At 68.3% G+C, this 54,369-nt stretch carries 57 protein-coding genes and 1 tRNA gene (2 of these 58 cut by a window edge); 35 read left to right on the forward strand and 23 right to left on the reverse strand.

The features are described 5' to 3' along the window. From M2421_RS07295 to M2421_RS07305, 3 genes are all read right to left on the reverse strand, one after another. Positions 1–952, reverse strand: partial view of a PhoH family protein gene (locus M2421_RS07295; protein WP_259204636.1) — the 5' portion only. 446 nt of this gene lie to the left of the window's left edge; the window shows 952 of its 1,398 coding nt (coding positions 1–952); its start codon is at positions 950–952; its stop codon lies beyond the left edge, outside the window. A gap of 82 nt (positions 953–1,034) precedes the next feature. Next, positions 1,035–1,514 (reverse strand): peroxiredoxin, encoded by a 480-nt coding sequence (locus tag M2421_RS07300; protein ID WP_259204638.1) that lies wholly within the window; start codon positions 1,512–1,514, stop codon positions 1,035–1,037. Between the two features lie 96 nt (positions 1,515–1,610). After that, a complete protein-coding gene (locus tag M2421_RS07305) occupies positions 1,611–2,171 on the reverse strand; it encodes a glycine cleavage system protein R (RefSeq protein ID WP_019183297.1) in 561 nt (186 codons plus the stop codon). Between the two features lie 163 nt (positions 2,172–2,334). On the opposite strand from M2421_RS07305, the gene dapA reads away from it, so the two are divergent. Together dapA and M2421_RS07315 are read left to right on the forward strand one after the other, a co-directional pair. Further along, entirely contained in the window at positions 2,335–3,228 is an 894-nt protein-coding gene (gene dapA / locus M2421_RS07310; protein ID WP_259204644.1) for a 4-hydroxy-tetrahydrodipicolinate synthase, read from the forward strand. A 27-nt stretch (positions 3,229–3,255) separates the two neighbouring features. Next, positions 3,256–3,771: a hypothetical protein gene (locus tag M2421_RS07315; RefSeq protein WP_259204646.1), complete on the forward strand. Its 516-nt coding sequence runs from the start codon at positions 3,256–3,258 to the stop codon at positions 3,769–3,771. Between the two features lie 345 nt (positions 3,772–4,116). On the opposite strand, the gene fdxA is transcribed toward M2421_RS07315, so the two are convergent. Together fdxA and M2421_RS07325 are read right to left on the reverse strand one after the other, a co-directional pair. After that, a complete protein-coding gene (fdxA, locus tag M2421_RS07320) occupies positions 4,117–4,440 on the reverse strand; it encodes a ferredoxin FdxA (protein WP_259204648.1) in 324 nt (107 codons plus the stop codon). Between the two features lie 108 nt (positions 4,441–4,548). Continuing rightward, positions 4,549–5,454, reverse strand: a complete 906-nt coding sequence (locus M2421_RS07325) for an SMP-30/gluconolactonase/LRE family protein (RefSeq protein WP_259204650.1) — start codon at positions 5,452–5,454, stop codon at positions 4,549–4,551. 208 nt (positions 5,455–5,662) lie between these two features. Here M2421_RS07325 and M2421_RS07330 point away from each other — a divergent pair, with 208 nt between their 5' ends. Further along, entirely contained in the window at positions 5,663–7,084 is a 1,422-nt protein-coding gene (locus M2421_RS07330; RefSeq protein WP_259204652.1) for a sugar porter family MFS transporter, read from the forward strand. A 66-nt stretch (positions 7,085–7,150) separates the two neighbouring features. Here M2421_RS07330 and M2421_RS07335 read toward each other — a convergent pair. Further along, positions 7,151–7,225, reverse strand: a tRNA-Glu gene (locus tag M2421_RS07335). 44 nt (positions 7,226–7,269) lie between these two features. Between M2421_RS07335 and pcnB the strand changes: the two genes are divergently transcribed. The 7 genes from pcnB (at position 7,270) to pgi (ending at position 13,213) form a co-directional block, all read left to right on the forward strand. Then, on the forward strand, positions 7,270–8,646 hold the full coding sequence (gene pcnB / locus M2421_RS07340) for a polynucleotide adenylyltransferase PcnB (RefSeq protein ID WP_259204660.1): 1,377 nt from the start codon (positions 7,270–7,272) through the stop codon (positions 8,644–8,646). A gap of 3 nt (positions 8,647–8,649) precedes the next feature. After that, positions 8,650–9,138: a 2-amino-4-hydroxy-6-hydroxymethyldihydropteridine diphosphokinase gene (folK, locus tag M2421_RS07345; protein WP_259204663.1), complete on the forward strand. Its 489-nt coding sequence runs from the start codon at positions 8,650–8,652 to the stop codon at positions 9,136–9,138. A gap of 31 nt (positions 9,139–9,169) precedes the next feature. Continuing rightward, positions 9,170–9,985, forward strand: a complete 816-nt coding sequence (panB, locus tag M2421_RS07350) for a 3-methyl-2-oxobutanoate hydroxymethyltransferase (RefSeq protein WP_259204664.1) — start codon at positions 9,170–9,172, stop codon at positions 9,983–9,985. Continuing rightward, positions 9,982–10,824, forward strand: a complete 843-nt coding sequence (gene panC / locus M2421_RS07355) for a pantoate--beta-alanine ligase (protein WP_259204668.1) — start codon at positions 9,982–9,984, stop codon at positions 10,822–10,824. The genes panB and panC overlap by 4 nt, the downstream gene beginning before the upstream one ends. 20 nt (positions 10,825–10,844) lie before the next feature. Beyond that, on the forward strand, positions 10,845–11,162 hold the full coding sequence (locus M2421_RS07360) for a DUF5076 domain-containing protein (RefSeq protein ID WP_259204669.1): 318 nt from the start codon (positions 10,845–10,847) through the stop codon (positions 11,160–11,162). A gap of 159 nt (positions 11,163–11,321) precedes the next feature. Further along, the gene (gene panD / locus M2421_RS07365; RefSeq protein WP_259204673.1) at positions 11,322–11,702 is read left to right on the forward strand and encodes an aspartate 1-decarboxylase; all 381 of its coding nucleotides are present in this window, start codon (positions 11,322–11,324) and stop codon (positions 11,700–11,702) included. Further along, entirely contained in the window at positions 11,699–13,213 is a 1,515-nt protein-coding gene (gene pgi / locus M2421_RS07370) for a glucose-6-phosphate isomerase (RefSeq protein ID WP_259204678.1), read from the forward strand. Before panD ends, pgi begins: the two co-directional genes overlap by 4 nt. 840 nt (positions 13,214–14,053) lie before the next feature. Here the strand turns inward: pgi and M2421_RS07375 are convergent. Together M2421_RS07375 and M2421_RS07380 are read right to left on the reverse strand one after the other, a co-directional pair. Further along, entirely contained in the window at positions 14,054–14,632 is a 579-nt protein-coding gene (locus tag M2421_RS07375; protein WP_259204679.1) for a response regulator transcription factor, read from the reverse strand. Continuing rightward, entirely contained in the window at positions 14,629–15,855 is a 1,227-nt protein-coding gene (locus tag M2421_RS07380) for an ATP-binding protein (protein WP_259204686.1), read from the reverse strand. The genes M2421_RS07375 and M2421_RS07380 overlap by 4 nt, the downstream gene beginning before the upstream one ends. A 555-nt stretch (positions 15,856–16,410) precedes the next feature. On the opposite strand from M2421_RS07380, the gene ispG reads away from it, so the two are divergent. From ispG to M2421_RS07395, 3 genes are all read left to right on the forward strand, one after another. Beyond that, a complete protein-coding gene (gene ispG, locus M2421_RS07385) occupies positions 16,411–17,676 on the forward strand; it encodes a flavodoxin-dependent (E)-4-hydroxy-3-methylbut-2-enyl-diphosphate synthase (RefSeq protein ID WP_259204687.1) in 1,266 nt (421 codons plus the stop codon). Next, on the forward strand, positions 17,657–18,364 hold the full coding sequence (locus tag M2421_RS07390; protein WP_259204688.1) for a phosphatase PAP2 family protein: 708 nt from the start codon (positions 17,657–17,659) through the stop codon (positions 18,362–18,364). The genes ispG and M2421_RS07390 overlap by 20 nt, the downstream gene beginning before the upstream one ends. Before the next feature lie 222 nt (positions 18,365–18,586). Then, positions 18,587–19,234: a response regulator gene (locus M2421_RS07395; RefSeq protein ID WP_259204704.1), complete on the forward strand. Its 648-nt coding sequence runs from the start codon at positions 18,587–18,589 to the stop codon at positions 19,232–19,234. Positions 19,235–19,337: 103 nt separating this feature from the next. Here M2421_RS07395 and M2421_RS07400 read toward each other — a convergent pair whose 3' ends face one another. The 5 genes from M2421_RS07400 to zwf all read right to left on the reverse strand — a co-directional run bounded on the left by M2421_RS07400 (position 19,338) and on the right by zwf (position 25,396). Then, positions 19,338–19,997: a bifunctional 4-hydroxy-2-oxoglutarate aldolase/2-dehydro-3-deoxy-phosphogluconate aldolase gene (locus M2421_RS07400; RefSeq protein WP_259204707.1), complete on the reverse strand. Its 660-nt coding sequence runs from the start codon at positions 19,995–19,997 to the stop codon at positions 19,338–19,340. A 271-nt stretch (positions 19,998–20,268) separates the two neighbouring features. Continuing rightward, positions 20,269–22,185, reverse strand: coding sequence for a phosphogluconate dehydratase (gene edd, locus M2421_RS07405; protein WP_259204716.1), 1,917 nt, complete (start codon positions 22,183–22,185; stop codon positions 20,269–20,271). A gap of 45 nt (positions 22,186–22,230) precedes the next feature. Next, positions 22,231–22,953: a 6-phosphogluconolactonase gene (gene pgl / locus M2421_RS07410; protein ID WP_259204726.1), complete on the reverse strand. Its 723-nt coding sequence runs from the start codon at positions 22,951–22,953 to the stop codon at positions 22,231–22,233. Next, a complete protein-coding gene (glk, locus tag M2421_RS07415; RefSeq protein WP_259204734.1) occupies positions 22,950–23,957 on the reverse strand; it encodes a glucokinase in 1,008 nt (335 codons plus the stop codon). Before glk ends, pgl begins: the two co-directional genes overlap by 4 nt. Beyond that, positions 23,954–25,396: a glucose-6-phosphate dehydrogenase gene (gene zwf / locus M2421_RS07420; RefSeq protein WP_259204743.1), complete on the reverse strand. Its 1,443-nt coding sequence runs from the start codon at positions 25,394–25,396 to the stop codon at positions 23,954–23,956. Before zwf ends, glk begins: the two co-directional genes overlap by 4 nt. Before the next feature lie 352 nt (positions 25,397–25,748). Between zwf and ugpC the strand changes: the two genes are divergently transcribed. After that, complete coding sequence (ugpC, locus tag M2421_RS07425) at positions 25,749–26,840, forward strand: sn-glycerol-3-phosphate ABC transporter ATP-binding protein UgpC (RefSeq protein ID WP_259204751.1); 1,092 nt, start codon at positions 25,749–25,751, stop codon at positions 26,838–26,840. 108 nt (positions 26,841–26,948) lie between these two features. Here ugpC and M2421_RS07430 read toward each other — a convergent pair whose 3' ends face one another. After that, complete coding sequence (locus tag M2421_RS07430) at positions 26,949–27,812, reverse strand: folate-binding protein (RefSeq protein ID WP_310439517.1); 864 nt, start codon at positions 27,810–27,812, stop codon at positions 26,949–26,951. A gap of 39 nt (positions 27,813–27,851) precedes the next feature. Here M2421_RS07430 and M2421_RS07435 point away from each other — a divergent pair, with 39 nt between their 5' ends. The 10 genes from M2421_RS07435 (at position 27,852) to M2421_RS07480 (ending at position 34,921) form a co-directional block, all read left to right on the forward strand. Further along, positions 27,852–28,025, forward strand: coding sequence for a DUF1674 domain-containing protein (locus M2421_RS07435; RefSeq protein ID WP_259204761.1), 174 nt, complete (start codon positions 27,852–27,854; stop codon positions 28,023–28,025). A 56-nt stretch (positions 28,026–28,081) separates the two neighbouring features. After that, on the forward strand, positions 28,082–28,474 hold the full coding sequence (gene sdhC / locus M2421_RS07440; RefSeq protein WP_259205047.1) for a succinate dehydrogenase, cytochrome b556 subunit: 393 nt from the start codon (positions 28,082–28,084) through the stop codon (positions 28,472–28,474). Next, complete coding sequence (gene sdhD / locus M2421_RS07445) at positions 28,471–28,857, forward strand: succinate dehydrogenase, hydrophobic membrane anchor protein (protein WP_259204770.1); 387 nt, start codon at positions 28,471–28,473, stop codon at positions 28,855–28,857. The genes sdhC and sdhD overlap by 4 nt, the downstream gene beginning before the upstream one ends. Positions 28,858–28,888: 31 nt before the next feature. Then, the gene (sdhA, locus tag M2421_RS07450; protein WP_259204774.1) at positions 28,889–30,679 is read left to right on the forward strand and encodes a succinate dehydrogenase flavoprotein subunit; all 1,791 of its coding nucleotides are present in this window, start codon (positions 28,889–28,891) and stop codon (positions 30,677–30,679) included. A gap of 163 nt (positions 30,680–30,842) precedes the next feature. Next, positions 30,843–31,628: a succinate dehydrogenase iron-sulfur subunit gene (locus M2421_RS07455; RefSeq protein WP_259204781.1), complete on the forward strand. Its 786-nt coding sequence runs from the start codon at positions 30,843–30,845 to the stop codon at positions 31,626–31,628. 121 nt (positions 31,629–31,749) lie between these two features. Next, complete coding sequence (locus M2421_RS07460; protein ID WP_128095617.1) at positions 31,750–31,998, forward strand: succinate dehydrogenase assembly factor 2; 249 nt, start codon at positions 31,750–31,752, stop codon at positions 31,996–31,998. Then, the gene (locus M2421_RS07465; protein WP_259204786.1) at positions 31,949–32,398 is read left to right on the forward strand and encodes a hypothetical protein; all 450 of its coding nucleotides are present in this window, start codon (positions 31,949–31,951) and stop codon (positions 32,396–32,398) included. The genes M2421_RS07460 and M2421_RS07465 overlap by 50 nt, the downstream gene beginning before the upstream one ends. A 23-nt stretch (positions 32,399–32,421) precedes the next feature. After that, a complete protein-coding gene (locus M2421_RS07470) occupies positions 32,422–33,663 on the forward strand; it encodes a lipoprotein-releasing ABC transporter permease subunit (RefSeq protein ID WP_259204793.1) in 1,242 nt (413 codons plus the stop codon). After that, positions 33,656–34,369, forward strand: a complete 714-nt coding sequence (gene lolD, locus M2421_RS07475) for a lipoprotein-releasing ABC transporter ATP-binding protein LolD (protein ID WP_259204796.1) — start codon at positions 33,656–33,658, stop codon at positions 34,367–34,369. The genes M2421_RS07470 and lolD overlap by 8 nt, the downstream gene beginning before the upstream one ends. A gap of 87 nt (positions 34,370–34,456) precedes the next feature. Beyond that, positions 34,457–34,921 (forward strand): DUF6491 family protein, encoded by a 465-nt coding sequence (locus M2421_RS07480; RefSeq protein ID WP_259204797.1) that lies wholly within the window; start codon positions 34,457–34,459, stop codon positions 34,919–34,921. A gap of 48 nt (positions 34,922–34,969) precedes the next feature. On the opposite strand, the gene M2421_RS07485 is transcribed toward M2421_RS07480, so the two are convergent. The 3 genes from M2421_RS07485 to ftsY form a co-directional block, all read right to left on the reverse strand. Then, on the reverse strand, positions 34,970–35,239 hold the full coding sequence (locus M2421_RS07485; protein WP_128095612.1) for an oxidative damage protection protein: 270 nt from the start codon (positions 35,237–35,239) through the stop codon (positions 34,970–34,972). A gap of 3 nt (positions 35,240–35,242) precedes the next feature. Then, the gene (mutY, locus tag M2421_RS07490; protein ID WP_259204808.1) at positions 35,243–36,382 is read right to left on the reverse strand and encodes an A/G-specific adenine glycosylase; all 1,140 of its coding nucleotides are present in this window, start codon (positions 36,380–36,382) and stop codon (positions 35,243–35,245) included. A 147-nt stretch (positions 36,383–36,529) separates the two neighbouring features. Next, complete coding sequence (ftsY, locus tag M2421_RS07495) at positions 36,530–37,930, reverse strand: signal recognition particle-docking protein FtsY (RefSeq protein WP_259204811.1); 1,401 nt, start codon at positions 37,928–37,930, stop codon at positions 36,530–36,532. A 259-nt stretch (positions 37,931–38,189) separates the two neighbouring features. On the opposite strand from ftsY, the gene M2421_RS07500 reads away from it, so the two are divergent. After that, the gene (locus tag M2421_RS07500) at positions 38,190–38,486 is read left to right on the forward strand and encodes a hypothetical protein (protein WP_259204812.1); all 297 of its coding nucleotides are present in this window, start codon (positions 38,190–38,192) and stop codon (positions 38,484–38,486) included. 111 nt (positions 38,487–38,597) lie between these two features. Here the strand turns inward: M2421_RS07500 and htpG are convergent, their stop codons facing one another. Next, positions 38,598–40,496, reverse strand: coding sequence for a molecular chaperone HtpG (htpG, locus tag M2421_RS07505; RefSeq protein ID WP_259204814.1), 1,899 nt, complete (start codon positions 40,494–40,496; stop codon positions 38,598–38,600). Positions 40,497–40,746: 250 nt separating this feature from the next. On the opposite strand from htpG, the gene rsmD reads away from it, so the two are divergent. The 6 genes from rsmD to M2421_RS07535 all read left to right on the forward strand — a co-directional run bounded on the left by rsmD (position 40,747) and on the right by M2421_RS07535 (position 45,552). Continuing rightward, positions 40,747–41,352 (forward strand): 16S rRNA (guanine(966)-N(2))-methyltransferase RsmD, encoded by a 606-nt coding sequence (gene rsmD, locus M2421_RS07510; RefSeq protein ID WP_259204817.1) that lies wholly within the window; start codon positions 40,747–40,749, stop codon positions 41,350–41,352. Positions 41,353–41,359: 7 nt separating this feature from the next. After that, positions 41,360–41,869: a pantetheine-phosphate adenylyltransferase gene (gene coaD / locus M2421_RS07515; RefSeq protein ID WP_259204818.1), complete on the forward strand. Its 510-nt coding sequence runs from the start codon at positions 41,360–41,362 to the stop codon at positions 41,867–41,869. Positions 41,870–41,916: 47 nt separating this feature from the next. Continuing rightward, positions 41,917–42,408 (forward strand): hypothetical protein, encoded by a 492-nt coding sequence (locus tag M2421_RS07520; protein WP_259204819.1) that lies wholly within the window; start codon positions 41,917–41,919, stop codon positions 42,406–42,408. 125 nt (positions 42,409–42,533) lie between these two features. After that, positions 42,534–42,815 carry a YfhL family 4Fe-4S dicluster ferredoxin gene (locus M2421_RS07525; protein WP_259204824.1) on the forward strand — a complete coding sequence of 94 codons (282 nt, stop codon included), beginning with the start codon at positions 42,534–42,536 and terminating at the stop codon, positions 42,813–42,815. Beyond that, entirely contained in the window at positions 42,812–44,554 is a 1,743-nt protein-coding gene (gene ggt, locus M2421_RS07530; protein WP_259204825.1) for a gamma-glutamyltransferase, read from the forward strand. The genes M2421_RS07525 and ggt overlap by 4 nt, the downstream gene beginning before the upstream one ends. Positions 44,555–44,664: 110 nt before the next feature. Further along, positions 44,665–45,552 carry an MBL fold metallo-hydrolase gene (locus tag M2421_RS07535; RefSeq protein WP_259204827.1) on the forward strand — a complete coding sequence of 296 codons (888 nt, stop codon included), beginning with the start codon at positions 44,665–44,667 and terminating at the stop codon, positions 45,550–45,552. An 80-nt stretch (positions 45,553–45,632) separates the two neighbouring features. Here M2421_RS07535 and M2421_RS07540 read toward each other — a convergent pair whose 3' ends face one another. Together M2421_RS07540 and upp are read right to left on the reverse strand one after the other, a co-directional pair. Next, positions 45,633–45,917, reverse strand: a complete 285-nt coding sequence (locus M2421_RS07540) for a PsiF family protein (RefSeq protein WP_259204828.1) — start codon at positions 45,915–45,917, stop codon at positions 45,633–45,635. A gap of 108 nt (positions 45,918–46,025) precedes the next feature. Next, on the reverse strand, positions 46,026–46,661 hold the full coding sequence (upp, locus tag M2421_RS07545; protein WP_259204831.1) for a uracil phosphoribosyltransferase: 636 nt from the start codon (positions 46,659–46,661) through the stop codon (positions 46,026–46,028). Positions 46,662–47,748: 1,087 nt separating this feature from the next. Here upp and M2421_RS07550 point away from each other — a divergent pair. From M2421_RS07550 to M2421_RS07565, 4 genes are read left to right on the forward strand one after another with little or no spacing between them, the layout of a single operon-like run. Further along, complete coding sequence (locus tag M2421_RS07550) at positions 47,749–50,247, forward strand: TonB-dependent receptor (protein WP_259205048.1); 2,499 nt, start codon at positions 47,749–47,751, stop codon at positions 50,245–50,247. Next, complete coding sequence (locus M2421_RS07555; RefSeq protein WP_259204832.1) at positions 50,247–51,341, forward strand: phytase; 1,095 nt, start codon at positions 50,247–50,249, stop codon at positions 51,339–51,341. Before M2421_RS07550 ends, M2421_RS07555 begins: the two co-directional genes overlap by 1 nt. Beyond that, positions 51,338–52,720 carry a metallophosphoesterase family protein gene (locus M2421_RS07560; RefSeq protein WP_259204836.1) on the forward strand — a complete coding sequence of 461 codons (1,383 nt, stop codon included), beginning with the start codon at positions 51,338–51,340 and terminating at the stop codon, positions 52,718–52,720. Before M2421_RS07555 ends, M2421_RS07560 begins: the two co-directional genes overlap by 4 nt. A 49-nt stretch (positions 52,721–52,769) precedes the next feature. Next, positions 52,770–53,405, forward strand: coding sequence for an inorganic diphosphatase (locus tag M2421_RS07565; RefSeq protein WP_259204839.1), 636 nt, complete (start codon positions 52,770–52,772; stop codon positions 53,403–53,405). A 25-nt stretch (positions 53,406–53,430) separates the two neighbouring features. Here M2421_RS07565 and M2421_RS07570 read toward each other — a convergent pair whose 3' ends face one another. The 3 genes in view from M2421_RS07570 to M2421_RS07580 are tightly spaced (each overlapping or abutting the next) and all read right to left on the reverse strand, a layout consistent with a single transcriptional unit that may run on beyond the window. After that, positions 53,431–53,757, reverse strand: a complete 327-nt coding sequence (locus tag M2421_RS07570) for a tetratricopeptide repeat protein (RefSeq protein WP_259204842.1) — start codon at positions 53,755–53,757, stop codon at positions 53,431–53,433. Then, positions 53,748–54,287 (reverse strand): flavin reductase family protein, encoded by a 540-nt coding sequence (locus M2421_RS07575; protein ID WP_259204844.1) that lies wholly within the window; start codon positions 54,285–54,287, stop codon positions 53,748–53,750. The genes M2421_RS07570 and M2421_RS07575 overlap by 10 nt, the downstream gene beginning before the upstream one ends. After that, on the reverse strand, positions 54,287–54,369 hold the 3' portion of the coding sequence (locus M2421_RS07580; RefSeq protein WP_259204849.1) for a superoxide dismutase. It continues 547 nt past the right edge of the window; 83 of the gene's 630 nt are visible here — the last part of the coding sequence; its start codon lies beyond the right edge, outside the window — the gene reads right to left on this strand; it ends in the stop codon at positions 54,287–54,289. The genes M2421_RS07575 and M2421_RS07580 overlap by 1 nt, the downstream gene beginning before the upstream one ends.

A 54,369-nucleotide genomic window follows, 5' to 3' on the forward strand; every position in this document is an offset into this window, starting at 1 on the left:
CCTCGCCGACGCTGACCGTGGCGCGGGTCATGATGATCTCGCGGTAGCGCTGCTGGTCCATGGTCTGGGCCAGGCCGGCGGCCAGTGCCAGCAGGGTCTTGCCGGTACCGGCGGTGCCGAGCAGGGTGACGAAATCGATCTCCGGGTCCATCAGTGCGTTGAGCGCGAAATTCTGCTCGCGGTTGCGCGCGCTGATCCCCCACACCGCATGGCTGCCATGGCGGAAATCATTGACCAGCGACAGGGTGACCTTGTCGCCGTCGACCTTGGCCACGCGCAGTTCGACTTCATCGTCGCCGGGCAGGTAGGCGTACTGGTTGGGATGCCAGCTCTCGTCTTCGCTGGCGATGATCTCGTAACTGGTGCGGCCCTTGTCGCTCCAGCTGCGCAGGCTGTCGGTGTGCTTCTTCCAGAAGTCTTCAGGCAGCTCGGTGGCGCCGGTGTAGAGCAGGCTGAAATCGTCGAGCGCGCGGTCGTTTTCGTAATCCTCGGACACGATGCCGGCGATCGCCGCCTTGATCCGCAGGTTGATGTCCTTGGAGACGAACACCACCGGGATCTCGGGGATCTGCTCCTTCAGCGCCAGGATCGCGCCGAGGATGGCGTTGTCCGGGATGACCGCGCCGAAACTCTTGCCCGCGTCGAAGTGGCTGGTCTGGAAGCGCAGCAGGCCCACGCTCTGCTTGCCGCGCAGCTGCAGGCCGTTGGGGCGCTGCAGCGGGATGCCATCGGCCAGGTTGTCCAGGCCCGACGCCTGTACCAGCTCGTTGAGGAAACGGCTGACCTGGCGTGCGTTGCGGCTCGCTTCGGTGGTGCCCTTCTTGCCGTTGTCCAGCTCTTCGATCACCTGCATCGGCAGGTAGACATCATGCTCCTCGAACTTGAACAGCGCGGTCGGATCGTGCATGAGCACGTTGGTATCCAGAACGTAGATGCGCTTGCCTCGGGTCATCGTCATTTCCTGGTGGCAGAACAGGGACAAGCCATCACGACCTGCGGGGCAGGGTGATGGCCATTGGGGGGTGCCGGGTTGGTCACTGGGTTTTCGCGGCCTTCAGGGCGTCAAGCACGGTATCCGCGTGGCCGGCCACCTTGACCTTGCGCCACGCCTGCACGATACGACTGTCGGGCGAGATCAGGAAGGTGCTGCGTTCGATGCCACGCACCTGCTTGCCGTACATGTTCTTCAGCTTGATCACATCGAAGGCGGTGCACAGCGCTTCGTCGCCATCGCTGATCAGCGGGAAGGCGAAGCCCTGCTTGGCGCAGAAGGTGTCGTGGGATTTGACCGAATCGCGGGAGACGCCGAACACGCGGGCGCCGGCCTGGGTGAACTGCGGGAGCAGGGCGTTGAAGTCGATGCCTTCGGTCGTGCAGCCGGGCGTGCTGTCCTTGGGATAGAAGTACAGGACAAGCCATTGGCCGGCGAGCGTGCCGAGGGTGGTGGTGTCACCGCCGGACAGTGCCAGCGGGAGATCGAGGGTGGATCTGTCCAGGGTGTCGCCGATGTTCATGAGGTCCTTTTTCCGGAGCCTGGGGCAAAGCTGTTACAGCGGTGCGTCACTGCACTTGCATGAAACATCGCGCGCCCGTGACGAACGCGCGAAAGATCAGAACTTCATCGGATCCATGATGGCGTCCAGGTTCAGGTGGTCGCAGAACTCAAGGAAATCGTCGCGCAGCGCCGCGATATGCATGTTGGCCGGCACGCCGATCGTGACCTGCGCGGAGAACATTTCCGCACCGGTCTGCATCGCGCGATAGCGGGTGCTCTGCAGGTTCTCGATGGTGATGCCCTGGCGGTCGAAGAAATCGGCCAGCTGGAACAGGATCCCCGGCTTGTCGGCGGCGATCACTTCCACGATGTAGGGCAGCAGGTTGGACTGCGCCTGCTTGGCGCCGGTGCGGTACCACACCAGCTTCAGGCCCTCTTCGCGCTCGAGGCGGGTGAGCATGGCTTCCAGCTTGGCCACCGAATCCCACGAGCCGGTGGCCAGTGCCGTCACCGAGACATCGCGGCCGACGGTGGCCAGGCGGGCATCGACCAGGTTGCAGCCGCTGTCGGCGATACGCCGGGTGACGGGCAGCAGGGGGGACTCCGGATGCGTCGTGTAGGCGTTGATCAGGAGATGGTTTTCGGTCGGCGCAGGCCGCGGCGTGGTGTCGGTCAAGGTGGTTCCGGGTGATACAAGGTGAGTCTGAACGGCCGACGACGGCACGTTCGCCGGAGTCCAGCATACTTGCCCGTGCTTTCGACCCGCAAGTAACATGCAACCTGCATCCGGCCGGCGTTTACGCCCACCGGGTGCCCCCTTTCTTCCGAGCAACGTTTCCTTGTCCCTTTCCGGTCTCATCACCGCGCTGGCCACGCCTTTCCAGGCCGATGGCGCATTGGATCCCGACGGTTGGCAGCGCCTGCTGCACCTGCAACTGGAGGGTGGTGTTCACGGGGTGGTGGTGGCCGGTTCGACCGGCGAGGCCGCGACCTTGTCCGACGACGAGTACGACCAGCTGCTGCGCAGCGCGGTGAAAACCGTGGCCGGACGCGTGCCGGTGCTGGCCGGGACCGGCCTGTCGGGCACGGCGAAAACCATCGAGCAGACCCGCCGCGCGGCCGCCAGTGGCGCGACCCATGCACTGGTGGTGACCCCGCCGTATGTCCGCCCGACCCAGGCAGGCCTGATCGCGCACTACCGCGCGGTGGCCGACCAGGGCGGCCTGCCGGTCATCCTGTACAACGTGCCCGGCCGTACCGGCTGCGACATGCTGCCGGAGACCGTGGCCGCGCTGGCCGCCCATCCGAACATCGTGGGCATCAAGGAAGCGGTGGGCGATGTCGGTCGCGTGCAGGCGTTGCTGGCGCTGCGTTCGGCGGACTTTGCCATCCTCAGTGGCGATGACGGCACCGCGGCGCGCTCGATCCTGTCCGGCGTCGACGGCCTGATTTCGGTCGGCTCCAACGCCCTGCCGGGCGCATACCGGCGCATGTGCGCGCTGGCCGCGGCCGGCGAGCGCGACGCCGCCGAGGCCTGGGATGCCCGCCTGGAACCGTTCCATGCATTCTGCGGGGTGGAGCCCAACCCGATCCCGGTCAAGGACCTGCTGCGCCGGATCGGCATCGGCCACGGCCTGCGCCTGCCGCTGCTGTCCCTTTCCGCGGCCCACCATGCCGCTGCCGAACACCTGGCCACCGACATCGGTGCGCTGGAAGCACTATCCAACCACTGATCGACAGTGGTCACCCAGGAGATTCACATGCGTCAATCCGTTTCCGCCCTCCGCGTGCTGTCCTTCGCGATTCTGGCCACCGCCACCCTGGTGGGCACCACCGGCTGCTTCAAGCGTGGCGCCAAGGGCGACTATGCGCTGGCCCCGGAAATGCGTCCGCTGGAAGTCCCGCCGGATCTGAACGTGCCCGGCAGCAGCGCGGCCGCCCAGGTCCCCGCGCTGGCCTCGCAGGCCCGCCCCGCGGCACCGGCGGCTGCTGCGTCGCAGGCCAACGCGGCCGGCTTCACCGTGCCGGGCAGCAAGGACGAGGTGTTCGGCAAGGTCGGCACCGCGCTGGAAGGCGTGGCCGGCGTGAAGATCGCCAGCAAGGCCCAGCTGCTGGGCTCCTACGACGTGGCCTATGAAGGCAGCGATTTCCTGGTCCGCGTCGTCGGCGTGGAAGCGGGCGCCTACGTCTCGGCGGTCGATCCGCGTGGCCTGCCGGCCACCGGCGCCGCCCCGACCAAGCTGCTGGCCGAGCTGAAGGCGAAGCTGGCGCCGTAAGAGGGCATGCGGACCTGGTTGTTGTCCGGGTCCGCAGCCGCGATCCGGGGTGCGGCGCGCCGCGATCGGGCCCCCTGGTAGAGCCGAGCCATGCTCGGCTGCTTCAGGATCGGCCACCCGAGCGGATTGGGGCAGCCGAGCATGGCTCGGCTCTACCGATTGGGGCAGCCGAGCATGGCTCGGCTCTACCGACTGGGGTAGCCGAGCATGGCTCGGCTCTACCGACTGGGGTGGCCGAGCATGGCTTGGCGCTACCGGATCGGGATAGCCGAGCGTGGTTCGGCGCTACCGGACATGAAAAAGGGCGCCCATGGCGCCCTTTTTCAGTGCCGCACGCTGCGTTGCTCAGCGCTCCAGCAGCGGCAGCTTGTCCGGCTTGCCGTCCCAGTCGCCGGCGTCGGCGGGCGGGTCCTTGCGCACGGTCAGTACTGGCCAGGCCTTGGCCAGTTCGGCATTGAGCCCCACGAACACTTCCTGCCCGGCGGGCACGTCGTCTTCGGGGAAGATCGCGTTGACCGGGCATTCCGGTTCGCACAGGGTGCAGTCGATGCACTCGTCCGGGTCGATCACCAGGAAGTTCGGGCCTTCATGGAAGCAATCCACGGGGCACACTTCCACGCAATCGGTGTGTTTGCACTTGATGCAGTTTTCGGTGACGACAAAAGGCATGGCTGGATCTGAATCCGACAGTAAGCCGGACAATTCTAGAACAGGTTGGGCGTCGGCGCGGGATTGGATCTCACTTGGCGCTGCAACGGAGGGGGTGGCCGGTCGCGATCACCAGCGGAACGGGGCATCGGGCAGGCCGGCGAGGCCGGTCTCGATGGCGAACACGCCGCCGGCATGCGGGCTGGCCGCCAGCGCTTCGGCGCTGTGGTCCAGGCGCGAGCTGGTCACCATGAGCGTGGTCAGGTCGGCTCCGCCCAGGGCGACACAGGTGGGGTTGGTCACCGGCATCGGCACGATCCGCTCGATCCGGCCGTCGCCGCCGTAGCGCACCACGCGCGACGCGCGCCACTGCGCATTCCACAGGCTGCCCTCGGCATCGATGATGGCGCCGTCCGGTTCCCAGCTGCGGTCCTCCAGCCGCGCGAACAGGCGCGGGCGGTGGCAACGCGCCAGCGCGGGGTCGTAGTCGCAGCACCAGATTTCCGGGCGCACCGAGTCGCAGTAGTACATCGTGCCGCCATCGGGACTGAAGCAGATGGCGTTGGGGATCACCACGCCGGGCAGGTCGAGCGGGCGCAGGCCGCGGCACGCGCTGTACTGGTAGAAGCGCCCCAGCGGTTCGCGCGCAGGATCTTCGTTCATGGTGCCGAACACCAGGTTGCCGGCGCGGTCGGTGCGGCCATCGTTGCTGCGCGTGCCCGGGTGCTCCGGCTGCACGTCGGCCAGCCACTGCAGCGCCAGGGTGCCGTCCGGGGTATCGATGTCGGCGCGTTGCAGCGAGCCGGCCAGGGCGAGCAGCAGCGTCCCGTCGTCACCCTCGGCCAGGCAGCCGGGGCGGTCGGGCAGGTCCCAGTGGCGGCGGCTGCCATCGGCGGCGAGGTACTGCCACAGGCGTCGCTCGCTGATGTCCACCCAGAACAGGCACTGGCGGCGCGGCGACCACAGCGCGCCTTCGCCATGGGTACAACGGCTGTCGACCAGCAGGGAGGGGGTGGCGGAAATGGCAGGCGTCATCAGGGCGGGGCAGGCGGCGGCGGGTCGGGCATTCTGCCAGCGTTGATGGCAACGGATCGTGGGGATCGGGCGCGGCGCGACAGCGAGCGTCGTTCCCGGGCCATGCTGGCTGGGCGGCATGGTGTTGCGGGGCGGACCTGTGCGACGCTGCGGCCATCCCGTGGTCGCGCGGTTGGCGGCCGTCCCCCTTCCCCGGCAAGGTGCGTCCATGTCCACAGCGCTTCCCCGATCCGTCGCCCGCGGCGAGAACACCGGCTTCATCGTCCTGATCAGCTGCGTGGCCACCATTGGCGGCTTCCTGTTCGGCTTCGACAGCGGCGTGATCAATGGCACCGTGGACGGGCTCAAGCAGACCTTCCAGTCCAGCCAGGCCGGGATCGGCTTCGAAGTGGCCTCGATGCTGCTCGGCTGTGCGTTCGGCGCGTTCTTCGCCGGGCGGCTTGGCGATCGGCTCGGCCGGCGCGGGGTGCTCATCATCGCCGCGGTGATGTTCCTGCTGTCCGCGCTGGGGGCCGGCGCGGCGCACAGTTCGGCGGTATTCGTGCTGGCGCGGGTGGTCGGGGGCTTCGCGGTCGGCGCGGCCAGCGTGATGTCGCCGGCCTATATCGCCGAGGTCGCCTCGGCGCGCTATCGCGGGCGCCTGGCCACGGTGCAGCAGATGGCGATCATCAGCGGGCTGTTCTGTGCCTTCCTCAGCAACTTCCTGTTGGCGCGCGCCGCCGGGGCTTCGACCGAGCCGCTGTGGCTGGGGCAGGAAGCCTGGCGCTGGATGTTCTGGATGCAGGCGCTGCCCTCGGGCCTGTTCCTGGTGTTGCTGCTGCGCATTCCCGAGAGTCCGCGCTACCTGGTGGTGAAGGGCCGGCAGGACGAGGCGATGGCGGTCTTGACCCGGTTGTACGGACCGGACGAGGCGAGGGCCAAACTGGCCGAGATCGACGGGTCGCTGGCCGGCGAGGCGCACCGCCCGCGGCTCTCGGACCTGCTCGACACGGCCAGCGGGCGGCTGCGCCGGATTGTCTGGATCGGCATCGGCCTGGCCGTGTTCCAGCAGCTGGTCGGGATCAACGTGGTCTTCTATTACGGTGCGGTGCTGTGGCAGGCGGTCGGCTTCTCGGAGAACGACGCGCTGTTGATCAACGTGCTGTCCGGGGCGCTGAGCATCGGGGCGTGCCTGCTGACCATCGTGCTGATCGACCGGATCGGGCGGCGGCCGTTGTTGTGGATCGGCTCGCTGGGCATGGCCGTGTCGCTTGCCCTGGTCACCGTGGCCTTCGCCAGCGGCACCCTGGACGGCGGGCGGCTGCAGCTGTCCGATGGCATGGGCCGGCTGGCGCTGGTCGCGGCCAACGTCTACGTGGTGTTCTTCAACATGTCTTGGGGCCCGGTGATGTGGGTCATGCTGGGCGAGATGTTCCCCAACCAGATCCGCGGGTCGGGGCTGGCGGTGGCCGGCGCGGCGCAGTGGACGTCCAACTTCGCCATTACCGTCAGCTTCCCGGTGCTGCTGACCGGGATCGGCCTGGCCGGGGCGTATGGCATCTATACGGCGGCAGCGGCGGTCTCGATCGTCTTCGTGCTGCGGTACGTGCGCGAGACCAAGGGCAAGGAGCTGGAGCAGATGGAGGGATGAGCCGGGCCCGGCCCTGCAACGCAAAAACCCCGCCGGGGCGGGGTTTTTGGCTTTCTGCACCGCGACTGGTGCTCCCTAGGGGACTCGAACCCCTGTTTTAGCCTTGAGAGGGCCACGTCCTAACCTCTAGACGAAGGGAGCAGGCTTTGTCGCGAACTGCGCAGCGCGCTAGTATATGGACCTAGATGCCATTGGGCAATCCCGAAAACTCAACCGGAAGCGCCAACATCAATTCTTCTGCTACATCACCGTTCAGCCTGCGCGTGATTCCGCGCGACCAGCACACCATCTCCCGCAAGGACATCAGCCCCAACGCCCTGCGCGTGTTGTACCGGCTGCGTGATTCCGGGTTCGCCGGTTACCTCGTCGGGGGCGCCGTGCGCGACCTGCTGGTCGGCGGCAACCCCAAGGACTTCGACGTGGCCACCGATGCCACGCCCGAGCAGGTCAAGGCGCTGTTCCGCAACTGCCGCCTGATCGGCCGCCGCTTCCGCCTGGCCCATGTCGTGTTCGGTCGCGAGATCATCGAAGTGGCCACCTTCCGCGCCAACATCGATGACGGCAGCGGCGACCGCGAGATGGAAAACGGCATGCTGGTCCGCGACAACGTCTATGGCAGCATCGAGGACGACGCGATCCGCCGCGACTTCACCTGCAATGCCCTGTACTACGCGATCGAGGACTTCTCGGTGCGCGACTACACCGGCGGCTTCGAAGACGTGCAGGCGCGCCTGATGAAACTCATCGGCGATCCTGAAAAGCGCTACCAGGAAGACCCGGTGCGGATGCTGCGCGCGGTGCGCCTGGCCGCCAAGCTCGGTTTCCAGATCGACGACGCCAGTGCCGAGCCGCTGCCGCGGCTGGCCAACCTGCTCGGCGAAGCCGCACCGGCGCGCCTGTTCGAGGAAGTCCTCAAGCTGTTCCTGTCCGGGCACGGCGTGGCCAGCTTCGAAGGGCTGGAGCGTTACGGCCTGCTCGACGTGATGTTCCCCGAGAGCGCCGCGGCGCTGCGCAGCAACCGCAGCGGTGCGCTGCGCCGGATGGTCATCGAGGGCCTGCACAACACCGACCTGCGCGTGGCCAACGACGAACCGGTGTCGCCGTCGTTCCTGTTCGCGTTGCTGCTGTGGCCGGCATTCTGCCGCGCCCTGGCCAGTCTGCAGAAGCAGGGCGTGGCGCTGGAAGAGGCGCAGCGACGCGCGGCCGACCGCGTCACCCTGCACCAGCTGACCACCATCGCGCTGCCGCGCCGCTTCTCGCTGCCCATGCAGGAGATCTGGCTGCTGCAGGGTCGCTTCGGCTCGCGCCAGCGCAAGCGCGTGATCCGCACGCTGACCCACCCGCGTTTCCGCGCGGCCTATGACTTCCTGGTGCTGCGCCAGGTCGCCTCCAGCGAGCACACCGCCGACGTGGAGTTCTGGCGCGAGGCCCAACTGCAGTCCGGCCCCGAGCTGGATTCGGCGCTGGATGCCGCGCAGGCCGATGGCGAAGGCGAAGACGGCGCGCCGCGCAAGCGTCGCCGCCGCCGTCGCCGGCCGGGCGGGGCTGCTGCAGGCGAGTAAGCGGTGACCACGGCCTGCATCGGGTTGGGCGCCAACCTCGGCGACGCCGCGCAGACCCTGCGCGATGCCTTCGAGGCGCTGGCCGCGCTGCCGCATACCACCTTGCGGGCGCGCTCGCAGCTGTACAGCACGCCGGCCTGGGGCAACCTCGACCAGCCGGCGTTCGTCAATGCCGCCGCGCTGCTGGAGACCACGCTGTCCGGCCCGGACCTGCTGGATGCACTGCTGGCGATCGAGCGCGGCTTCGGCCGCGTCCGCGCGCCCGGCGTGCACTGGGGCCCCCGCACGCTTGACCTGGACCTGCTGCTATATGGCGAACAGGTCATCGACCTGCCGCAGTTGCAGGTGCCGCATCCCTACCTGCATGAGCGCGCGTTTGCGTTGTTGCCACTGGCCGAGATCGCCCCGGAGGCGGTGATTCCGGGACGGGGTCGCGTGCGGGATGCTGTGATGCGGGTCGAGGCCTGCGGGATCGCGCCAATAGGGGGATAATGCGGGGCTTATCGCCACCGGTTATCAGCTCATGAGTACCCACGCAGACAGCAAGCCCTGGACCGTCCCGGCGTTGGCCGAGGCCAAGCGCAACGGGCAGAAGCTGGTGATGTTGACCGCCTACGACGCGGGGTTCGCGCGGGCGTTCGATGCCAACGGGGTGGACCTGATCCTGATCGGCGACTCGCTGGGCATGGTGGTGCAGGGGCACGATTCGACCCTGCCGGTGACCACCGACGACATGGTCTACCACACCCGCGCGGTCGCCCGCGTGCTGCAACGCGCGCTGCTGGTGGCCGACCTGCCGTTCGGCGCCGACGCCACCCCCGAACGCGCGCTGGATGCGTCGCTGCGCCTGCTCCAGGCCGGCGCGGAGATGGTCAAGATCGAGGGCGCCGGCTTCAAGCTGGACATCATCCGCTACCTGGTCGAGCGCGAGATCCCGGTCTGCTCGCACCTCGGGCTGACCCCGCAGTCGGTGCTGCGCCTGGGGGGGTACCGCGTGCAGGGGCGTGGCGATGCCGCCCAGCAGCTGCGCGAGGACGCCAAGGCCGCGGTCGCCGCCGGCGCCACCCTGATCGTCCTCGAGTGCGTGCCCACGCCGGTCGCCGCGCAGGTCACCGCCGAGGTGAGCGTGCCCACCATCGGTATCGGTGCCGGCCCGCAGTGCGATGGACAGGTGCTGGTGCTGCATGATTTCCTCGGCCTGGACAGCGGCCACCGTCGACCCAAGTTCGTCAAGGATTTCCTTGCCGAAGGCGGTTCGGTGGCCGGTGCCGTCCGTGCCTACGCCGACGCCGTGCGCGACGGCTCCTTCCCCGACGCAGAACACGCCTACGCCTCATGATCGACACCGTCACCGAACTGTCCCGCCTGCGCGCCATCGTCAACGGCTGGAAGCGCGAGGGCCTGCGCGTCGCGCTGGTCCCCACCATGGGCAACCTGCATGCGGGCCACTATTCGCTGGTCACGCTGGCGCGGCAGTACGCCGACCGCGTGGTCTCCAGTGTCTTCGTCAACCCGACCCAGTTCGGCCCGAACGAGGACTTCACCCGTTACCCGCGTACGCCCGAGGCCGACACCACCGGCCTGGAGCAGGCCGGCTGCGACGTCCTGTGGCTGCCCACGGTGGAGTCGATGTACCCGTTCGGGGTGGCGCTGGCCGCCAGCGTCAACGTGCCGGGCATCAGCGGCCTGCTTGAGGGCGCACACCGGCCGGGCCATTTCGATGGCGTGTGCACGGTGGTCTCGCGCCTGTTCAATCAGGTCCAGCCGGACGTGGCCGCCTTCGGCAAGAAGGACTACCAGCAGTTGGCGGTGATCCGCCAGATGGTGGAGGACCTGGCCTTCCCGATCCAGATCGTCGGCGGCGACATCGTGCGTGAAACCGACGGCCTGGCGATGAGCTCGCGCAACCAGTACCTCAACGCCGAGCAGCGCCTGATCGCCACCCGCATCCACCAGGTGCTGCTGGGCATGCGCGAGGGCTTCATCGCCGGCAAGACCCGCAGCGTGATCGAGGCCGATGCCACGGCGGCGCTGCAGGCCGCCGGCTTCCAGGTGGACTACGCCGTGCTGCGCCTGCCGGACCTGTCCGAGCCGGCCGATGCCAATGATGGCACCCGGGTGGCGCTGATCGCCGCGCGCATCGGCACCACCCGCCTGATCGACAACCTGGAGTTCTGAGGGCCCGCCCCGGAAACCCGATGAACGAACGCCCCATTCCCGCGGCCGCGCTCGCCGACGACCACGCCGTGGAGATGCTGCGGGTGTGGATCGCCGCGCGCGGCCTGCAGTGTTCGATGAAGATCGGCCTGCACGAGGCCTCGCTGGGCATCGCGGAAGAGCGGGCCTGGGGGATGATCCTGGCCGATACCGCCCGCCAGCTGGCCGAAGCCATCGCCGGCCTGCGCGGCAGCGCCGACCCGGCCGACGCGCTGGAGGCGATCATCGGCCATTTCCTGGCCGAGGTCGGCCAGCCGGCCTCGCCGGAGAACGGCGCACCGGTGGCCGGCGACGGCTGAGGCCGGGTGGTCCGACGGGCGCAGCGCAGGCCCTGCAAGGGCGGGGAGCCCCCGCCTGGCTGAATGAATGGCAGTGCCCGCGCCGGGCCGGGCGGTCAGGACCTGCCGCCGATCCGGCGGGTGCTAGAATTTCCCTTTCCTTTACCGTTGTCCCGTGCCATGCACCTTTCCCTGCTCAAGACCAAGATCCACCGCGCCACCGTCACTCACTCCGAGCTGAACTACGAGGGTTCCATCGCCATCGATGACAACCTGCTGCTGGCCACCGGCATCCGTGAGTTCGAACAGGTGCACATCTGGGACGTCACCAACGGTGCGCGTTTCTCCACCTATGCCATTCGTGCCGAAGCCGGCAGCGGCGTGGTCTCGCTCAACGGTGGCGCCGCGCGCCACGTGCAGGTGGGCGACATCATCATCATCGCCGCCTTCGCCAGCATGAGCGAAGAAGAAGCTGACGGCTTCAAGCCGAAGTTGGTATATGTGGACGGCAACAACCAGATCTCCCACACCAACGACAGCATCCCGACCCAGGCCGCATGACACAGCACAACGGATTCGACCCGCTTCATCCTCATGCCCAGCGCCTGCGTGGCGCGAGCATCCCTTCGCTGCTCGCCGCCGAACCGGAGCGGGCACGAACGTTGGGCGTGCGGGTCGGTCCGTTGTACGTCAATTTCGCGCGGCAGAAGTACGACCGCGCGGCGTTGGACGCACTGCTGCAACTGGCCGCCGAGCGCGATGTCGCCGGCGGCGTCCAGCGCCTGTTCCGCGGTGAGACAGTCAACGTGACCGAGGGTCGCGCCGCGCTGCACACCGCGTTGCGCGGCGACCTCGGCGGCGCACCGGTCGCGGGCGAGGCATTCGCCACCGCCGCCACGGTGCGCGCGCAGATGGGCGAGTTGATCGCCGCGCTGGAAAAAACCGGCGTCACCGATATCGTCAGCGTCGGCATCGGCGGCTCGGACCTCGGTCCGCGCCTGGTCGCCGATGCGCTGCGCCCGGTCACCGGCGCGCGCTTCCGCGTGCACTTCGTCTCCAACGTGGACGGCGCCGCCATGCAGCGCACGCTGGCCACGCTGGACCCGGCCACGACCGCCGGCATCCTGATTTCCAAGACCTTCGGTACCCAGGAAACCCTGCTCAACGGGCAGATCCTGCATGACTGGCTGGGCGGCAGCGAGCGCCTGTACGCGGTCAGTGCCAACCCGGAGCGTGCGGCCAAGGCGTTCTCGATCGCCGCCGGTCGCGTGCTGCCGATGTGGGACTGGGTGGGCGGGCGCTATTCGCTGTGGTCGGCGGTCGGATTCCCGATCGCGCTGGCGATCGGTTTCGAGCGTTTCGAGCAGCTGCTGGCCGGTGCCGCGCAGATGGACGAGCACGCGCTGACCGCACCGCTGGACCAGAACCTGCCGGTGCTGCATGCGCTGACCGACATCTGGAACCGCAACCTGCTCGGCCACGCCACCCATGCGGTGATGACCTACGACCAGCGCTTGGCGCTGCTGCCGGCCTACCTGCAGCAGCTGGTGATGGAAAGCCTGGGCAAGCGCGTGCAGCTCGATGGCCGCCCGGTCGCCAGCGACACCGTGCCGGTGTGGTGGGGCGGGGCGGGCACCGACGTGCAGCACAGCTTCTTCCAGGCATTGCACCAGGGCACCAGCGTGATCCCGGCCGATTTCATCGGCTGCGTGCGCAACGATGATCCCTACGTGGTCAACCACCAGGCGCTGATGGCCAACCTGCTGGCGCAGACCGAAGCGCTGGCCAACGGCCAAGGCAGCGACGATCCGCACCGCGAGTATCCCGGTGGCCGCCCGAGCACGCTGATCCTGCTCGACGCGCTCACCCCGCAGGCCCTGGGCGCGTTGATCGCGATGTACGAACACGCGGTGTACGTGCAGTCGCTGATCTGGAACATCAACGCCTTCGACCAGTTCGGCGTGGAGCTGGGCAAGCAGCTGGCCAGCCAGCTGCTGCCGGCGCTGCAGGGCGAGGCGCACGCGATCACCGACCCGGTGACGCTGGAGCTCCTGGGACGCCTGACTGCCTGACCGCGCGTAGAGCCGACCGTTGGTCGGCTGCAGGGATGTAGAGCCGACCGTTGATCGCGGCAGGTATGTAGAGCCGACCGTTGGTCGCGGCAGGTATGTAGAGCCGACCGTTGGTCGGCTATCGCGCGCAGCGCGCGGGGGGTGATCGTTGTCGTGAAGAGCAGCCGACCAACGGTCGGCTCTACCGGTGTTCGCGCAGCGGACCAACGATTGGCATTACCGATGTTCGCGCAGCCAACCAATGGTCGGCAGCACCGATGTTTGCGCAGCCGACCGTTGGTCGGATGCAGGGATGTAGAGCCGACCGTTGGTCGGCTATCGCGCGCAGCGCGCAGGGGTTGATCGTTGCGGTGAAGAGCAGCCGACCAACGGTCGGCTCTACCGGTGTTCGCGCAGCGGACCAACGGTCGGTATTACCGGTGTTCACGCAGCCAACCAATGGTCGGCATTACCGATGTTTCCGCAGCCGACCGTTGGTCGCTGCGGGGATGTAGAGCCGACCGTTGGTCGGCTATCGCGCGCAGCGCGCAGGGATTCATCGTTGCGGTGAAGAGCAGCCGACCAACGGTCGGCTCTACCGGTTTTTGCGCAGCGGACCAATGGTCGGCCTCACCGATGTTTCCGCAGCCGACCGTTGGTCGGCTGCAGGGATGTAGAGCCGACCGTTGGTCGGCTATCGCGCGCAGCGCGCGGGGTTGAACGTTGCGGTGAAGAGCAGCCGACCAATGGTCGGCTCTACCGGTGTTCGCGCAGCCGACCAACGGTCGGCATTACCGGTGTTTCCGCAGCCGACCAACGGTCGGCATCACCGGTGTTTCCGCAGCCAACCAACGGTCGGCATCACCGGGTCGGGTCGCGTTCCGGGCTGGGGCGTTTGGCCAGCTTGCGCTGCAGCGAGCGGCGGTGCATGCCCAGCAGCCGCGCCGCGGCCGACACATTGCCGCCGGTTTCATGCATCGCCTGCTGGATGTGTTCCCACTGCAGGCGACTGATCGGGGTCATCGCATCCGGTGGCTCGAGTTCGCCATCATCGGCCGGGCCATCGTCTTCCTCGCCGAGCGCGCGCAGGATCATCGGCACCGTGGCCGGCTTGGGCAGGTAGTCGTCGGCCCCCAGCTTGATCGCTTCCACCGCGGTGGCGATGCTGGCGTAGCCGGTCACCAGCAGGATCCGCATGTCTTCGCGCAGGGCGCGCAGCGGCTGGATCAACGACAGGCCCGATTCGGCGCCCAGTTTCAGGTCGATCAGCGCATAGGCGGGCGGTTGCTGGCGGGCCAGCATCAGCGCCGAGGCGATGTCGCTGGCCGTTACCGTTTCCAGGCCCTTGCGGGCCAGGCTGCGCTGCAGGGTGCGCAGGTACAGTTCGTCGTCATCAACCAGCAGGCCATGGCTGGCGGCGGGCAGGGGGGGCGTGGTCATGCGGAGGTCTCCTGGGAGGCCAGGGGCAGGCGGAAGCCGACGCGGGTACCGGCACCATTGGCCGGGCGCATCCACAGCTCGCCGTCCAGGCGTTCGATGGTGGCATGGGACAGGGCCAGGCCGACGCCCATGCCCTGGGTCTTGCCGCTGTTGAACAGGGTGCCGGGCAGGACGGCCTGGCGTGCGTCGAAGCCGTGGCCGTAGTCGCGCACTTCACCGATGAGGTCATCGCCTTCGATGCGCAGGGTGAGGTCGACCTGCGGGCGCTCGGCCTTCTCGCCGGCGTCGGCGGCGTTGTTGAGCAGCACCATCAGCAGGTGGCCGATGCCCGGGTCCAGCGGCAGCTTCAGCGGGGCGTCGTCGTTGCGCTTGAGGGTGATGGTCGGGCGCACCAGCCGCCATTGCTCGAGCACCTGCGGCAGGGTCACGACCTCGCGACCGGGCGCATCGCCGGCGGCGGGGCGGGCCAGCGCCAGTACCCGTTCGCGGCACTGCACCAGCAGCTCGCGCAGGGTGTCCACGTCTTCGCGCACTTCCGGGCTGTCGGCCTGGTCGGCGATGTCGTCGGCGAGCAGGGTCATGGTCGCCAGCGGGGTGTTGAGTTCATGCGCGACGGAGGCGGCATGGGTGGCCAGCGCGACGATGCCTTCGTTGCGGACGAAGCGTTCGCGCAGCATGGCCAGTTCGTGCTCGCGCTGGCGCAGGGCGATCGCCAGGCGGGTGGCGAACACCAGCACGACGGTGGCCGATAGCAGGAAATTGCACACCACGCCCCACTGGTGCATCTGCATGGCCGTGAAGTAGCCGGCCGGCAGTGGCAGGCCGAAGATGCCGCTGGCGGCGTAGCCGACGAGGCAGGTGGCGGCGACTGCGAGGGTCCAGCGCAGCGGCAGGGCCAGCGCGGCCAGGGCGATCAGGATGAGGAAGAGCGAGCCGAACGGGTTGCCGATGCCGCCGCTCCAGCCGACCATCCAGGTGAGGATGATGACGTCGACGAGGATGTGGCCGAACGCGGTGACCGGGGCGGTGTCGGCGTGGTGTACGCGCAGTTGGGCGTAGAGGTTGAACAGGGCCAGTGCGGCGACGCCGGCCCAGAGGGGGCGTTGCGGGAGTTCGAGGCCGAGTACGGAGGTGGCGACGAGGATGGTGGCCGCCTGGCCGGCCACGGCGAGCCAGCGCAGGCTGCACAGGGTACGGAGGAAGGGGGCGTCGGTACCGGTCATGACGCACATGCTATGCGCTCGGCGCGCGACCTGCCTGCGACAATCGGCCGCATCGGGGGGGGGATTTGGTTTTTTAAAGGCTACAGAGCTCTGGAGCTTGAGAGCCGAAGCCGCGAGTGCGGGCCTGCGCTGGCTGGGGTGGGCGCGGGTGGCGTTGCGGGACACGCCGTGAACCCTCCCCTGGGGGCTCTTTTTGCGCCATCCATGGCGCAAAACGGTCCCGCAACGCCACCCGCACCCACCCCCTTCAGTGGGTCGGTGCGCAGGGGGGGAGCAACGGCAACGGCAGTGGGATTGGGAAGGGCACGGGGAAGGAGAAGGGGAAGGAGAAGGGGAACGGGAAGGGGAAGGAGAAGGAGAAGGAGAAGGGTGGGGGAGTGGAGGAGGGGAAGGGGGAAGGGGGAGGCTGGGCAGGCTCGGCGCTGCCGTCGGTTTTGAGGGCGCCCGTCTGCGCCGCGTGTGAGGTCGGGCGACGACGGGTGACGAGGAAAACCGCAGATGAGTCGTGCTTCAAGGCAGTCACCACCGGCGCGCCCGGCGCGGTAAAATGCCGGGATGCACGACGCCGTCAGCCAACCGACCCAACCCTCCGACACCACCGTGTGGGCCCGCCGCCAGACCCAGGCCGTCCGCATTGGCGGGGTGGTGGTGGGGGGAGGCCAGCCCGTGGTGGTGCAGTCGATGACCAACACCGACACCGCCGACGTGGCCGCCAGCGTCAAGCAGGTCGCCGAATTGTGGCGGGCCGGGTCGGAGATGGTGCGGTTGACCGTCAACAACCCCGAGTCGGCCGCGGCGATCCCGCGCATCGTGGAAAAGCTGCGGATGATGGGGATCGAGGTCCCGCTGATCGGCGACTTCCACTACAACGGCCACCAGCTGCTGACCCAGGAGCCGGCCTGCGCCGAGGCATTGGCCAAGTACCGGATCAACCCCGGCAACGTCGGCTTCGGCAAGAAGAAGGACACCCAGTTCGCGCAGTTGATCGAGTTCGCGATCCGCTACGACAAGCCGGTGCGCATCGGCGCCAACTGGGGGTCGCTGGACCAGTCGCTGGCTGCGCGCCTGATGGACGAGAACAGCCAGCGGGCGCAGCCCTGGGATGCTGGCCGGGTGCTGCGCGAGGCGCTGATCCGTTCGGCGCTGGACTCAGCGCATACCGCCGTCGAACTGGGCCTGCCGCGCGATCGCATCGTGCTCTCGGCCAAGGTCAGTGGCGTGCAGGAGCTGATCGCGGTCTACCGCGACCTGGCCCAGCGCTCGGACTTCGCCCTGCACCTGGGCCTGACCGAAGCCGGTATCGGCAGCAAGGGCATCGTCGCCTCCTCGGCGGCGCTGGCGGTGCTGCTGCAGGAAGGCATCGGCGACACCATCCGCATTTCGCTCACCCCGGAACCCGGGCAGTCGCGCACCGCCGAGGTGATCGTGGCCCAGGAACTGCTGCAGACCACCGGGCAGCGTGCCTTCACGCCGCTGGTCACCGCCTGCCCGGGCTGTGGCCGCACCACCTCCGAGTTCTTCCAGGAGTTGGCCAAGGTGGTGCAGAACCACGTGCGCGGGAAGATGCCGGAATGGAAGGTGAGCCACCCGGGCGCGGAGAACATGACCCTGGCGGTGATGGGCTGCATCGTCAACGGCCCGGGCGAATCGCGCCATGCCAACATCGGCATTTCGCTGCCGGGCACCGGCGAAACGCCGGCCGCGCCGGTCTTCGTGGACGGCGAAAAGACCGTGACGCTGCGCGGCGACAACATCGCGCAGGAGTTCGTGGCGCTGATCGACGATTACGTCGAACGCAAGTATGTCCGCAGCGTCGGATAAGCCCGCGCCGCTGGCCGCACCCGAGCCGGCCGCCGGCTTCCGCCACTGGATGGCCCAGAACGCCTGGCGTTTCGTGCTGCTGTTCGTCGGCGTGCTGCTGCCGCTGGCCGCTTTCGTGGCCCTGGCCGATGAAGTGCATGAGCTGGAGTCGTTCTATTTCGACGCGCCGCTGCTGTGGACCCTGCACGGGTTGCATTCGCCGGGGCTGGACCGCTTTTTCGTGCTGCTGTCCAAGCTGGGCTATGAGTGGTTCCTGATCCCGGTCGACGTGCTGATCGTCGCCGTGCTGCTGGCGCTCAAGCGCTGGCGAGAGGCCAGTTTCGTGGCGATCTGCTTCGTCGGCTCGGCCTTGTTGAACATGGGCAGCAAGCAGTTCTTCCAGCGCGACCGGCCCAGCCTGTGGGAATCGATCGCCCCGGAAAGCACGTTCAGTTTCCCCAGTGGCCACGCCATGGGCTCGATGACCCTGGCGGTCACGGTGGTGCTGCTGGCCTGGAACACCCGCTGGCGCTGGCCAGTGCTGGTGCTGGCGCCTGCGTTCAGCCTGCTGGTCAGCGTGTCGCGGGTCTACCTGGGCGTGCACTACCCGTCGGACATCCTGGCCGGGTGGTGTGCGGCGCTGGTTTGGGTGGTAGGGTGCTTCCTGGTCATGTTTCGACGCGGGGGCCCCTGGCGGCACCTGCGCTGAGCCAGGCGGACGCGGGCGCGCCGATTGCGCCACTCCCCGCAGGCGTACACTGATAGGTGTAGTAAACCGATAAAGCCTGGGGTGAAAGGCTTAGGGGAAGGGCAGGCAAGCATGGGTGTGATGCGGGCACCAGAACGCGCCGACAGGGGGGACATGTCCTTGTTATCACGCACCCCCGCGGCTAGGCTTGCCCCCGTTCGCAGCGTTTGAAGAGGTGCGTGGATGACGATTCGAGTGTATCTGGTGGACGATCATGCGCTGGTGAGAACCGGCATGAAGATGATCCTGTCCAACGAGACCGATATCGAGGTAGTCGGTGAAGCGGACTCCGGTGAAGATGCGTTGCCTGACATCCGTCAGCTGCGACCGGACGTGGTGTTGTGCGACCTGCACCTGCCGGGCGTGAGCGGGATGGAAGTCACCGAACGGGTGGTGCGGGGCGACCACGGCACCCGCGTGGTGATCGTATCGGTGCTGGAAGATGGCCCCATGCCCAAGCGGCTGCTCGAGGCCGGTGCGTCCGGTTATATCGGCAAGGGCTGCGATGCGCAGGAACTGCTGCGTGCCGTGCGCGACGCGGCGATGGGCCGACGCTACCTGGGCAGCAGCATCGCGCAGAACCTGGCGCTGTCCAACGTGGAAGGCAGCCAGTCGCCGTTCGACACCCTGTCCCCGCGCGAGCTGGAAGTGGCGCTGCTGCTCACCCAAGGCCTGCGCCAGGAAGACATCGCCAAGCGCCTGAGCCTGAGCGCCAAGACCGTCAACACGCACAAGGCGCGCCTGTTCGAGAAGATGGGCATCCACGACAACATCGCACTGGCGCGCATGGCCAGCCAGTACGGCCTGGTGGATCCGGCGCGCCCGATGTAACCGCCGACGACAGGTGCACTCAAAAAAACGCCCGGGCATGCCCGGGCGTTTTTTATGTCATGGGTGGAGCCACGCCCTGCGTGGCCGCGCCCCGATGCAGGCCTCAGTGCGAGCGCACCCGCGCAACGATCCTGGCGGCCTGCGCCGCGCTTTCGCGCACCTTGTCCCACTGGCCGTGTTCGATCCAGTTGCCCGGCACCATCCACGAGCCGCCGATGCAGACCACGTTCTTCTGCTCCAGGTACTCGGCCGCGGTGTCCTCGGTGATGCCACCGGTCGGGCACAGCTTCAGGTCCGGGATCGGACCGGCCAGGCCCTTGATCATCGCCAGCCCGCCCACGGCCGAGGCCGGGAACAGCTTGCACACCCGGAAACCACGCGCATACAGCGCCAGCATCTCGGTGGGCGAGGCCGCACCGGGCACCACCGGCAGCGGCGCCTGCGCCAGCGCATCGGCCATGTGCGCCGGCGTGCCCGGCGTCACCAGGAAGTCTGCGCCGGCATCGATCGACTGCTGCATCTGCTCCACCGTCAGTACCGTGCCCGCACCCACCACCACATCGGGCAGCTCGCGCTTGAGCATCGCCAATGCCTCCATCGCCACCGGCGTGCGCAGCGTCAACTCGATGGCCGGCAGCCCGCCTTCCAGCAGCGCGGCGCTGACCGCACGGGCCTGATCGAGGGTATGCACCGTCACTACCGGCAGGATGCCAGCGGCAAGCAGCAGGGATTCGGCGCGTTTCTGGTGTTCGGCGATGCTCATGTGTTCGTTCTCTCTTTTCAGTGACTGCAGCGCAAACGACGCGCCGGAATGTGTCCGAGGGCCGCGGATCGCCCTGGTCGGGACCGTCGAGCGGCATGGGCCCGACGCAGGCGTCGGGCCGGTTGGGCAGGACGCCCAACCCTGCCGTGCCGTGCGCGCAGGGTCGCGTACACGCGCAAGCCGCTTGCGAGCCCCCATTGAGGGGGTGACAACGTGTCCTGATCAGGGCCAACCGCTGCCTCGGCCAGGACAACCCACCGCTGCGTTTGCCTCAGGCGTCCTTGCTCTCATGGGGCGCCGCCGCAGCAGCAGCATCACGGCCCAGGTCGTACTCGGCGTCGTAATTCCAGATATCGCCGTCAGCCGTCGCCGGCCCGCACGAAATCGAAATCGCGCCCTGGTCGGCCGGACCCACCACGCGCCGGTTCAGCGCGAACAGGTTGCGGCCCAGGTCGTTGGCCGCCGGTGCCGTGTTCGGTGCCGGCGCGCGTGCGGCGAATTCCGCCGCATCCACCAGCAGCTCCAGCGTGCCTGCTTCACCATCCAGGCGGATGATGTCGCCTTCGCGCACCCGTGCCAGCGGCCCGCCGCGCGAGGCTTCCGGGGTCATGTGGATCGCCGCCGGGAACTTGCCCGACGCGCCCGACAGACGCCCATCGGTCACCAGCGCCACCCGGCGCCCCTGGTTCTGCAGCAGCCCCAGCAGCGGGGCCAGCGAATGCAGTTCCGGCATGCCGTTCGCACGCGGTCCCTGGTAACGCACCACCGCCACGAAATCGTGCGGCAACACACCAGCGGCATGCAGCTTGTTGAGCACCTGCGGCGCATCGACCACCACGGCCGGCGCCTCGATCGTGCGGAACTCCGGCTTCACCGCCGACAGCTTGATCAGCGACCGGCCCAGGTTGCCGCGCAGCAGGCGCAGACCGCCCTGCGCTTCAAACGGCTCGGCCACGCCACGCACCACGCCGGGATCGGCGCTTTCGCGCACACCGTCGACGTAGGTCAGGGTGCCCTCGCGCAGGGCCGGCTCCTGGCCGTACTGGCGCATCCCGCCTTCGGCCACGGTCTGCAGGTCGGCGTGCATCAGCCCGGCGTCCATCAGTTCGCGGAACACGAACGCGGTACCGCCGGCAGCGGCGAAACGGTTCACGTCGGCCTCGCCGTTCGGATACACCCGGGCCAGCAGCGGGATCAGCTGCGAGAGCTGGTCCATGTCGTCCCAGGTCAGCACGATGCCGGCCGCACGCGCCACCGCGATCCAGTGGATGGTGTGGTTGGTCGAGCCGCCCGTGGCCATCAGCGTGACCACCGCATTGACGATCGCGCGCTCGTCGATCAGCCGGCCGAGCGGACGGAAGTCATCGCCCAGCGCGCTGATTTCCAGGGCGCGCTCGCCGGCGCGGCGGGTGAGTGCGTCGCGCAGCGGCGTGTCCGGATTGACGAACGACGCGCCCGGCAGCTGCACGCCCATCGCCTCCAGCAGGGTCTGGTTGGAGTTGGCGGTGCCGTAGAAGGTGCAGGTGCCGGCGCCGTGGTAGGAGGCCGCCTCGGCTTCCAGCAGTTCCTCGCGGGTGGCCAGGCCCGCGGCGTAGCGCTCGCGCACTTCGGCCTTTTGCTTGTTCGGGATGCCCGGGGTCATCGGCCCGGCCGGCAGGAAGATCGCCGGCAGGTGGCCGAACGCCAGCGCGCCGATCAGCAGGCCCGGCACGATCTTGTCGCACACGCCGAGGTAGACGCTGGCATCGAACATGTCATGGCTCAGCCCGATCGCGGTGGACTGGGCGATCACGTCGCGCGAGAACAGCGACAGCTCCATGCCGCCGCGGCCCTGGGTAACCCCGTCGCACATCGCCGGCACGCCGCCGGCGACCTGCGCGGTGGCGCCCATCTCGCGGGCCACCTGGCGCAGGATCTCCGGGTAGTGCTCGAACGGCTGGTGCGCCGACAGCATGTCGTTGTAGGCGGTGATGATGCCGAGGTTGGGGGTGACGCCGCCGCGCAGGCGCGACTTGTCGGTCGGGCCGCAGGCAGCGAAGCCATGGGCGAGGTTGCCGCAGCTCAGGCGCGAGCGGAACGGGCCGTCGCGCAGCGCGGCATCGATCCCGGCAAGGTAGGCGGCGCGCGAGGCGACGCTGCGCTGGACGATGCGCTGGGTGATGGCATGGAGTTGGGGATGCAGGCTCATTGGCTACCGGCTATGAGAAGGCGAACGGAACAACACCGGAGGAGATCAGTCACACCAGTGGACGCGCAGTTTGGCGCCGTCGAGATCGATCGCGTTGAGGATGGGATACAGCTGCGGATTGTTGCTTTCCAGCGCCTGTTTGAGCACTTCCAGCTTCTGCTTGCCACGCAGCAGCAACAGGCGCTGGCGACACTGCTTGAGGCCGTGCGGGGTGAGGGTGATGCGCAGCGGCCACTGGTTGGAACCGGGGCAACCGGTGGCGTCCAGTGCGGCGTAGGGCAGGGTGCTTTCCAGTGCGCGGGCAAGGTCGCGGGAGCCGGGGAAGAGCGAGGCGGTGTGCCCGTCGTTGCCCATCCCGAGCACGCTCAGGCACGGCGCCTGGCTGTGCTGGGCCTGCAGGTTGGCGGTGTAGACGCATTCGGGCAGCGGCTTGCCGACCCGCACCAGCGGATCGAAATGCGCGCCTTCGGCACGCGCGAGGAAGCTCTCGCGGACCAGCCAGGCATTGCTGTCGCGGTCCTGCGGCGACAGCCAGCGCTCATCGACCAGGCTCACTTCAACGCGGTCCCAGTGCACGTCCAGTTCGGCCAGCGCCTGGTACACCGGCGCCGGCGTGGTGCCGCCGGACAGCAGCATGCGCGCGCGGCCGAAGGTGGTGATGTCCTGGTTCAGCGCCTGCGCCATTTCCGCGGCGATGGCCTCGATCCAGCCATCGGCATCGCCGTGGCGGATCAGCGTGAAGCGATCGGAGGTGTCCAGCGTGTTCATGCGTTGATTCCTTCCAGGTCGCGCTCGACATCGGCGGCGTAGGCGGCCGAACCGAGCAGGCCCGCATGCGGGTGCATCACCGCCAGCGACGGGACGCGGGCCATGATCGAGGAGAAGCGGCCCTTGTGTTCGAAGCGCTGGCGGAAGCCGGAATGCTGCAGCGAGTCGAGCATCTTCGGGGTCAGGCCGCCGGTCAGGAACACGCCATCCCAGGCGCCCTGCATCAGCACCAGGTCGCCGGCGATCGCGCCGAACACCGCGCAGAACACGTCCACCGTGCGCATCGCCTGCGGGTCGCCGTGCAGCGCACGGGCGGTGACGTCCACCGGCTGCAGCTGGCCCGGATCGATGTCGGCCATCTCGCAGACCGCGCGATGGATGTTGACCAGGCCCGGGCCGCAGATCAGGCGCTCGTTGGAGACGCGGCCGAACTGCTCGGAGAGGATCTCCAGGATGCGGATTTCTTCCGGCGTGCCGGGCGGGAAGCTGACATGGCCGCCTTCGGTTTCCAGCGGATAGCAGCGCCCGTGGCGCAGGATCAGGCCACCCACGCCAAGCCCGGTACCGGGCCCGATCACCGCGTAGTTGCGCGGCTGGCCGGGCTTGCCGGGTACCCACGCCGCGCCGCCGACCTGGACCACGTCCTGCGGCTGCAGCAGCGAGATGGCCATTGCCTGTGCGGCGAAATCATTGATCAGGTGCAGCTCGTCGAAGCCGAGCATGTGCGCGGTGCGGCTGCGCGAGATCACCCACGGATGGTTGGTGATGCGCGCTTCGTCGCCGTCCACGCGCCCGGCCACGGCGAACACGCCGCGGGTGGCCTGTGCACCCACCTGTTCAAGGTAGTGCTGTGCCGCCTCGCCCAGCGAGGGGAACTCGGCGACCGCGAATTCGCGGATGCTGTCCTGCTGCAGCGGTGCGTCCAGGCTGGTGTCGGCCAGGGCGAAGCGGGCGTTGGTGCCGCCGATATCGGCGACCAGGACCGGTTGGTTCTGCAGCGTCATGCGTTGCCGTCCTTGCGGCCGGCATCGGCATCGACTTCGGCGGGCAGGAAGCCGGCGGCCTCGGCCGGGCCCCATTCGCCGGCAGGGTAGGGCTGCAACGGCAGGCTGGCGGCCTTCCAGGCATCGCTGACGCTGTCGATCCACGCCCACGCGGCGCGCACTTCGTCATCGCGCACGAACAGCGCGTGGTTGCCGTTGAAGGCGTCCAGGAACAGGCGCTCGTAGGCGATGCGGCGGTGCAGGCCGGTGGGCACGGACAGTTCCAGTTCCAGCGGATGCAGTTCCAGCGCGCCCCATTCCGGGCCGGCCAGCGAGCTCATCAGGCCCAGCTCGATGTTCTCCTGCGGCTGCAGCTGGAAGACGATGCGGTTGGGCGTGGCGTTGCGACGATGCGGCCGCTCGAACAGCCAATGCGTGACCGGCTTGAGCGTAACCACCACGCGAGTGGTGCGCTCGGCCAGGCGCTTGCCGGTGACCAGGTGGAACGGCACGCCGGACCAGCGCCAGTTGTCGATATGCGCGGTGACGCCGGCGAAGGTTTCCACGTCGCTGCCTTCCGGCGGCTGGTAGGCCTGGGCGGGCTGGCCGTTGATGGTGCCGGCGGTGTAGCGGCCGCGCACGCTGTCGCGCGCGGCGTGCTTGGCGTCGAGCGGGCGCAGGGCGCGCAGCACCTTGACCTTCTCATCGCGGATGCGGTCGGCTTCCAGCGAGGCCGGCGGCTCCATCGCCACCAGGCACAGCAGCTGCAGGATGTGGCTCTGGACCATGTCGCGCAGCGCGCCGGAGCGGGCGTAATAGGCATCGCGGCCATCCACGCCTTCGCTCTCGGCGACCAGGATGTGCACCGACTCGATGTAGTTGCGGTTCCAGACCGCTTCCAGCAGCGTGTTGCCGAAGCGCAGCGCGATCAGGTTCTGCACCGCGGCCTTGCCCAGGTAGTGGTCCAGGCGGAACACGCGGTCTTCGTCGATCCACTGGCCGATGGTGGAGATGATCTCCTCGGCACTGGCGCTGTCGCTGCCGATCGGCTTTTCCAGCATCAACCGGTGTGGTGCGGCCAGGGCGCCGCCCTTGGCCAGGCCTTCGCAGGTGGAGATGTACAGGCCCGGCGGGATGGCCAGGTAGCTCACGCAGTGGCGGTCGACCAGGTCGCTGACCGACTCGGCCACCGAGTCCGGGTTGCGCAGGTCCACCGAGCGGTAATCGATGCGCATCAGCAGCGAATGGATGTCGTCCTGGCTCGCCATCGGCATGGCCTGCTGCAGGCGCGGCCGCAGGATCTCGCGGAACCCCTCGGTGTCGTGCGGGGACAGGGCCAGCGCACGGATCTTGAAATCTTCCGCCAGCAGGCCGTCGCCCAGCAGGCGCAGCAGGGAGGGGAACAGGTAGCGCTGGGCCAGGTCGCCGGTGGCGCCGAACAGGAAGAGGGTGTCGTGCATCGCTCGAGTTTCAGATCCGGGTGACATCGTTGTCAATCGCTTCTCGTCTATGTTCTCGGGGGTCTCGCCGGGCGTGATGTCCGATGTTGCAGAGGCAACATGAACAGGCACGCGCCTGCGCATCATGGGGCATGTTGCGGGCGGATCGGGAGACTGTGGACTCCCCGACGCGTCGCGGTCATGACCGACCAACGGATACTGCCACGTGAAAACGTTTACATGGCAGAATGAGCAGACTGTATTCGATTGCAGTGGTCGCCGTCATGCGGCACCACGCCATCGACCTGCCATCGGGAGGGCCGAAGGCAGTTCCGCACAACAGCCCGGCAGCGGGCGGACTGGAATGGGTGATATGGCAAAAGTGCAGTTGCAGGGCGTGCGCAAGGTCTACGACAACGGCCAGGTGGCCGTCCAGGGCGCGACCTTCGAAGTGGCCGATGGTGAATTGATGGTGCTGGTGGGGCCGTCCGGGTGTGGCAAGTCGACCTTGCTGCGCATGGTCGCCGGCCTGGAAGAGATCAGCGGCGGCACGCTGACGATCGGTGACCGGGTGGTCAACGACGTGGCGCCCAAGGACCGCGACATCGCCATGGTGTTCCAGAGCTATGCGCTGTACCCGCACATGACCGTGGCCGAGAACCTGGCCTTCGGCCTGAAGCTGCGCGGCCACGACAAGGCGACGATCGGCAAGCGGGTCAGCGAAGCGGCCGAGACGCTGGGCCTGACGGACATGCTCGACAAGCTGCCCAAGGCGATGTCCGGCGGCCAGCGCCAGCGCGTGGCGCTGGGCCGTGCGCTGGTGCGCGAGCCGGCCGTGTTCCTGCTGGACGAGCCGCTGTCCAACCTGGACGCCAAGCTGCGCCACAGCGTGCGCACCGAAATCGCGCAGCTACACCGCAAGCTGGGCACCACGATGATCTACGTGACCCATGACCAGGTCGAGGCGATGACCCTCGGCCAGCGCATCGTGGTGCTGAAGGATGGCGTGATCCAGCAGATCGATACGCCGATGGCGTTGTACGACCGCCCGGCCAATCTGTTCGTGGCCGGCTTCCTTGGCAGCCCGGCGATGAATGTGCTGCGCGGCACGCTGCAGCGCACCGACAGCGGCATCGCGGTGCAGGAAGCGCAGTTGACCGCGCCGCTGGGCCAGGCGACGGTCGATCCGGCCTGGATCGGCAGGACCGTTGCGGTGGGCGTGCGGCCGGAGCACCTGCAGCCGGCGGCGGCGGGGGATGCGACGGGCTTCGAGGCGACCATCGACGGTATCGAGCCGGTCGGCAACGAGATCTTCGTCAACATGACCCGTGGCGGCCAGGCGCTGGTGATGCGCGTGGCGCCGCAGGCATTGCCGCAGGTCGGCGAGAGCATCCGCGTGGCGATCCACCCGAAGGGGCTGCACTTCTTCGACGCCGAGACCGGCGAGCGCTTGAACGCGGGCTGAGGTGGCGGGGGGGCGGTGGATGCCGGCCAGCGGCCGGCTCCCCGCACCCCCATCAACGCGCCTGGGGTGGCGCATCGACGTGTGACGTCTCGACCCGCGTCGAGATGCCTACCGGGCCAGCCCGTCCAGCAACGGCAGCGGCGCGGCGTCGAGGCCGTCCACCGACAGCGGATCGCTGGCGATCTCCAGCGGCAGCACCGCCAGGGCGAGGTCGCCGGCCACGCTGGCCACCGTGCCGATCGCCGCGCCGTTCTGCTGCACCTGCGCGCCGCTGGCGATACCGTTGCCGACCCGCAGCAACTGCAGGGCCCGCTTGGCCTTGCCGAGGAAGTGGGTGCGCGCCACGATTTCCTGGCCGGGATAGCAACCTTTCTTGACGCTGTAGCCGTTCAAGCGGTCCAGGCCCAGCTGTTGCGGTGTCCATTGTTCGCGCTGGTCGGCGGCCAGGCGGGGCACGCCAAAGCGCAGGTCCGATTGCCGCCAGGCCAGCGCAATGCCGGCGTCGTCGAGCGCCGCGGTACCTGCACGCGGTGCGATCCGCAGCGTGCGAGGCAGCGCATCGCTGCCCACGTCCAGCTCCAGCGTCTCACCGTTGACGGCGATTGCTGCGCCAGCGGCGGCATCCGGCGCGGTGAAGCTGCCGCCCACGGCATGGTCATCGCGCACCGTGATGCTGAGCTTGCGACGGAAGACAAAGCGCTGCAATTGCGACGCAATCGCATCGGCATCGCCGTCGGCGAGCACCAGCAGGATGCGGTCCTGGTCCACCCGGATCAGCTGGAACACAGCAATGGTGCGGCCTTTGGCGTTCAGCCAGGCGCTCCACTGCCAATGCCGGACGGGCAGGGCGGTCACGTCGCTGGCGAATTGGGCGTGGGCAAACACGGCCGCATCGGGCCCGTCCAGACTGAGCAGCTGGTGACCGGAGAGGCGCGGAAAACCGTTGAAATCCATGGGCAGGTTGTCAGGCAAGTGAACGGGGTCTAAAATTTGTGCGTTGCGAGACCACCCATGATAGGCCAAACAACCCCCACTCCAGATACCGACTCCGAAGCCCCGCAGGTCGACCAGGCGCAACCGCTGCCTGAGACGCCCGCGGTGCCCGTGGAAATTGGTGGCCGCGGCGGACTCGATCCGGTGCGGTATGGAGACTGGGAGAAAAACGGACGCTGCATCGATTTTTGATCAGCATTGAGCCAACGCGGCATTGCGCCGCCCAGCCGAGACAACGAGCCCAGCGAATGGCCGCCAGAGAACGTCCCCTTTCCCCGCACCTTCAGGTGTATCGCTGGCAGATCCAGATGGCCACCTCGATTCTGCATCGAGCGACCGGCATCTTTCTGTCTGTTGGAGCCCTGATCATTGCCGGCGGCCTGCTCGCCCTCATGATGGGCCCTGCCTCCTGGAACTGCTTCACCGATCACGCTGGTAGCTGGTACGGCAAGCTGTTCCTGTTCGCCTGGACCTGGTCCTTCGCCTACCACCTGTGCAACGGCCTGCGCCACATCGTGCAGGACTTCGCGATCGGCTTCTCGATCCCGGCGTTCGTCCGCAGCAGCTGGATCTCCGTCTTCGCCAGCCTGGTGATCACCGCCCTGGTCTGGGCCTATGTGTTCGTCGGAGCCGCCGCATGAACAAGTTCCGTACCCCGTTGAAGAACGTGCGTGGCCTTGGCGCTGCCAAGACCGGCACCGAGCACTTCGTGATGCAGCGCCTGACCGCCACCGCGCTGGTGGGCCTCACCGTGTGGTTCCTGGTGTTCGTGCTGAGCCTGATCGGCGCCGATTACGTGACCGCCACCGACGCGGTGTCCAAGCCGTGGAACGCGGTGCTGCTGGTCGGCTTCCTGGTCGCGATGTTCTGGCACGCCCAGCTCGGCCTGCAGGTCGTGCTGGAAGACTACATCCACAACTCGCTGCTGGCCCTGGCGCTGCAGACCACGGTGAAGTTCATCGCCGTGCTCGGCGCGATCGTCAGTGTTTTTGCGGTCGCCCGCATTGCGCTCGGCGTTGCCTGAGTCCAGGCACCAAGACAGGAATCCAGATTAGATGTCCGCTTACAAGATTACGGAACACAAGTACGACATGGTCGTGGTCGGCGCCGGTGGCGCAGGCCTGCGCGCTACGTTCGGTCTTGCCGCCAAGGGCCTGCAGACCGTCTGCCTGACCAAGGTCTTCCCGACCCGCTCGCACACCGTGGCCGCGCAGGGCGGTATCTCCGCCGCGCTGGGCAACATGGGCGAAGACGACTGGCGCTACCACTTCTTCGACACCATCAAGGGCTCGGATTGGCTGGGTGACCAGGACGCCATCGAGTACATGTGCCGCGAAGCGATCCCGGCCATCATCGAGCTGGAACACTACGGTGTGCCGTTCAGCCGCACCGAAGACGGCAAGATCTACCAGCGCCCGTTCGGTGGCATGACCACCAAGTACGGCGAAGGCCCGTCCGCGCAGCGTACCTGCGCCGCCGCCGACCGTACCGGCCACGCCATGCTGCACACGCTGTACCAGCAGTCGCTGGCGCACAACGCGCGCTTCATGATCGAGTACTTCGCCCTCGACCTGATCTTCGATGAGGAAGGCGTCTGCCGCGGCGTGCTCGCGCTGGACATGGCCGACGGCTCGCTGCACCTGTTCCGCGCCCACGGCGTGGTGCTGGCCACCGGCGGTTACGGCCGCGCCTACTTCAGCGCCACCTCGGCCCATACCTGCACCGGCGACGGCGGCGGCCTGGTCATGCGTGCCGGCCTGCCGATGCAGGACATGGAGTTCGTGCAGTTCCACCCGACCGGCATCTACGGCGCGGGCTGCCTGATCACCGAAGGCGTGCGTGGCGAAGGCGGCATCCTGCGCAACAGCAATGGCGAGCGCTTCATGGAGCGCTACGCACCGCACTACAAGGACCTGGCCTCGCGCGACGTGGTGTCGCGTTCGATGACCATCGAAATCCGCGAAGGCCGCGGCGTCGGCGAGCACAAGGACCACATCCTGCTCGACCTGACCCACCTCGGCCCGGGCGTGATCGACGACAAGCTGCCGGGTATCGCCGAAAGCGCCCGCATCTTCGCCGGCGTGGACGTGCACAAGCAGCCGATCCCGGTCATCCCGACCGTGCACTACAACATGGGCGGCATCCCGACCAACTACCACGGCGAAGTCGTGCGCAAGGTCGGCGACAACCCCGATGCGGTCGTGCCGGGCCTGTACGCGATCGGCGAAGCGGCCTGCGTGTCGGTGCACGGCGCCAACCGCCTGGGCTCCAACTCGCTGCTCGACCTGGTGGTGTTCGGCCGTGCGGTGGCCAACCGCTGCGCCGAGACCATCAAGTCCGGCGCGCCGCACAAGACCCTGCCGTCGGACGCGTGCGACAAGGCGCTGGGCCTGCTGGACAAGCTGCGCTACGCCAACGGCGACACCCCGACCTCGGTCATCCGCGACAACATGCAGCGCACCATGCAGAACGACGCGGCGGTGTTCCGTACCAGCAAGACGCTGGAAGAGGGCTGCAGCAAGATGGCCGAGATCTTCGACTCCTTCCAGGACGTCAAGGTCTCCGACCGTTCGCTGGTGTGGAACTCGGACCTGATCGAAACCTACGAGCTGAACAACCTGCTGCTCAACGCGGTGGCGACGATCAACTCGGCCGAACAGCGCAAGGAAAGCCGTGGCGCGCATGCGCATGAGGACTTCCCGGACCGCGACGACGTCAACTGGCAGAAGCACACGCTGGTCAACGTCGACGACAACGGCAAGTGCAGCTTCGACTATCGCCCGGTGCACATGTACACGTTGAGCAAAGACGTGGACGTGGTGCCGCCGAAGCCGCGCGTGTACTAAGAGACCTGCGGCATGACCTCCGGCCACGCAGCGCCAGCACGCCTTCCTGCCCGCCAGGGCAGGGGGCTGCGCGCGCCGCTGGCCGGTGGTGTCGACTTCCTCACCTTCCGTGCTAGCCGCGCCTGCATCGCAGCGCGAGCCGCCTGAGCCAACGAGAACAGCCATGGCCGAGTTTTCCCTCCCCAAGAATTCCAAGATCGGAAAGGGCAAGCACTTCCCCGCCAAGAGCGGTGCGAAGAATACCCGCACGTTCAAGATCTACCGCTGGAGTCCTGACGACGACAGCAACCCGCGTACCGATACGTATGAGATCGACCTGGACAGCTGCGGCCCGATGGTCCTGGACGCGCTGATCAAGATCAAGAACGAAATCGATCCGACCCTGACCTTCCGTCGTTCCTGCCGCGAGGGCATCTGCGGTTCGTGCGCGATGAACATCGACGGCACCAATACGCTGGCCTGCACCCGCGCCATCGCCGACTGCGGCAAGGCCGAAGTGCCGATCTATCCGCTGCCGCACATGAGCGTGATCAAGGATCTGGTCCCGGACCTGACCCACTTCTACGCGCAGTACGCCTCGATCAAGCCGTGGATCCGCACCCAGACCCCGCCGCCGCCGGATCGTGAGCGCCTGCAGTCGCCGGAAGACCGCAAGAAGCTGGATGGCCTGTACGAATGCATCCTGTGCGCGTGCTGCTCGACCAGCTGCCCGAGCTACTGGTGGAACGGCGAGCGTTACCTGGGCCCGGCGATCCTGCTGCAGGCCTACCGCTGGATCGTCGACTCGCGCGATGAAGACACCGGTGCGCGCCTGGACGATCTGGAAGACCCGTTCAAGCTGTACCGCTGCCACACCATCATGAACTGCGCCCGGACCTGCCCGAAGGGCCTGAACCCGGCGTTGGCGATTGCCGAGATCAAGAAGCTGATGATGGCGCGCCGCGCCTGACCCTGGCGGTTCATGTCATCGCTGCCCGTGCGGCGGCGATCGCGGCGGCACCGACCGGAAGGTCCGGTGCCGCTGTTGTTTCCGGCCCTGGTTGGCCGGCACCTTGAGGAATGCGATGTCGATGGACGAAGCCACTGAACTGAAGAAGCTGCGCTGGCGTTGCCGGCGTGGCATGCGCGAGCTGGACCAGCTGTTTGGCCGCTACCTGGACCGCTGCTGGCTGCAGGCGCCTACCGAAGAGCGCGAGGTTTTCCTGTTCCTGCTGGAGAGCGAGGACGATAAGTTGTGGCGCTGGTTCATGGGTTACGAGGAATGCCCGCATGCCCAGCCCGCCGCGCTCATCGCCCGGATCCGCGCCCTGCCGGCTTGAGTGGCGCCCCTCGCGCTGGCAGTGCGGCGCGCAGCTGCTGATGACCGCGCTGGCGCCGTGGGCGCTGTACCGCACGGCAGTGCCGGATGGCTGGCACGGCCCGGCTGCCGTGCTGGCGGTGGCCTGGGGGCTGGCGCAGGCCTGGCGCTACTGGCACGCGCCCACCCGCTCGATCGTGATCCCGCCCGACGACGCCCCGGCGCAGGTCGATGGCGAGCCGGTGCAGGACCTGCAGCTGTCCGACCGGGGCGTGCTGCTGCAGGTGGCCTGGCGCTGCCGGGGGCGCCGCCACTGGCGGCTGTTCTGGCCCGATACGCTGTCCCCTGCACAGCGACGTGAACTGCGACTGGCCGTCCGCGCACACTGCATTTCCCGTTCACGTCCGGCAGTGGCACCATAGCCTGAATTGTCCGGCGTACCTGCATGTTCAAACCCATTCCTGTCTCGATCGGCCTGCGCTACCTGCGGGCCAAACGCCGCAACGGTTTCATCTCCTTCATCTCGATGGCCTCCATCCTCGGCATCGCGCTCGGCGTGACCGTGCTGATCACCACCCTGGCGGTGATGAGCGGGTTCCAGAAGGAGATCCGCGACCGCCTGTTGCAGATGACCGCCCATACCACCATCACCACCGACGGCGCGCCGATGTCGGACTGGCAGCGCGCGGTCGATACGGCAAAGAAGGATCCGCGCGTGGCCGGTGCCGCGCCGTACATCGAGATCCAGGCCATGCTCAGCGGGCCGCGCGTGCAGGGCGCGATCGTGCAGGGCATCGACCCGGCGCTGGAGCCGGGCGTCTCGGTGATCAACCAGAAACTGGTCAAGGGCAGCTTCGACAGCCTCACCCCCGGCAGCTACCACCTGCTGGTCGGCAAGGAGCTGGCGCTCTGGCTGGGCGTGGACGTGGGCGACACCGTGCTGGTGACCCTGGCCGAAGTGCAGGGCACCCCGGTGGGCGCGATGCCGCGGCTGAAGCGCTTCACCGTCAGCGGCATCTTCGAGGCCGGCTACAACGAAATCGACAAGGGCGTGGCGTTCGCCAACATGGCCGACCTGGAGCGCGTGCTGCGCATGGACGGAGTGACCGGCGTGCGGCTGAAGCTGCATGACATGGACAAGGCGCTGGACGTGGGCGTGGACCTGGCCCACACCCTCGGCGGCGGTTACCGGGTCAGCGACTGGACCCAGCAGAACGCGAACCTGTACCACTCGCTGCGCATGGAGAAGGTGGTGATGGGCATCCTGCTCTCGCTGATCATCGCCATGGGCGCGTTCAACCTGGTGTCCTCGCAGGTGATGCTGGTCACCGACAAGCAGGCCGACATCGCCATCCTGCGTACGCTGGGCCTCACCCCGGGCGGGGTGATGCAGGTCTTCATGGTGCAGGGCTCGCTGATCGGCATCATCGGCACCGTGGCCGGCGTGATCGGCGGCATCACCCTGACCTTGAACCTGGAGCGCATCCTCGGGGCGATCGAGACGCTGTTCAACGTCAAGCTGCTGCCCGAGGACGTTTACTACATCACCGGCCTGCCGACCGACATGCAGACCCCGGACATCATCGTCATCACCGTGATCGCGCTGGCCATGAGCTTCCTGGCCACGCTGTACCCCGCGTGGCGCGCCGCCCGCACCCAGCCGGCGGAGGCCCTGCGCTATGAATGAGCCGATCAACCGCGGCGATGAAGTGATCCGCGCCGAAGGGCTGGCCAAGACCTATGCCGAAGGCCGCATGCAGACCCCGGTGTTCAATGGCCTGGACCTGAGCGTGAGCGCCGGCGAGACGGTGGCGATCATCGGTGCCTCCGGTGCGGGCAAGAGCACCCTGCTGCACCTGCTCGGCGGGCTGGATACGCCGACCGCCGGCGAAGTATTCGTGGCCGGCCAGCGCATGTCCGGGTTGTCCGACGGCCAGCGTGGCCAGTTGCGCAACCGCGCGCTGGGCTTCGTGTACCAGTTCCACCACCTGCTGCCGGAATTCACCGCGCTGGAAAACGTGATGATGCCGGTGCTGCTGGGGGGCGAGGACGTGGCTGCGGCGAAAAACCGCGCGCAGGCCTTGCTGGAGTCGGTCGGGCTGGGGCATCGCCTGGAGCACAAGCCGGGCGAGCTGTCCGGTGGCGAGCGCCAGCGTGCCGCCGTCGCCCGTGCGCTGGTCAACCGCCCGGCCTGCGTGCTGGGCGACGAGCCGACCGGCAACCTGGACGACAAGACCGCCGGCACCGTGTTCGAGCTGATGCTGGAACTCAACCGGGCGTACCACACCAGCCTGGTGCTGGTGACCCACGACCGCAGCCTGGCGCGCAAGCTCGACCGCGTGCTGGAACTGCGCGAAGGGCGGCTCCACGCCTTGGCCCACAGCCAGGTCTGAGCTGGCCGCTGAATGGCCGGCGCGACGCTGTCGCCGGCCTCACGCGATGGGTGCATCATCGGCGTAGTCATCCCTGCTGGAGGCGCCATGAAGACCCTGATTGCAACGGCCGCGCTGTGCCTGACCCTGGTCGGCTGCGCGACCACCGGTCGCCTGAGCGGCGAGGAGCGGCTGGCGCTGTACCGCGCCCATGCCGCGCCGCCGCAGCAGGACATGCCGCTGTACGGCGCGTTGTCGGGCTGGACCGAACTGGGCGACAGTGCGCTGGCGGTGTGGACGCGCCCGAGCGAAGGCTATCTGCTGGAACTGCGCGGGCCCTGCCAGGGCCTGGATTACGCGCCGGCGATCGCCCTGACCAGCCGGGTCGGGCGGGTGTCCGCGCGGTTCGACAAGGTACTGGTGCGCGACCCGACGCCGGGCCCGATGAACATGCCGTGCTTCATCGGCAGCATCCGCAAGCTGGATGTGCAGGCGCTGCGCGCGTCGGAAAAGGAATTGCGCCAGGCGCAGGTGCAGGAGCGCGAGGAAGGCCAGGCCGCCCCCGCGAAGTAAGCGGGAGCCGTCGATCATGTACCGACCGACGGTCGGTACCGGCCGGAATCATGCTTCGGGGATGAAACCCGCCGGCTTTTCCGCATCCTTCTCGAACAGGTATTTCACCAGTTCTGTTTCCAGGAACGCGCGATGCTTGGGATCGCGCGGCGACAGCCGGTTCTCGTTGATCAGCATGGTCTGGTGGGCCAGCCAGGCGCTCCAGGCGCTCTTGCCGATGCCGTTGAAGATGCGCTGGCCCAGCTCGCCGGGGTAGGGCACGAAGTCCAGGCCTTCGGTGTCGCGTTGTTCGTACTGGCAGAAAACGGTGCGGGGCATGGCTTACTCGGACTCGGGTGAAGGTGGTGCGCCACGCATTGTACGGCGCTTGGGCCGGGCCGGCGGGGCGCCGGTGGCCAGCAGCTTGCGGATCGGGGCGGGCAGGCCGAGGCTGGGCAGGTCGGCTGCGGCGACCCAGCGCAGGCCCGGGGCCTCCTGTCGCAGGCCGTGCACGCGCTGCACCAGCACCTGCAGGTGCAGTCGATAGTGGCTGAAGGTGTGCTCCAGCACCGGCAGCGCATCGGCATCGTCCAGCGAGCCGTCCACGTGGGCATCGAACCAGTCCTGCAGGTCGCTGCCGGCGTCGGCCTGCGGCAGCGTCCACAGCTGCGCCCAGATGCCGGTATCCGGGCGCTTCTGCAGCAGCACGCGGCCCTGGCCATCGCGCAGCAGCAGCGCGGTGGCCTCGCGTTCCGGCAGAGCCTTGGCGGGCTTGGGCGTGGGCAGGTCGTCGATGCGGCCCTCGCGCCGCGCCACGCAGTCCTCCTGCAGGGGGCAGATCACGCAGGCCGGCCGGCTGCGGGTGCACACCGTGGCGCCCAGGTCCATCTGCGCCTGGGTGTAGTCGGCCAGGCGCGCGTCGGGCACGTGCTGTACGTGCGCGTCGGCCAATGCCCACAGCACCTTTTCCACCGCTGGCAGGCCGGGAAAACCCTCGATGCCGTGGTAGCGGGTCAGCACGCGCTTGACGTTGCCATCGAGGATCGCGAAGCGGTCGTTCCAGGCCTGGCTGAGGATCGCCGCGGCAGTGCTGCGACCGATGCCGGGCAGTGCGTTCAACGCCTCGACATCGCGCGGCAGCTCGCCGCCGTGCAGCGCGACGCAGCGCTGGGCGGCGGCGTGCAGGTTGCGCGCACGGGCGTAGTAGCCCAGCCCGGCCCACTGCGCCATCACGGCATCGTTGCTGGCCGCGGCGAGGTCGGGCAGGGTGGGAAACACGCGCAGGAACGCCAGGAAATACGGAATGACCGTACTGACCTGGGTCTGCTGCAGCATGATCTCCGACAGCCACACCCGGTAGGGCGAACGCGGGTGCTGCCAGGGCAGGTCGTGGCGGCCGTGGCCGTCGAACCACGGCAGCAGGCGCGCGACGAAGGCGTCGTCGGTGGGGGCGGGGTCGCGGGCGGTTGGCTGGCGTGGCATGGGGCTTCCGCAGAAGGATAGAGCCACCCCTTGGGTGGCTGCGGCGGCGATGGCTGCGGTGGGAGGCCTTGGCCGCACCTGGGCGAGCAGCCACCCATGGGGTGGCTCTACCCCGACGCGCGTGGCGTGCGCCCGCGCGCGCCCGGGTCAGCCGCCCAGCGCGTCGGGCAGCAGGGCGTCGACGAAGGCTTCCGGGTCGAACACGCGCAGGTCTTCCGGGCGCTCGCCGATGCCGGCGAAGCGGATCGGAATATTGAACTCGCGGGCCAGCGCGAATACCACGCCGCCCTTGGCAGTGCCGTCCAGCTTGGTCACCACCAGGCCGGTCACGTTGACCGCGGCGTGGAACTGGCGCAACTGGGAGAGGGCGTTCTGGCCGGTCGTGCCGTCGATCACCATCAGCACCTCATGCGGTGCGGCCGGGTCGATCTTGCCGAGCACGCGGCGGATCTTGCCCAGCTCGTTCATCAGCCCGCCCTGGGTATGCAGGCGGCCGGCGGTATCGGCGATCAATACCTCGGTGCCGCGTGCCTTGCCGGCCTGCAGCGCGTCGAACGCCACCGAGGCGGCATCGGCATTTTGCCCCTGGGCGACCACGGCCACGCCGTTGCGCTCGCCCCAGGCCTGCAGCTGGGCCACGGCGGCGGCGCGGAAGGTGTCGCCGGCGGCCAGCATGAGGCTGTGGCCGTCGTCCTTGAAACGCTTGGCCAGCTTGCCGATGGTGGTGGTCTTGCCGACGCCGTTTACGCCCACGGTGAGGACCACGAACGGCTTGGCGCTGCGGTCGATCACCAGCGGTTTGGAGACCGGCTGCAGGATCGCGATCAGTTCGCCACGCAGCGCGGCCAGCAGCGCGGTGGCATCGGCGAATTCGCGCGCCTTCATGCGCTTGCGCAGGCCTTCGACCAGTGCGGTGGTCGCGCCGACGCCGACATCGGCGGTGATCAGCGCGGTTTCCAGTTCATCCAGCAGGTCGTCGTCGAGCTTGGGGTTGCGCGAGAACAGGCCGCCGAAGCTGCGCGCGATGACGCTGTTGCGCAGCCGGTCACGCCAACCGGGCTTGCCCGGCGCGGCGGCGGGGGCGCTGTTGTCGTCGGGCACGCTGGCCAGCGGCTGCGCGGCCTCCTGCACGATCTCGCTGGCGACCAGCACCGGCGGCGGCAGCGGTGCGGCGATCGGCTCGGCGATGGCGACCGGGGCGGTCTGGACGACAGGTGCGACCGGTGCAGCGGGGGCCGCTCCAACCGGCATCGTCGGAGCCGCAGGTGCCTGCTCGACCGGTGCGGCCGGTTTCGGGACCACGGGCAGTACCGGCGGCGCCGCGTCGACGGGCGCAACCGGTGCGACCGCCGCTGGCGCAGGCGCGGCCACCGGCACGGCGACGCCGGGAACCACGGCGGCGGGCGGCTGGACAGGCGCGGGCGCCGACGGGCCGTCTTCACTGGCCTGCGGGAACGCTGCGGCCAGCTCTTCAGCCGAGTAGTGCTGGGTCTTGGGCGCGTCCTGCGGAGCGTCCTGGGGCTTTTTGCGACGGAAGAAACTGAGCATTGGATTCGGCGCTGAAATCAGGGGGATATGCTACCACTGCGCCCTTGGAGGGCAGTGCGAACGTGGGGTGGTGCGGTGTTGGCGGGCGGCCGACCAACGGTCGGGGGGGGCAGCCCACCAACAGTCGGGGGGGCAGCCCACCAACGGTCGGCGGGCAGCCGACCAACGGTCGGCTCTACAGACGTTTGGATTGCGGCCGTTAACGGCTTTGGATGCCTGCGTCATCGGACGCCGGCCATGCATCGTGGAGTGCAGCAGCGTGAACGTGATGTCCATTGCCAGCTCCGGCATGCGTGCCGCGAGCCTTGAGGTGCAGGCTGCTGCGAGCAACGTGGCGCGTCTATCGGTGGAAGGGGCCGCCCGGATCGGAGTGGCGCAGACCTCGGTGGTCGGAGGTGGGGTGGAGGCCGGCGTGGTCGAGGCGGCGCCCGATCCCGGCGCCCCGGTTTCAGACCTGCTCGCCGCGAAGGGCGCGGTGCTGGCCTTCACTGCCAACGCCACGTTGATTCGCCGCAGCGATCAGATGCTCGGCGCGTTGCTGGACGAGCGCGGCTGAGACCGGATCCAGCCCGCTGACGGGAGGTGTCGACCCCTGGCCGGCACCTCCCGGTCCTGCGAGCGCCGCCACCGTGCCGGCCAGCGGCCGTCACGGTGGTCTCGCGTCGCCTTACGCCGACAACTCCAGCAGCAGCTTGTTGAGCCGGCGCACGTAGCCGGCCGGATCCTTCAGCGTATCCCCGGCCGCCAGCGCGGCCTGGTCGAACAGCACGCGGCTGAGGTCGTCGAAGCGTGCGGCATCGGCTTCCTGGTCCAGCTTGCCGATCAACGGGTGGCCGGGGTTGAACTCGAACACCGGCTTGCTGTCGGGCACCTTCTGGCCGCTGGCTTCCAGGATCTGGCGCATCTGCAGGCCGAGGTCCTGTTCGCCGATGGCCAGGATCGCCGGGGAGTCGGTGAGGCGGTGCGAGACGCGCACGTCGGCGACATCCTCGCCCAGTGCGCGCTTGATGCGATCGACCAGACCCTGCTTGTCCTTGGCCGCTTCTTCCTGGGCCTGCTTGTCTTCGGCGGTTTCCAGCGCGCCCAGGTCGAGGTCGCCACGGGCGACGTCGACGAACGCCTTGCCGTCGAACTCGGTCAGGTAACCCATCAGCCACTCATCGATGCGGTCGGTGAAGAGCAGCACTTCGATGCCCTTCTTGCGGAACACTTCCAGGTGCGGGCTGTCCTTGACCTGGGTGTGGCTGTCGCCGGTCAGGTAGTAGATCTTGTCCTGGCCTTCGACCATGCGACCCACGTAGTCGGCCAGCGACACGCTCTGCTCGCCGCCGGCGTCATGGGTGGAGGCGAAGCGCAGCAGGCCGGCGATCTTCTCGCGGTTGTTGAAGTCCTCGGCGGGGCCTTCCTTGAGCACCTGGCCGAACTGCGTCCAGAAGCCGGCATACACCTCGGGCTTGTCGGTGGCGAGCTTGTCGAGCATGTCCAGCGAGCGCTTGGTCAGCGCCGACTTCATCGAGTCGATGACCGGGCCGGACTGCAGGATTTCGCGCGAGACATTCAGCGACAGGTCGTTGGAATCGACCACGCCCTTGATGAAACGCAGGTACATCGGCAGGAACTGCTCGGCCTGGTCCATCACGAACACGCGCTGCACGTACAGCTTCAGGCCCTTGGGCGCGTCGCGGTGGTACAGGTCGAACGGCGCGTGGCCAGGCACGTACAGCAGCGAGGTGTATTCGAGCTTGCCTTCGACCTTGTTGTGGCTCCAGGCCAGCGCGTCCTGGTGGTCGTGCGCGGCGTGCTTGTAGAACTCCTGGTACTCGGCGTCGGTGATCTCGGTGCGCGGGCGGGTCCACAGCGCGCTGGCGCGGTTGACGGTTTCCCATTCGACCTCGGCCGGGGCGTCCTCGCCGTGGTGTTCCTTGACCATCTGGATCGGCAGGCCGATGTGGTCGGAATACTTCTTGATGATGCCGCGCAGGCGCCAGCCGTCGGCGAAGTCCTGCTGGTCGTCCTTGAGGTGCAGGACGATGCGGGTACCGCGCTCGGGCTTGTCGAGGGGTTCGACGTCGAACTCGCCCTCGCCACGCGAGGACCAGTGCACGCCCTCGCTGGCGGGCAGGCCGGCGCGGCGGGAATAGACGTCGACCTGGTCGGCGACGATGAAGGCGCTGTAGAAGCCGACTCCGAACTGGCCGATCAGCTGGGAATCCTTCTTCTGGTCGCCGGAGAGCTGGCGCAGGAAGTCGCCGGTGCCGGACTTGGCGATGGTGCCAAGGTGGGCGATGGCGTCCTCGCGGCTCATGCCGATGCCGTTGTCGTCGATGGTGAGGGTGTGGGCGTCGGCATCGAAGCTGACGCGGATGCGCAGGTCGCCGTCGTTTTCGAGCAGGGCCGGCTGGGTCAGCGCTTCGAAGCGCAGCTTGTCGGAGGCGTCGGCGGCGTTGGAGATGAGCTCGCGAAGGAAGATTTCCTTGTTGGAGTACAGCGAGTGGATCATCAGCTGCAGCAGCTGTTTGACTTCGGTCTGGAAGCCCAGGGTCTGCTTTTGGGTCTGCTCGGTCATGGGTGGCGATGCTCCTTGGACGATGCCGCGCCCGGCGCGGCGGCTGGTCAAGGGGTAGGGGTGGATTGTCCCGAATTCAAGAGTCGGCCGTAGATCCACGCCATGCGTGGATGCCCGGTTCCGGTGAGGGGATGCTTGATCGGCACAACCGCCGGACCGCCTAGAATGTCGGCATGAATCGCCTGATTTTCGTAACCATGACCCGTTCCCGCCCGTCCCCCCTTTCCACCGTCTTCGCCGGGAGCCGCGCATGAAGCCGCGCCAGCCAGTGGCGGCGGCCGTGGGCCAGGTGCGGATCATCGGTGGCAAGTGGCGCGGCACGAAGTTGCCGGTGCCGCTGTCGCCGGGGCTGCGGCCCAGCAGCGACCGCGTGCGGGAGACGCTGTTCAACTGGCTGATGCCACGGATCGGCGGGGCACGGGTGCTGGACATGTTCGCCGGCAGCGGGGCGCTGGGGCTGGAGGCGGTGTCGCGCGGGGCGGGGCAGGCGACGCTGGTGGAGCGCGACGCGGCATTGGCCCGGCACCTGCGTGAATCGGTGGCCAGGCTGGGCGCGGAGGGGCAGGTGCAGGTGGTCCAGGCCGACGCGCTGCAGTGGCTGGGCCAGGCGCCGGCCGGGCAGGCCGACATCGTGTTCGTGGACCCGCCGTTCGCGGCCGGGCTGTGGGCGCAGGTGCTGGCCGGGCTGGGCCCGCACCTGGCCGCCGATGCCTGGCTCTACCTGGAGTGCCCGGCCGACCAGGTGCCGGCGGTACCGGCGCCATGGCTGCTGCACCGCGAGGGCGGCACCCGGGAGGTCCGTTTTGCCCTGTACCGCCGCGCCGCTGCTACACTTTCACCAGATCACAACACGTAGCTGCCGTATGACCGTGGCCAACCGCCGCATTGCCGTGTACCCGGGCACCTTCGATCCGATCACCAATGGTCACATCGACCTGGTGAACCGGGCCGCGCCGCTGTTCGAGAAGGTCGTGGTCGGCGTGGCGCAGAGCCCGTCCAAGGGGCCGACGCTGCCGCTGGAGCTGCGCGTGCAGTTGGCGCGCGACGCCCTCGGCCACAACCGCAACGTGGAGGTGATCGGGTTCGATACCCTGCTGGCGCATTTCGTGCGCTCGGTGCAGGGCGGGATCCTGCTGCGCGGCCTGCGTGCGGTCTCCGATTTCGAATACGAATTCCAGATGGCCAGCATGAACCGGCATCTGATCCCGGAGGTCGAGACCCTGTTCCTGACCCCGGCCGAGCAGCACAGCTTCATTTCGTCGTCGCTGGTCCGCGAGATCGCCCGCCTCGGCGGCGACGTGTCCGGCTTCGTGCCGGCGTCGGTGCTCGAGGCGCTGCGCAAGGTCCGCGAAGCGAAGTCGGCCCAGTCGTAATACCCGTCAGACCCATACATACCAAGAACCACCAAGGGAGGAATTCCATGAACAACACCATGCGTGCCATGTTGATCGCGTCGTTCGCGCTGGCCTTCACCGCCTGCAAGAAGGAAGAGGCTGCGCCGGTCGTCGAGGCCCAGCAGGCGCTGGTCGCCCCGGACGCCAACGACGACGCCGGCTGGAAGAAGTACCTGCAGGCCGTGGCCGTGCAGAACATGGGCAACATCACCAACAGCCCGTTCCTGTACTACCTCTCCCCGGAGTCGGACCCGGAATTCGCCGCCAAGTACGATCGCCAGGTCGAGAGCGCCACCCAGGCCGTGGCCCGTGGCGTGCAGCCGGGCAACATGCTGGCCTTCGGTTCGTCGGCGTCGGCGAAGATGGCCGACATGATCCAGGCCGTGTTCAAGGACGTGTCGCCGGATTCGATGAAGGGCGTGCGCGTGGTGTTCATCGGCAAGGCGGCGGACAACGCCCGCGTGCAGGCCATCGTGCAGCCGACCGGCGCCGAATACATCTTCGTAGAAGCCAAGTAACCCGTGCAGTGGCGGCCGCGCCCAAGGCGTGGCCCGGGCGGTTTCCGCGAGGAAGCCGCCGTTGACCGGCCTGCGCCCTGGCGCGGGCCGGCCTTCATCCGCCGGCGCGGGCGTGGAGTAACGCCATGTCGCTGAAAATCAATGCGCTCTGCGTCAACTGTGACGTCTGTGAGCCGGCCTGTCCCAACCAGGCCATTTCGATGGGTGAAACCATCTATGTGATCGATCCGGCCCGCTGCACCGAGTGCGTGGGACATTTCGACGAACCCCAGTGCGTGGTCGTCTGCCCGGTCGAATGCATCGATCCCGATCCGGATATCCCGGAAACCCAGGACGCCCTGCTGGCGAAGTTGTACGGCCTGCAGCGCGACCATCCCGAACTTTACGCGGAGCCCCCATCCGAATGAACACGTTGTCGCGTCGCTGGTTGCTGCTCGTCCTGTTGTGGTCCCCGGTGGCATGGTCCGCCGCACCCGCGCAGGGTTCCCTGGCCAGCCATCCGGACGGCGCGGCGATCGCCAGCGGCCACCACCTGGCCACCGAGGCCGGGATGGAGATCCTGGCCAAGGGCGGCAATGCCTTCGACGCGGCAGTGGCGGTGTCCTCCACCCTGGCGGTGGTCGAGCCGATCAGCTCCGGGCTGGGCGGCGGCGGGTTCTTCCTGCTGCACGATGCGGCCACCGGCAAGGACGTGATGCTGGACGCGCGCGAGACCGCGCCGCAGGCCGCCAATGAAGCCGCCTTCCTGGACAGGAAGGGCGAGCTGGACCGCGACCGCTCGGTCAACGGCCCCTGGTCGGCGGGCATCCCCGGCCTGCCGGCGGCGCTGGTCGAGCTGTCGGGCAAGCACGGCAAGCTGCCGTTGCGTACCTCGCTGGGCCCGGCGATCCGCATCGCCACCGAGGGCTTCCCGGTCTATGCGCGGATGGCCAAGGGCTATGCCTCGCGCCGCGAGGTGATGGAGCGCTACCCCGGCACCCGCGAGGTGTACCTGCGCAATGGCAAGCCGATCGCCGAGGGCGATGTGTTCCGCCAGCCGGAACTGGCCGCCACGCTGACGCGCCTGGCCGACAAGGGCTTCGACGGCTTCTACCGCGGCCAGACCGGCAAGGCGCTGCTGGCCGGCGTGAAGCAGGCCGGTGGCAGCTGGAGCGCCGAGGAACTGGCCGGCTACCGGGTCAAGCTGCGCGAGCCGATCGTGTTCAACTACCGCGATTGGAAGATCACCACCGCCTCGCCGCCGTCCTCCGGTGGCATCGCGCTGGCGGCGATGCTGCAGATCCTGGAAGGCTGGGACCTGAAGTCGATGGATGAAGCGCACCGCACCCACCTGGTGGTGGAAGCGATGCGCCGCGCCTACCGCGACCGCACCTTCTTCCTGGGCGACCCGGATTTCGTGCAGATCCCGCAGAAAGTGCTGACCAGCAAGGACTACGCCCAGGGCCTGCGCGCCACCATCCACCCGGAGAAGGCCACCCCGAGCGACCTGCTGTCGGGCAACCCGACCCCGCTGGAAGACGACGAGACCACCCACTTTTCGATCATCGACCGTGACGGCAACCGCGTGGGCGCCACCCAGACGGTGAACCTGCTGTACGGCTCGGGCCTGATTCCCAAGGGCACCGGCGTGCTGCTCAACAACGAGATGGACGATTTCGCGCTGAAGCCGGGCACGCCCAATGCCTTCGGCGTGATGGGCTATGCGGCCAATGCGCCCAAGCCGGGCAAGCGCATGCTCAGCTCGATGACCCCAACCTTCATGGAGTCGCCGGACAAGGTGGTGGTGCTGGGCACGCCGGGCGGCAGCCGCATCATCACCATGGTGCTGCTGGGGATCCTCGGTTACGACGATGGCCTGACCGCGCAGCAGGTGGCCGCGTTGCCGCGTTACCACCACCAGTGGCTGCCGGACGAGATCTCGGCCGAAACCGGTGCGTTGTCGGTGGACACCATCAAGCAGCTGCAGGCGATGGGCCACAAGATCGACCTGCCCGGCGACAGCGCCGAAGGCGGGCGCGGCTCCAGCCACGTGTGGGGCAACCTGCAGACCGTGGAGTGGGACCGTCGCAGCAACGTGCTCAGCGGCGGCAGCGACCCGCGCAACCCGGTGGGCAGCGCGGCAGTGTCAGCGGCCGCGAGCCGCTGATCCGCCCCGCCCGGTCGCTTTCCAGACCCCGCCACCCGGCGGGGTTTTTCGTGGCGCGCCCGCGCAGCCGACTAGCGAATATTTAACGCGTCGCGCCGGATAATTTACCCATGAAACTATGGTCGATTCGCGGTAACTCACAGAAACTGGATGGCGGGGCGATGTTCGGCAACGCCCCACGCGCGGTGTGGGAAAAATGGGCGGCACCGGATGATCTGAACCGTATCGAGCTGGCCTGCCGCGCCTTGCTGGCCAGCCCGCTGGCTGGCAAGACGGTGTTGTTCGAGACCGGTATCGGCGCGTTCTTCGAGCCGAAGCTGCGTGACCGTTACGGCGTGCAGGAGCCGCGCCACGTGCTGATGGAATCGCTGCGCGAGGCCGGGTTCGAGCACGAGGACATCGACGTGGTGGTGCTCAGCCATCTGCATTTCGACCATGCCGGAGGGCTGCTTGCGCAGTGGAGCGAGGGCCGTGGCCCGGAGCTGCTGTTCCCCAATGCCACCTTCCTGGTGGGCGCCGAACATTGGCAGCGGGCGCTGCACCCGCACCCGCGCGACCGCGCCAGCTTCATCCCGGAACTGCCGGGGCTGCTGCAGGACAGTGGCCGGCTGGAGATCGTCGAGGGGCCGTATTCGAAGGCGCTCGGCAACAGCGTGCGCTTCAGTTTCAGCGACGGGCATACCCCGGGCCTGATGCTGGCCGAAATCGTCGGCCCCGAGCAGGTCGATGGCCAGCCGCGCGGCGGCGTGGTGTTCTGCGCGGACCTGATCCCCGGTCGCTCGTGGGTGCACGTGCCGATCACCATGGGGTACGACCGCAACGCGGAGTTGCTGATCGACGAAAAGCGCAGCTTCCTGGAAGACAAACTGGCGCGCAACGTGCACCTGTTCTTTACCCATGACCCGCAGTGCGCGCTCGCGCAGGTGGCCCGCGACGACAAGGGCCGCTTCGGCACCATCCACGAGCAGGGCGAGTTGAAGGCCCGCGCGCTGGCCTGAGCCGCGGGCTCCCCGTCATCGGGGTCGGCGGCAGGGTGCCGGGTGCTGGCCGGCACCACCGGATCATCGGTCGGGCGCGCTCAATGCGCCTTCAGGCAGCTGCTCATGAAGGTCTTGCGCGCATCGCCGGCCAGCTTCTTGCTAGCCGCATCGGCATTGCAGGTCTTCATGCGTTCCTGCGGCGTGGTCGCCGCCGGCGCGGGCGCACTCAGGCACGCCTTCTGCGCGGCCTTGTAGTCCTCGCCGGTCTTGCCCTTGTTCCTGGCCGAACAATCGGCCATGCGCTGCTGCTGCGGGGTGGCCGCACTGGCGATCAGGGGGCTGCCAAGCAGCAGCAGGCAGGCCAGCAGGGACAGGGTCTTCATGACGCAGCTCCACGCACGGGTTGAGGATGCGCGCAGCTTCTGCCGGGACATGGCTAGGCCGCGTGAAACACCGGCGGCGACAGGCAGCCGCCGGTCAAGGGGGCGTAATCAGCCGGCCACGCGGGTGCCGAAGATGCGGTCACCGGCATCGCCCAGGCCCGGCAGGATGTAGCCCTTCTCGTTGAGGCGCGCGTCGATCGCGGCGGTGAAGATTTCCACGTCCGGGTGGACGGCCTGCACGGCCGCGATGCCTTCCGGCGCGGCGACCAGGAAGATGCCCTTGATGCGGCGGGCACCGGCGCGCTTGAGCATGTCGATGGTGGCAATCAGGGTGCCGCCGGTGGCCAGCATCGGGTCCAGGATCAGCGCATCGCGCTCTTCCAGGCGGCCGGTCAGGCGCTCGAAATAGGGCACCGGCTGCAGGGTTTCCTCATCGCGCTGCAGACCGACCACGCTCACCCGCGCGGCGGGGATCAACGACAGCACGCCGCTGAGCATGCCCAGTCCCGCACGCAGGATCGGCACCACGGTGATCTTGGCCCCGGCGATGCGCTGCACCGTCACCGGGCCCGCCCAGCCGGCCATGGCGTGGGCTTCGGTATCCAGGTCGGCGGTGGCCTCGTAGGCCAGCAGCCCACCGAGTTCGTTGGCCAGTTCGCGGAAGTCCTTGGTGCTCAGGGACGCATCGCGCATCAGGCCGATTTTGTGCTGCACCAGCGGATGGCGCACTTCGACGATTTTCATGGGAGGGGCAAAGAAGAGGGGAGACCCGTAGTTTGCCGCAACGCCACCCGAAGCCAAAGCCCAGGGGCCGAAGGCAAATGCCGAAGCCGAAGCCGAAAGCCGAGGCCGAAAGCCGAAAGCCGAAGCCGCGATCTCCGGTAGTGCCGAGCCATGCTCGGCAGGCCAGACAATGAGGGAGCCGACGCTCCCCACCACCCGACAGCCGACGCGCCGCCAACAGCAGCCGAGCATGGCTCGGCTCTACCACCCGGCAGGCGGCACGCCCCCAACAGCAGCCGAGCATGGCTCGGCTCTACCACCCGACAGCCGACGCGCCCCCGACAGCAGCCGAGCATGGCTCGGCGCCACCACCCGACAGCCGACGCGCCGCCAACAGCAGCCGAGCATGGCTCGGCTCTACCACCCGACAGGCGACGCGCCCCCGACAGCAGCCGAGCATGGCTCGGCTCTACCACCCGACAGGCGACGCGCCGCCAACAGCAGCCGAGCATGGCTCGGCTCTACCACCCGACAGCCGACGCGCCGCCAACAGCAGCCGAGCATGGCTCGGCGCCACCACCCGACAGCCGACGCGCCGCCGACAGCAGCCGAGCTTGGCTCGGCTCTACCACCCGACAGGCGACGCGCCGCTGACAGCAGCCGAGCATGGCTCGGCTCTACCACCCGACAGGCGACGCGCCGCCGACGGCAGCCGAGCATGGCTCGGCGCTACCACCCGACAGGCGACGCGCCGGCAACAGCAGCCGAGCATGGCTCGGCTCTACCACCCGGCAGCCGACGCGCCGCCGACAGCAGCCGAGCATGGCTCGGCTCTACCACCCGGCGGGCGGCGCGCCCCCAACAGCAGCCGAGCATGGCTCGGCTCTACCAACCCTCAAACCCGCGATTCCCCCGTCGCCTCTACCAACCGACCAACCGACCAACCGCCCGATCCCAAACCCAAATCCCCAATCCCTCGTTACGCCCCCAGTGTCACGCCCATGCAACCTCGCGGACATACCGTGCTGACCCAATCTTTACACCGTTGGGGAAAGCCGTGCAGAAGCAGAATGCGTTGGGTCGGGCGATCAGCCTGTCGTTGCTGGTCATGGCCAGCCCGTCGCTGTTCGCCGCCGAGGCAGGGGCGGTTGCCGCCGGCGCTGCGGCGATCGACCTGGACCGGGTCGAGGTGCGGCCGCAGCTGGAATCGCAGACCCGCGCGGTCGACCTCAAGCGCAGCAGCGACGCCATCGAGGACGCCGTGTCGTCCGATGCCATGGGCGTCTACCCCGACAAGAACGTGGCCGAATCGCTGCAGCGGCTGCCCGGTGTCAGCGTTACCCGCGACCAGGGCGAAGGCCGCTTCGTGGTGATCCGCGGCCTGGACGCCAACCTCAACAGCGTCAGCGTCGACGGCATCGCGATCGGCACGCCGGAGGATTCCAGCCGTGCCGCGCCGCTGGATGTGATTCCCTCCGATTCGACCGAACGCCTGCGCGTGGTCAAGTCGCCCACCCCGGACATGCCCGGTGATGCCATCGGCGGGGCGATCCTGGTCGAGTCGGCCTCGGCCTTCGACCGCGACGGGCGTAGCCTGCGCGGCAAGATCGAAGCCAGCCACCAGCAGCTGTCCGGCAAGACCAGCCCGAAGGCGGCCTTCAACTACAGCGAGGTATTCGCCGATACCGTCGGCGTCGCGCTCGGGGTGAACTACCAGAAGCGCACGTTCGAATCGGACAACACCGAAGTGGAGTACGGCGCGTTGGACGGCGGCGCCGACGAGGACCTGTTCGCCACCAGCCTGCAGCGTCGCAAGTACGAGATCGAACGCAAGCGCATCGGTGCCAACCTCAATCTCGACTGGCACCCCAGCGAAGACAGCCGCTACTACCTGCGCACGCTGTACAGCCAGTTCGACGATGCCGAAACCCGCCAGCGCACCCTCTTCAACTTCGGCGATGGCGAGGTCGCCGCGCTGGGCAACGGCCAGTACCGCATCGATGACCTGCCGGCCGACGCGATCCAGAAGCGCATGCGCTACCGCACCAAGAAGGAAAACACCTTCGCCGCCAGCGTCGGTGGCGAGAACCGCCTGACCGGCGCGGTGGTCGATTACAAGGTGGGCTACACGCGCACCGAAGAACGCGTCAACGACGAAATGGAAGCGCGCTTCGAGTACGCCGGCGATGACACCCGCGCCACCGTCGACCAGCGCAGCCGCGTTCCCGGCTTCACCCTCGGCGATGCCGGCTGGATGGACAACGGCAACTACGATTTCGACCGCGTGGTGCTCTCGCCCAAGCGGGTGGACGACAAGGAACACAGCGCGCAGGTCAACGTCCGCTTCGACGGCGACGCGTCCAGCTACAAGTTCGGCCTGCTCGGCCGCTGGCGCGACCGCAACGTGGACACCAACGAGCGCGAACTGCGCGTGGGCCCGGAGATCGCGCTGTCGGACTGGACCACCGGCAGCCCCGACCACCGCGGTGGCTCCCTGGGCCAGGGCATGAGCTCGGATGCGATGCGCCGGTACTGGGCGCAGTATGGCGGGCAGTACAGCGCGCGTCCGCAGGACCTGGGCGGTAATGCCCTGGCCTCGCTGGAAGAGGATTACACCGCCAGCGAAGATATTTTCGCCAGCTACGCGATGGGCACCTGGGACTTCGGCGCGCTGCGCATCATCGGTGGGGTGCGCGCGGAGGCGACCCGGTTCAGCGCCACCGGCAACAGCGTGGACGTGGCCAGCAACGGCCGCAGCTACAGCGTGACCCCGCTCAGCGTGAGCCGCAGCTACAGCAACGTGCTGCCGGGCCTGCACCTGCGCTACGACGCCGGCGACACCTGGGTGCTGCGCGCGGCCGCGAACAAGACCGTATCGCGCCCGTCGTTCGGTGACATTGCCCCGCGCATCGGCCTGAGCCGGGGCGACGAGGAGGTGCGGATCGGCAACCCGCAACTGGACCCGTACGAATCGACGAACATCGACCTGTCGATCGAGAAGTACATCGGCAGCACCGGTATCCTTTCGCTGGGCCTGTTCCACAAGCGCATCGACGGTTACATCGTCAACACCGTCAGCAACAACGATCCGGCGTACCCGGGGTATGAGGTCACCCGGGTGATCAATGGCGAGAAGGCCAGGGTCAACGGCGCCGAGTTCAACTGGCAGCAGCAGTTGACGTTCCTGCCGACCGGCTGGGATGGCGTGCTGGTCGGCGCAAGCGGCACCTGGCTGGATACCGATTTCGACCCCGGCTTGGCCGGCCGCGAGGGGGACGACTTCATGCTGCCGCGTGCATCTAAGCACGTGTACAGCGCGCACGTGGGCTATGAGAAGGCCGGCTTCAGCACCCGCCTGGCGGCGGTCTACCGCAGTGAGTACCTGGATACGTTGGGCGACAGCCGCGCGTACGATATCTACGTGGCGCCCAACACCCAGCTCGACTTCAGCCTGGACTACAAGATCACCGCGAACGTGAGCGTGTACCTCGAAGCGCAGAACCTGCTCGACAAGCCACTGGAGCTGTACCAGGGCACCCGGTCGCGCACCCTGCAGATGGAAGAGTACGGCCGCACCTACGCGCTTGGCCTGAAGGTGGCCCTGTGATGGGTACCCGCACTGCGGTCGCCGTCGTGAGCCTGGCCCTGTTGGCGGCCTGCCGGCCCCCCACGCCGGCGCAGGCGGCGGCCGATGCCGAACCGGCGCGCGCGGTTGCCACCGTTGCCGAGGCCTTCCTGACCCCGATGACCCCGGCCGACAACATCGACTCGCCCACCAGTTGGACCACCGCCGATGGCCGGCAGTGGTTGATCGCCACCGCCAAGGCCACCGACAAGCTGGTGGTCTACGACGGCCAGACCGGCGCGCATCTGCGCGACGTGGGCAGCACCGGTACCGCACCGGGCCAGTTCGTGCGCCCCAACGGCATCGCCGTGGTCGACGACCTGGTGCTGATCGTGGAGCGCGACAACCACCGCGTGCAGGTATTGAAGCTGCCGGACTTCACCCCGCTGGGCGTGTTCGCCGCCGACGACCTGCGCAAACCCTACGGGTTGTGGGTCAACAAGCAGCGCGAGGGGTACGAGGTCTACGTGACCGACTCCTACGACGCCGGCGAGGACGCGCAGGGCAACGACGTGCTGCCGCCGCTGGCCGAACTGGATAAACGCGTGCGCCGCTATACGCTTACCCTGCATGGCGACGCGCTGGATGCCCGGTTGGTGGGCAGCATCGGCGACACCAGCGAGGCCGGCGCGCTGCGCGTGGTCGAGTCGATCTGGGGCGACCCGGCCAACGACCGCCTGCTGATCGCCGAGGAAGACGAAACCTACGCCAGCGAGATCAAGGTCTACACGCTGGAAGGCCGCTTCAGCGGCACCACCTTCGGCCGCGGGGCGTTCAAGGCGCAGGCCGAAGGCGTGATGCTTCGCACCTGTGGCAAGGATGGCTGGTGGATCACCACCGAGCAGGGCAAGCAACGCAGCGTGTTCCACCTGTTCGACCGGCACACGCTCAAGCACGTGGGCGCGTTCCAGGGCAACACGGTGGCCAACACCGATGGCATCTGGCTGGACCAGGCCGCGTCGGCGCGCTTCCCGCATGGCGTGCTGTATGCGGTGCACGATGACCAAGGCGTGGTCGCCTTCGACTGGGCCAGCGTGGCCAAGCAGCTGTCGCTGCCGCTGGAGTGCGCCGCATGAGCCGGGCCCCCGTCGTTACGGCCGGCCTGCTGCTGGCCATCCTGCTGGGCACTGGCCCGGCCGCTGCGAAGCAGCCCGCCGCCGCCGCCGAACCCAACACCCAGGTACCGGCAGGCAACCGCCACTACGCGGCCAGCGGCTTCCCCGACCGCATCGTCGCCTCGCCCGCGCAGGACGCCGCGCGCGGCTTCGGCGTGTCCTGGCGTACGGACGCAGCGGTCAGCGCGCCGGTGCTGGAATGGGTGCTGGCCGGCGACTCGCCGGATGTCGGCACGCCGACCCGCGTCGCCGCCACCACGCAGCCGCTGGATACCGAGAACGGTCGCGCGCATTACCACCGTGCCGACGTCACCGGCCTGCAGCCCGATACGCTGTACCTGTGGCGCGTGCAGGGCAAGGACACGTGGAGTGCCTGGAACCAGTTGCGCACCGCCGGCAGCGCCGCCCAGCCGCTTACCCTGCTGTACTTCGGCGACACCCAGAACAAGAACCTCAGCCATGTCTCGCGCGTCCTGCGTGCCGGCCTCAAGGCCGCCCCGCAGGCGCGCCTGAGCCTGTTCGCCGGCGATCTGGTCAGCGGCGGTGATGGCCAGGACGACAGCGAATGGGGCGAGTGGTTCGCCGCGGCCGGCTGGCTGCCGCAGGAAACCGTGGTGGCCCCGGCGATCGGCAACCACGAGTATTTCGAGGAGTTCGAAGACACGCCGCAGGAACGCCGGGTGCTCGGCCGGCATTGGCCGGTGACCTTCGCGCTGCCGCGCAACGGCGTGGACGCGGCCGATACCAGCACCTACTGGTTCGACTACCAGGGCGTGCGCATCGCCGTGCTTGACGGCACCTCGGCGCTGGACCTGGGCACCGCCCAGGCGCAGGCCGTGTGGCTGGACAAGGTGTTGGCCGACAACCCGCACCCCTGGAGCATCGTGCTGCTGCACCAGCCGTTCTACTCCCCGCGCGAAGGCCGCGAGAACGCCGAGCTGCGCGACGTGCTGCTGCCGGTGGTGCGCCGGCACCAGGTGGACCTGGTGCTGCAGGGCCACGACCACACCTACGGTCGTCGCGGCGAAGGCCAGGCGGCCACGCCGCAGTTCATCGTCACCGTCGCCGGCCCGAAGCAGTACCGGCTGTCCGCGCAGGCCCGCGCCAGCATGGCGCCGGTCGGCGAGGACACCCAGCTGTTCCAGGTCCTCCAACTGGACCCGCAGCACCTGCGCTACGAAGCGCGTACCGTCACCGGACGCCTGTATGACGGCTTCGAGTTGACGCGCGACGCCAATGGGCGCAAACAGAAGACCGAGCTGACCGACGGCCGTATCGCCCCCCGCGACTGCACCCGTGCGCAGACCCTCAAGGGCCGTGCCGACCGTTGCTGGGAATGACCCCCGGGCCGGGCTGCCCAGGCGCGCCCGGCCGATGCTGGAGATGACGATGCACACCCGACGCGCTGTACCCCTGGCGGCCCTTGCTGCTGCGCTGCTGATGCTGGCCGGCGCCAGCACGGCCACCAATGCCGTGCTCCACCCGTTCCTGGCCGCGCAGCCCAAGGACGCTCCGGACGAGGCCAACCTGGCCGTGGAGATTCCGGCCGGCAGCTTCACCAAGTACGAAATCAAGGAGGACGGCCTGGTCCATGTCGACCGCTTCCAGTCGATGCCGGTGGCGTACCCGGCCAATTACGGCTCGATGCCGCGCACCCTGGCCGGCGACAACGACCCGCTCGATGCGCTGGTGCTGACGCGGGAGCCGCTGCACCCCGGCGTGATCGTGCGCTTCCGCCCGATCGGCTTCCTGAAAATGGTCGATGACGGCGAACAGGACGAGAAGGTCATCGGCGTGCCCACCGACAAACTCGACCCCACCTACGCCACCATCCGCGATCTTGAGGACCTGCCGTTGATCGAGCGCCAGCGGATCGAAGCCTTCTTCCGCGTCTACAAGGACCTGCCGGCAGGGCGCAACCCGGTGCAGTTGAACGGCTGGGGCACTGCCGCCGAGGCCAAGGCGTTGATCCGTGCCTCGATGCAGCGCTTCGACCTGGAGCAGCAGCGGCGCAAGGGCGACTGAGCTGCGTGGGTCGCCGCCGTCGGGCTCAGGGCACCGGCGGCATCGCCTTGATCGCGCGGCGCAGGAATACGCGCATTTCCTTCTCGGCCTGCGTGTCGCCGTTGGTGTGTGCCACCTCGATCCCCTGCCGCCACGCCTGCGCCGCAGCGGCAGGATCGCCCGCTGCCAACCGCGCCTTGCCCAGCAGTTTCCAACCGGCCGAATAGGCGGGGTCCAGTTCGACGCAGCGCTGCAGGTGTCGGCTCGCCTGGCCCGGCTCGCCAGCATCGAGCAGGGCCTTGCCCAGGCTGAGGCGAAGCAGGGCAGTGTCGCGGCCGCCGTCCAGCAGGCGCTGCAGGGCGGTCACGTCCATGCGCGCTGCCCATCGATGCGGGTGTAGCGACTGCGGTGGTAGGCCAGTGCCTCGCCGGGCTGCACCGCGAAACGCTCTACCTGGCAGATCAGCATCACGTGGTCGCCCACGGCGAGGCTGCGTTCCACCCTGCAGCAGAGCCATCCCACCGCATCGCGCAGGCGCGGCGTGCCGTTGTCCAGGTCGAGCAGGGCGGCGCTGGCCGGTGCACGGCGCAGCAGCGGATCGGCGAAACGACGCGCCTGCGGTTCCTGTGCCGAGGACAGCAGGCTGATGCCCAGGCGCCCGGCATCGCAGAACGCAGCCAGGTCGGCCGAGCGCGCGCCGATGCTCCAGGCGACCAGCGGCGGGTCCAGCGACAGCGTGCTGAACGAGTTGATCGTCATCGCCACCACCTGCCCCTGCGCATCGCGGGCGGCGGCGATGGCCACGCCGGTCGGATACTGGCCGAATACGTGGCGCAATGCGGTCGCCTCCACGCCCGGCGCGCTGGCCAACGGTGCCGACTCGCGCTCCGGGCCCGCCGCCATCAGCGTCCGCCCGCGGCCTGGAAGCGGCGCGCCACTTCGGTCCAGTCGATCAGCGCGAAGAACGCGGTGATGTAGTCGGGGC

Source organism: Stenotrophomonas sp. BIGb0135, from assembly GCF_024810105.1.
Lineage (GTDB): Bacteria > Pseudomonadota > Gammaproteobacteria > Xanthomonadales > Xanthomonadaceae > Stenotrophomonas > Stenotrophomonas maltophilia_AB.

What these genes read in the sequence shown, in the direction of transcription:
- M2421_RS07300 (WP_259204638.1), bottom strand. Translation starts at nt 1,514, where the DNA reads ATGAACATCGGCGACACCCTGGACAGATCCACCCTCGATCTCCCGCTG.
- M2421_RS07315 (WP_259204646.1), top strand. Translation starts at nt 3,256, where the DNA reads ATGCGTCAATCCGTTTCCGCCCTCCGCGTGCTGTCCTTCGCGATTCTG.
- fdxA (WP_259204648.1), bottom strand. Translation starts at nt 4,440, where the DNA reads ATGCCTTTTGTCGTCACCGAAAACTGCATCAAGTGCAAACACACCGAT.
- M2421_RS07325 (WP_259204650.1), bottom strand. Translation starts at nt 5,454, where the DNA reads ATGACGCCTGCCATTTCCGCCACCCCCTCCCTGCTGGTCGACAGCCGT.
- M2421_RS07330 (WP_259204652.1), top strand. Translation starts at nt 5,663, where the DNA reads ATGTCCACAGCGCTTCCCCGATCCGTCGCCCGCGGCGAGAACACCGGC.
- pcnB (WP_259204660.1), top strand. Translation starts at nt 7,270, where the DNA reads ATGCCATTGGGCAATCCCGAAAACTCAACCGGAAGCGCCAACATCAAT.
- panB (WP_259204664.1), top strand. Translation starts at nt 9,170, where the DNA reads ATGAGTACCCACGCAGACAGCAAGCCCTGGACCGTCCCGGCGTTGGCC.
- panC (WP_259204668.1), top strand. Translation starts at nt 9,982, where the DNA reads ATGATCGACACCGTCACCGAACTGTCCCGCCTGCGCGCCATCGTCAAC.
- M2421_RS07360 (WP_259204669.1), top strand. Translation starts at nt 10,845, where the DNA reads ATGAACGAACGCCCCATTCCCGCGGCCGCGCTCGCCGACGACCACGCC.
- panD (WP_259204673.1), top strand. Translation starts at nt 11,322, where the DNA reads ATGCACCTTTCCCTGCTCAAGACCAAGATCCACCGCGCCACCGTCACT.
- pgi (WP_259204678.1), top strand. Translation starts at nt 11,699, where the DNA reads ATGACACAGCACAACGGATTCGACCCGCTTCATCCTCATGCCCAGCGC.
- M2421_RS07375 (WP_259204679.1), bottom strand. Translation starts at nt 14,632, where the DNA reads ATGACCACGCCCCCCCTGCCCGCCGCCAGCCATGGCCTGCTGGTTGAT.
- M2421_RS07380 (WP_259204686.1), bottom strand. Translation starts at nt 15,855, where the DNA reads ATGACCGGTACCGACGCCCCCTTCCTCCGTACCCTGTGCAGCCTGCGC.
- ispG (WP_259204687.1), top strand. Translation starts at nt 16,411, where the DNA reads ATGCACGACGCCGTCAGCCAACCGACCCAACCCTCCGACACCACCGTG.
- M2421_RS07390 (WP_259204688.1), top strand. Translation starts at nt 17,657, where the DNA reads ATGTCCGCAGCGTCGGATAAGCCCGCGCCGCTGGCCGCACCCGAGCCG.
- M2421_RS07395 (WP_259204704.1), top strand. Translation starts at nt 18,587, where the DNA reads ATGACGATTCGAGTGTATCTGGTGGACGATCATGCGCTGGTGAGAACC.
- M2421_RS07400 (WP_259204707.1), bottom strand. Translation starts at nt 19,997, where the DNA reads ATGAGCATCGCCGAACACCAGAAACGCGCCGAATCCCTGCTGCTTGCC.
- edd (WP_259204716.1), bottom strand. Translation starts at nt 22,185, where the DNA reads ATGAGCCTGCATCCCCAACTCCATGCCATCACCCAGCGCATCGTCCAG.
- pgl (WP_259204726.1), bottom strand. Translation starts at nt 22,953, where the DNA reads ATGAACACGCTGGACACCTCCGATCGCTTCACGCTGATCCGCCACGGC.
- glk (WP_259204734.1), bottom strand. Translation starts at nt 23,957, where the DNA reads ATGACGCTGCAGAACCAACCGGTCCTGGTCGCCGATATCGGCGGCACC.
- zwf (WP_259204743.1), bottom strand. Translation starts at nt 25,396, where the DNA reads ATGCACGACACCCTCTTCCTGTTCGGCGCCACCGGCGACCTGGCCCAG.
- ugpC (WP_259204751.1), top strand. Translation starts at nt 25,749, where the DNA reads ATGGCAAAAGTGCAGTTGCAGGGCGTGCGCAAGGTCTACGACAACGGC.
- M2421_RS07435 (WP_259204761.1), top strand. Translation starts at nt 27,852, where the DNA reads ATGATAGGCCAAACAACCCCCACTCCAGATACCGACTCCGAAGCCCCG.
- sdhC (WP_259205047.1), top strand. Translation starts at nt 28,082, where the DNA reads ATGGCCGCCAGAGAACGTCCCCTTTCCCCGCACCTTCAGGTGTATCGC.
- sdhD (WP_259204770.1), top strand. Translation starts at nt 28,471, where the DNA reads ATGAACAAGTTCCGTACCCCGTTGAAGAACGTGCGTGGCCTTGGCGCT.
- sdhA (WP_259204774.1), top strand. Translation starts at nt 28,889, where the DNA reads ATGTCCGCTTACAAGATTACGGAACACAAGTACGACATGGTCGTGGTC.
- M2421_RS07455 (WP_259204781.1), top strand. Translation starts at nt 30,843, where the DNA reads ATGGCCGAGTTTTCCCTCCCCAAGAATTCCAAGATCGGAAAGGGCAAG.
- M2421_RS07460 (WP_128095617.1), top strand. Translation starts at nt 31,750, where the DNA reads ATGGACGAAGCCACTGAACTGAAGAAGCTGCGCTGGCGTTGCCGGCGT.
- M2421_RS07465 (WP_259204786.1), top strand. Translation starts at nt 31,949, where the DNA reads ATGCCCAGCCCGCCGCGCTCATCGCCCGGATCCGCGCCCTGCCGGCTT.
- M2421_RS07470 (WP_259204793.1), top strand. Translation starts at nt 32,422, where the DNA reads ATGTTCAAACCCATTCCTGTCTCGATCGGCCTGCGCTACCTGCGGGCC.
- lolD (WP_259204796.1), top strand. Translation starts at nt 33,656, where the DNA reads ATGAATGAGCCGATCAACCGCGGCGATGAAGTGATCCGCGCCGAAGGG.
- M2421_RS07480 (WP_259204797.1), top strand. Translation starts at nt 34,457, where the DNA reads ATGAAGACCCTGATTGCAACGGCCGCGCTGTGCCTGACCCTGGTCGGC.
- M2421_RS07485 (WP_128095612.1), bottom strand. Translation starts at nt 35,239, where the DNA reads ATGCCCCGCACCGTTTTCTGCCAGTACGAACAACGCGACACCGAAGGC.
- mutY (WP_259204808.1), bottom strand. Translation starts at nt 36,382, where the DNA reads ATGCCACGCCAGCCAACCGCCCGCGACCCCGCCCCCACCGACGACGCC.
- ftsY (WP_259204811.1), bottom strand. Translation starts at nt 37,930, where the DNA reads ATGCTCAGTTTCTTCCGTCGCAAAAAGCCCCAGGACGCTCCGCAGGAC.
- htpG (WP_259204814.1), bottom strand. Translation starts at nt 40,496, where the DNA reads ATGACCGAGCAGACCCAAAAGCAGACCCTGGGCTTCCAGACCGAAGTC.
- rsmD (WP_259204817.1), top strand. Translation starts at nt 40,747, where the DNA reads ATGAAGCCGCGCCAGCCAGTGGCGGCGGCCGTGGGCCAGGTGCGGATC.
- coaD (WP_259204818.1), top strand. Translation starts at nt 41,360, where the DNA reads ATGACCGTGGCCAACCGCCGCATTGCCGTGTACCCGGGCACCTTCGAT.
- M2421_RS07520 (WP_259204819.1), top strand. Translation starts at nt 41,917, where the DNA reads ATGAACAACACCATGCGTGCCATGTTGATCGCGTCGTTCGCGCTGGCC.
- M2421_RS07525 (WP_259204824.1), top strand. Translation starts at nt 42,534, where the DNA reads ATGTCGCTGAAAATCAATGCGCTCTGCGTCAACTGTGACGTCTGTGAG.
- ggt (WP_259204825.1), top strand. Translation starts at nt 42,812, where the DNA reads ATGAACACGTTGTCGCGTCGCTGGTTGCTGCTCGTCCTGTTGTGGTCC.
- M2421_RS07535 (WP_259204827.1), top strand. Translation starts at nt 44,665, where the DNA reads ATGAAACTATGGTCGATTCGCGGTAACTCACAGAAACTGGATGGCGGG.
- M2421_RS07540 (WP_259204828.1), bottom strand. Translation starts at nt 45,917, where the DNA reads ATGAAGACCCTGTCCCTGCTGGCCTGCCTGCTGCTGCTTGGCAGCCCC.
- upp (WP_259204831.1), bottom strand. Translation starts at nt 46,661, where the DNA reads ATGAAAATCGTCGAAGTGCGCCATCCGCTGGTGCAGCACAAAATCGGC.
- M2421_RS07550 (WP_259205048.1), top strand. Translation starts at nt 47,749, where the DNA reads ATGGCCAGCCCGTCGCTGTTCGCCGCCGAGGCAGGGGCGGTTGCCGCC.
- M2421_RS07555 (WP_259204832.1), top strand. Translation starts at nt 50,247, where the DNA reads ATGGGTACCCGCACTGCGGTCGCCGTCGTGAGCCTGGCCCTGTTGGCG.
- M2421_RS07560 (WP_259204836.1), top strand. Translation starts at nt 51,338, where the DNA reads ATGAGCCGGGCCCCCGTCGTTACGGCCGGCCTGCTGCTGGCCATCCTG.
- M2421_RS07565 (WP_259204839.1), top strand. Translation starts at nt 52,770, where the DNA reads ATGCACACCCGACGCGCTGTACCCCTGGCGGCCCTTGCTGCTGCGCTG.
- M2421_RS07570 (WP_259204842.1), bottom strand. Translation starts at nt 53,757, where the DNA reads ATGGACGTGACCGCCCTGCAGCGCCTGCTGGACGGCGGCCGCGACACT.
- M2421_RS07575 (WP_259204844.1), bottom strand. Translation starts at nt 54,287, where the DNA reads ATGGCGGCGGGCCCGGAGCGCGAGTCGGCACCGTTGGCCAGCGCGCCG.